The sequence below is a fragment of the Deltaproteobacteria bacterium genome (assembly GCA_016709225.1).
Lineage (GTDB): Bacteria > Myxococcota_A > Polyangia > Nannocystales > Nannocystaceae > Xiheibacterium > Xiheibacterium phototrophicum.
Genome location: JADJEE010000012.1, coordinates 2,811,124 through 2,868,794 on the forward strand (window position 1 = coordinate 2,811,124; position 57,671 = coordinate 2,868,794).

The window sequence follows — 57,671 nt, forward strand, 5'->3', positions numbered from 1 at the left end:
GCCAGTGCCCAGGAGACCGAGGGTGTGGTGCAGCCGCGCGCAGCGAGCCCGCGGGTGCAGCCGCGGCCGACCCCCGAGCCGCAGCACGAGGCCGAGGCGGAGCCGGAGTCGATGGTCGAGCCCGAGCCCGCCGCAGCGACCCCGAGCCCGCCGCGGGCGAGCTTCGATGCCGCCGGGCTCGACGCGCAGGCACGCGCGGCATGGCGCGACGGCGATCTCGGCCTCGCGCAGCGACGTCTCGAGCAGCTCGTGCGTCGCGGCGGGCGCTCGACCCTGGTCGACCTCGCGTATGGCGATCTCTTCGCGCTCGCGCGGCAGCGCGACCAACCCAGCAAGCTGCGTTCGTACTGGCGGGCGTATGTCGAGCGGTTCCCGAAGGGGCGCTTCATCGACGACGCGCGGGCGGGTCTGTGCCGCAGCCTCGGCGGCGACGCACAGGTGCGCTGCTGGGCATCGTACCTGCGCGATCGTCCCGACGGCACCTATCGCGCCCATGCCGAATCCATCGTCCGCGCGGGTAAGCTGCCCGGGCAATGATCGCGGCAACGATCGCGACGATGATCGCGGCCACGTCGCCGGCGTCTCCGGCCCCGCCATCGTCCACGCGCCCGCCCGCCGAGCTCGGTGCGGTGCACTTCGAGGCCATCATCCTCGATGGCGCCACCGACGGCGTTGCAGGCCTGTTCGACGAGCTCGAGCTGCGCCTCGGCACCGGCGTGGTCGTGCACGCCACTGCCGTCTCGGAGCCGATGCCGAGCAGCTTCGCCTGGGTGACGATCGCAACCTCGACGTCGTCGGTGCAGGTCGCGATCGTCACCCACGATGGCCGCGAGTTCACGCGCGAGGTCGCCTCCAGCGCGGGCCAGCACGCGCGGGTCGGCGCTGGCGTGGTTGCGAACATGATCGATGCGATCGAGAGCAACCGACTCGCGCCGGTGCGCATCGACGTGCCGGTGCCGCGGCCACCCATCGCCGCGACGCCGCAGCCACCCACGACGCCGCCGGCCGCCGAGCCGCCCGCGCCCGCGATCGACCCGCCCACCGCGCCCGCGCCCGCGCCCGCGCCCGCGCCGCGTGCGTGGCTGTCGATCGCGGGGTTCGGCGGCAGTGCGCTCGGCCTGGGCCCACCGAACGACGTGGGCGTGCACGCGGGATCGGGCGGCGGCGCGACGCTGCACTTCGTCGGCCGTCGCGGTGCTGTGTTCGGCGCAGCGCTGCGCGGCCTCCGACAAACGCGCTCGGGCTTTGCGCTCGCACGCGTGCGCATCACCGCCGACGCAGGCGTGAGCGCGACCTGGGGTCGCGTCGCGCTCACCGCCGTGGCCGGCCCCGTGATCGAGCCGCTGTGGCTCGTGGGCGCGGCCGGTGATCGCGTCGATGTGCAGGCGCCGTTGGTTGGAGGCCATCTCGCCGTCACGCCGGCGGTGGTGCTGTGGCGATCGACACGTTCGCACTCGCTGCGCCTCGGGCTCGACCTCGACGCCGCCGGTACCGTGCAGGCGCGTCGCGCCGCTGGGGCGCTGCGGGTGCTGCATCGCACCGCGCGTGGTGACGACGGCGTGCTGCGAGCGGGCGGCTTCGAGCTTTCGCTGGCGTTGGAACTGGAGCTACGGATCGCTCGCGTCCGCAAGCGCACGTCGAAACGGTAGGTCACACGACACGCGCGAGAGCGTGCTTGCGCTTCGACCCTCGGCTCGTGCAGGCTCCGCCGCCATGACGATCACCCGCGCACTCCTGAGCATGTTCTTGCTGACCTCGATCGCTTGCGGCGGCGACGACAGCGACGACAGCGACAGCGGCAACAGCACCGCCAACAACACCACCGACACCAACAACACCACCGACAACAGCGGCGGTCAGACCACCGCGAACAACACCACCACGACCGGCTCGGAGCAGACCTGCAACAGCTCGCACGATTGCGTCAACGGCTCGTGCGTGTGCACCACGCCCGGGCTCGAGAACATGCCGTGCACCGACGACATGGCGTGCGAAGACGAGTGCGAGATCTGCTCGTAGTCGCCGCTGTGCGCGGCCCCGCGGGCGGCGGTTGCCGCGGCCGCCCGCGTACGCGCGCGAGCACGGCGCGAGGCCGGGGGTAGCTGCCCGCGCCGCATCGCATGGCTTGGTCGGAGGCACGAGAAGCCCCTCGACGGGGCGCACGCGCTTGGTGGACGATGCGGCCCCCCGCATGAGCGCGCATCCCGTCACCCGCCGCATCTTCGCCGAGGAGCTCGTGCGGCTGCGACGGGCCGACGAGCAGCAGCGTTGGGTCGCGTCGCAGCGCGCCGGTCGCATCGATCCGAACCCGCACCAGATCGACGCGGTGATCTTCGCGCTGCAGCGGCTGCCGCAGGGCGGCTGCATCCTGGCCGACGAGGTCGGCCTCGGCAAGACCATCGAGGCCGGGCTGGTGATCGCCCAGCGCCGCGCCGAGGGCAGCGGGCGCATCCTGCTCATCACGCCCAAGCCGCTGGTGGGCCAGTGGCGCCACGAGCTGTACACCCTGTTCGGCATCGAGGCGCGCGAGGTCACCGGCAGCGACGAGCGCTTCGATGATGCCGTGGTCTATCTCGTCGGTCGCGAGTGGGCCGGCAGCGAGCGCGGCTCGGAGCTGTTGCGGGCGGCGGCGCGCTTCGACCTGGTGGTGATCGACGAGGCCCACGAGATCTTCGCGGGCATCTACAAGCGCTTCGATCGCCACGGCCACATGAAGGACGGCGCGAATCAGGCCACGCTCGCGCACCGCGTGCGACGGGCGATCGCGGGCTCGCCGGTGTTGTTGCTGACGGCGACGCCGATCCAGAACTCGCTCACCGAGCTGTGGGGCCTGGCACAGTACGTCGAGCCCACCGGCGCGCTATTCGGCGACCTCGGCACCTTCCGCGCGATCTTCTGCGCGGGTGACGACCGCACCCTGCGCGAGGGCCAGGACGACGAGCTGCGCCGGCGCATCGGCGAGGTGTGCCAACGAACCCTGCGGCGTCAGGCGCAGGAGTTCATGAAGCAGCCGTTCATGCAGCGGCGCGCCAAGCTGTTCGGCTACACCATGACGGCGGCCGAGCGCTCACTGTACGACGACGTCACGGCGTATCTGCTCGATCCCAAGACCTGTGCGTTCCGGGGCGGGCACCGACGGCTGCTCATCATCGGCTTCCACCGCCGCATGGCATCGTCGCAACGGGCACTGGCGGCCAGCCTCGGCAACGTCGCGTTGCGGCTCGAGGGCCAGCTGCGCGGGGTCTTCGGCGACGGCGACACCGTCGACATGTTCGCCGGTGATCTCGAGCAGAGCGACGTCGACGACACCGACAGCGACGAAGGCCCCCCGCCCGAGGCCGCGCGCATCGCCGCCGAGCTGGCGCGCGTGCGCGACTTCATTGCGCGCGCCGATGCCATCGGCATCGACAGCAAGGCGCGTCAGCTGGTCCACGCGGTGCGGCTGGTGCAGCAGCGCTTCGCCGAGGGCTCGGGCACCGGCAAGCTGGTCATCTTCACCGAGTCGCTCGCGACGCAGGCGTACCTGCGGGAGGTCCTGATCGCGCAGGGGGTCGCGGCCGACGACGACATCACGCTCTTCGCCGGCACCAACGAGGGGCCGCGCGCCCGTGCGGCGCTCGAGCGCTGGCAACGAGAGGTCGGCGAGGCCATGCCGGCCTACGGTCGCCCGAGCGCGACGGTCGCGACGCGGCTGGCGTTGGTGCACGAGTTCCAGACCCGCTCGAGCGTCTTCATCTCGACCGAAGCCGGTGCCAAGGGGCTCAACCTGCAGTTCTGCGACACGGTGGTGAACTACGATCTGCCGTGGAATCCCCAGCGCATCGAGCAGCGCATCGGTCGCTGCCATCGCTACGGCCAGCGGCACGACGTCACGGTGGTCAACCTCCTGGCCACCGACAACGAGGCCGAGCGGCTGGTGTTCGACATCCTGTCGCGCAAGCTCGACCTGTTCGGCACCGTGCTCGACGCCTCCGACGTGATCCTCCACGAGCCCGGCGCGCGCGCCCCCGAGACCCTCGCGAGCGTGGTCGGTGCCGAGCTCGAGATGCACCTGCGTCGCATCTACGAGCGTGCGCGCACCCTCGACGAGCTGACCGCCGAGGTCGAGGCCCTGCGCGAGCGCATGGGTGACGCACGACAGGCCTTCGAGGCCACCTACCGCCGCACCGCGGGCCTCATCGAGTCGCGCTTCGACGAGAGCGTGCGACATGCCTTCCGCACCATCGAGCGCGACCTCGCCGGCGGACTGGCCAGCTTCGACCGCGCACTCGCGGGCGTCATCGAGCGCTACCTCGTCGCGATCGAGGCTGGCTTCGCGCGCACCGAGGTGGAGGGGCGCAGCGTGTTCGAGATCGACGCGTGCTCGCGTCTGCCGGCGGTGCTGCAGGGCGGCGCACGGGTGATCGTCGGCGAGCCGATCGTGCCCGGCGACGACGCGCTGCACCTGGGCCATCCGCTGGTGCACGCCGCGGTCGCCGAGGCCCGCAGCGCCACGCGCGAGCCGCAGCAGTGGGTGCGACTGGCCACGCGCCCGCCCGAGTTCGACGCGCCCACGCGCGGCCGTCTGGTGGTGCTGCGACTGCATCAGCAAGGCTTCGAGCCGGTGGTCGAGATCCTCGCGGTCGCGGTCCTCGAGCCCGAGGGCACGCCGCTGTCGGCGGCGCAGCTGCGCGCGCTGCTCGGCGCCGAGCTGCTCGACGACCCCGAGCGCCGAAACGGTGAGCTCGACCCCCGCGATCTCGACGACGCCATCGATACCGCGCTGTTCTTGACCGTCGCGGGCATCGAGCAGCACGAACGCAAGCACTTCGACGACGTCGTCACTCGCATCGATCGCTGCATCGACGATCGCATCGTCGTGCAGCAGCGGCGCGCCGACGAGCTCGAGCAGCAGCTGGAGGCCGCCCGCCGCCGCCGCGACGGCGCGGCCGGTGCCGACGCGCGCGCCCGGGCCGAGCGCGCGGTCGTCGACGCCGAGCACGAGCTCGAGCGCGTCGAGACAGCCATCGCGCGGCTCGCAGCGCGCGATGACGACGACTGGCGCGCGTGGATGCACCAGGCCCACGAGCGTCGCTACACTCCCGCCAAGACCGAGCGCATCCTCGAGGTGGAGTTCCGCATCCCATGAGCGACGACGAGCCGGTCCCCGCGGCGTCGCTCGCCGCCGATCCATCGATGGCCACGAAGATCCTCCATACCGCCGACTGGCACCTGGGCATGCGCTTCCTCGGCTTCGGCGAGGCCGCGCGCACCGAGCTCACGCGGCAACGGCTCGCGACCGTGCGCCGCATCCTCGGTGTCGCGGAGCGCTACGGCGTCCACGCGGTGGTGGTCGCGGGCGACGTGTTCGATGGCCCCGAGCCGGGCGAGACCTGGTGGCGACCGCTCGCCGATCTGCTGCAGGAGCAGCGCTGGAGCGCGCGGCCGTTGGTGTTCTTGCCGGGCAACCACGACCCGCTCACGGCGACCTCGGTGTGGCGCAACCGCGCCTTCCTCGAGGCGCTGCCGTCGTGGGTGCACGTGGTCGATCGCGACGACTGGTCGCTGTCGCTGGGCGACGACGCGGTGATCCACGCCTCGCCTTGTCGCCGCGCCGCTGGCCAGCTCGATCTCACCGGCAAGCTGCCCGCGCGTGAGCCCGGCGACGAGCGCGTGCGCATCGCGATGCTGCATGGCCAGACCACCGGCTTCGCCGGCAACGCGCCGCACTTCCACATCGCGGCCGACACCGCGACGCGACTGGGCTTCGACTACGTCGCGCTCGGTGATACCCACGCCCTGCGTCGGCACCCACCCGAGCACGCGCCGATGATCTACCCCGGTGCGCCCGAGCCGTGTCGCTTCGGCGAGACCGAGGCCGGCAACGTCGCGGTGGTGCTGCTGCCACGGCGTCGCACCACGCCGATCGTGCAGATCGAGCCGGTCGGGCACTTCCGCTGGGAGCAGCGCGAGGTCACCACGCTGGAGGCGCTACAGGCCCTGCACAGCGAAGATCACCGCAACACGGTGATGCGGCTGGTCGTACGGATGCGCGTGGCCGCGGCCCAACACGCGATCGTCGAGGGCCTGCTGCGCGAGCTGGAGAGCAGCGATGCCCGCGGCGGGCGGGTCGGCATCCTCACGGTCGATCGCAGCGAGCTGATGCTCGACACCCGCAACCTCATGCTCGAGCTCGAAGATCTGCCCGAGCAGGTGCGGGAGACCGCGCGTCGCCTGCAGGCGATCATCGACGGCGGTGGTGATCGCGAGCGCGCCGAGCTGGCCGAGCGCGCGCTCGTGCACCTGTACGGGCTGGCCCGCGAGCAGGTCGCGACCCGCAGCCCGAGTGCGGAGCCGAGCCCGTGAAGCTGGCGCGACTCGAGGTCCACGCCTTCAAGTGCGTTGCCTCGGCGCGGCTCGAGCTGGGGCCGGGGCTGAACGTGTTGTATGGGCCCAACGACCTCGGCAAGACCTCGCTGGCCGATGCCGTGCGCGCGGTGTTGTTGCTGCCGTCGAGCTCGGCGCAGCGCAGCGACTTCGAATCGTGGCAGCTGGTTGCCTCGCCCCACGTGCGGCTGTGGTTCGAGCACCGCGAACGCCACTGGCGCGTCGACAAGACCTGGGGCGAGGGCAGCCGTGCCGCTGCGCTGCTCGAGGTCTCGAACGACGGCGCGGTGTGGTCGAAGAGCGAGGCCGGTCGCGCCGTGGATGCCGAGCTGCGCAAGATGTTGAGCTGGGGCGTGCGCGAGCCCGGCGGCAAGGGGGCCCCGAAGGGCCTGCCGAGCTCGTTCATCACCACCGCGCTGCTCGGCGCCAGCTCGCGCGCCGAGGAGCTGTTCGCGGCCGACCTCGGCAAGGACACCGACACCGCCGGACGCGAGCGACTGACCGAGGCGCTGCAATCGTTCGCCGAGGATCCCGTGTTCAAGCACATGCTCACCACCGCGCAGGGCAAGGTCGAGCAGGTCAAGGATGCCCGCGGCAACTGGCGTCGCGGCCGGGGATCGCCGCTGGGTCGCATCGGCGACGAGATCCGCGAGCTGCAGCGCGAGCTGGCCGACTCGACCGAGAGTGCCGAGCACGGCGAGGCGGTCGAGCAGGCGGCCGCGCGTCACCGCGAGCGTCGCACCGAGCTGTTGCAGCAGCTCGAGCGCGACCGAGCAGCGCTCGACCAGCTGCAGCGTGCGTGGCAGGCGGCCGCCCACGCGCGCGAGGTGGTCGCGGCCCACGACCGTGCACATGCGGCGTGGCGGGTTGCCCACGACGAGCGCGAACGCGTCGATGCGCTCGCCGGCGAGCTGACGCAGCTCCGCACGCAGGTGCAGGCGGCGAACGAGGCCGCCGATGCCGCGGTGGTTGCGACCTCCGAGGCACGCGCGCGGCTGCAGGCTGCGCTCGCGGCCAGGCAGGCCGCGCAGGGTGAGGGCGAAGCCGGCGCGCGTGAACGCCACGCCGCGCTCGAGCACCGCATCGCGACGATGGCCTCGGCGCACGAACGGCTCGAGACCCGCCAGGATCGCCTTCGCGAGGTGCGGGCACAGCAGGACGCCGCCGCCGCGCAGGCGCAACAGGCGAGCGCCGCGATTGCCACGGCGGGGGCCCGACAGCGGGCCTCGCAGGCCGCAGCGGCTGCGCTGGCGCCGATGGAGCAGATGCTGGCGCGGCACGATCGTGCGCTCGCGGTCGCGCGGTGGCGCGAGGCGCAGGCCGAGGTCGCGCAGCAGCAGCAGCGCGCCGCCGAGGAGGCGCAGCTGCGCGCGCGTGCGCAGACCCAGCGCCAGCAGGTGGCCGATGCGCTCGCGCAGCTCGATCGTCGGGGCTTGCCCGACGCGGCCACGCTCGAGCAACTCCGCACGCTCGAGGCGGGGCTGCAGCGCGCCCGTGATCGTGCGGCGGTCGGCTTCGCCGTCGCGTTCGCGCTGCCCCGCGACGCGGCGGTCACGATCGACGACGCCGCGACCCGCTCGCTTCGCGAGGGTGACGTCGCGGCCACGCGGACGATGACGATCGCGCTGGCCGAAGGCGGCACCCTCACGATCGCGGCCGGCTCGAGCGCGCTGCGAGACGAAGTGGTCGCCGCCGAGCAGGCCTGGCAGCGTGACGGCGCACCGGTGTTGGCGCAGCTGGCGATGCCCGACACCGCCGCGCTGCAGCAGGCGCTCGAGCACGATCGCAGCGAGCGTGCGCGCCTGCAGCTGTCGTTGGCCGAGGCCAGCGCGCTCGAGCGCGAGGCCGAGCACCTCGTCGTCGACGCGCAGCGCCAGGCGCAGAGCCAGGCGCGACGGGATGCACTCGCCGCCGTGCTCGCGGGTCGTGGCGGCCCTGCGCGCGACGACGAGTTCGCGAGCTCGGTGGCCGAGCTGCTCGAGCAACAGGCGCAGCAGCTCGCCGAGGTCGAGCGCCAGCGCGAGGCCGTGCGCGAGGCCGAGGCCGCGCGGGCGCTGGCGGTGGAGCGGGCCGAGGTCGCGCGACGCGACGCCGAGCTCGCGCAGGCGCGCGTCCTCGACCTGCTCGCACAGCTGGGGCTGTCGGCCGGCACCGACCTCGGTGCGACGCTCGCGGAACTCGATGACGAGCTCTCGGGCCTGCGCCACGAGCTGGCCGCGCTCGAGCGTGAGCGCGATGCGGCGCGTGCCTCCGACGACGCTCGCCACGCGGCGCTCGCGGAGCAGTTGCAGCAAGCCGAGCACGCGCAGCAAGGCGCGCTCGCCCGCGAGCAGGCCGCGCTCGCCCACGCCAGCGAGCTGCGCGAGCGGGCCGCTGCGCTCGGGGCTCGGCTCGAGGATGCGCGGCAACGTACCGCTGCGGTCGATCTCGAGGGCCTGCAGCGCGCCGCCGCCGATGCGATCGTGGCACGCGACGCGCTGCCGCCGATCGAGCCCGTGACCGAGTCGCTGCTCGAGCACGCACGCGCGCGTCTCGAGGCCACCGCGCAGGCCCTGACCGAGGTGACCGCGGAGCTGCAGAAGGCCGAGGGCAGCCTCGAGCAGCTCGGTGGTGCGGGCCTTCGCGAGCGAGCCGAAGAGGCCCAGCAAGCGCTCGTCCGCGCGACCCAGAGCGAGCGCGAGCTGCAGCGGGACTACGACGCGTGGCAGCTGCTGCGCGACACCCTGCGCACGGTCGAGGCCGAGCAGGGGCAGCACCTCGGCAACGCGCTCGCCGGGGCGGTCGAGCAGCGGCTGCGACGGCTGACCGAGGGCCGCTACGCCCGCCTCGAGCTCGATCGCGATCTGCGGGCCGAGGGCCTGCGCGTCGCCGGCAGTGCGCGCGCCTTCGAGGTGCTGTCGGCGGGCCTGCGCGAGCAGCTCGCGACCCTGGTTCGCGTGGCGATCGCGGAGCACCTGCGGCAGGTCGTCGTGCTCGACGACCACCTCGCGCAGACCGATCCGCAGCGCGTCGACTTCTTCCGGGATCTGTTGCGCGAGGTCGCGCAGCGGGTGCAGATCCTCGTGCTGACCTGCCGGCCGCTCGATTACCTCGACGCGCGCGAGCTGCCCGAGGCCGGCACCGCGATCCGCGACAGCGAGGACGGGCGCGTACGAGCGATCGACCTGTCGCGGGTCATCGCCCGCGTGGCCGCCGATTGATCGCCGACCGCGGGCGGGACCGCACCGCCGTCAACGCAGCGGCCGCCGCACGAGTAGGTAGGCGAGCGGCGCGATCGAGCCCAGCGCGACCGTGCCGAGCACGAACGGCCAAGGATTCATGCCGCGTCGCCGCGCGTCGGGCACCAGCTGCGTGGTCACCAGGCCGAGTGCGATGATGAGGTCGAGGAACATCTGCATGCCCCACGGCTCGCGCCATGCCAGCGTCAGGAAGCCGAAGTAGCCCTGCGCAGCGATGACCCACGTCGAGTAGGCGAAGAAGGCGACCAACAACAGGGTGAGCGGCAGCTTGTTGCGCATGGGGTTCGGGCTCCGTCCGAGGCGCAGCATGGAGCGGTGACGAGCCCGCGGCCATGACGTCGGAGGTCATGTCGAGCGACATCGAGTCGGAGTACCTTCGACCTCGATGCAGGGCGATCGCGACGGTGTCGGTGGGCTGGTCCGGCAGTGGCGACAGCTGCGGGGGCTGTCGCAGCTGGCGCTGGCCGATCGCGCGGAGGTCTCGACCCGTCACCTCAGCTTCGTCGAGACCGGCAAGTCGTCACCCAGCCGCGAGATGGTGCTGGTGCTGGCCTCGGCGCTCGAGGTGCCCCTGCGTGAGCGCAACCGATGGCTGCTGGCGGCCGGCTTCGCGCCGGTCTATCGCGAGCGCGATTTCGCGGCGCCGGAGATGGGCGAGCTACGCCGCGTGCTCGAGCTGGTGCTCGCACAGCACGAGCCGTTCCCGGCGTTGGTGGTCGATCGTCGGTGGCAGGTGCTCATGGCCAATCGCGGTGCGATGCGAGTGCTGCTCACCTTCGCGGGCGATGCCGACGTGCTGGCCAAGAGTCACGGCAACGGCATGCACGCCATCTTCCGCCCCGATGGGCTGCGGCACGCGATCGTGAATTGGCAGGAGGTCGCGTCGACGGTGCTGCATCGGTTGCGGCGCGAGGCCTTCGACGACCCCTCGCCCGACGGCGTCGCTGCGCTGCTGGCCGAGCTCGAGCGGTATGGCCCGTGGCCCGGCCCCCGCGACGACGACCCCGACGAGCCACGCCTGCTCATCCCCGTGCACCTGCGCAGGGGTTCACTCGAGCTGCGGTTCGTCACCACCATCGCGTCGATGGGCACCCCGGTGGATCTCACGGCCCACGAGCTACGCATCGAGACGTACTACCCGCTCGACGAGCAGACGCGGGCGTGGGCCCACGCTGCGACTTCGCTCGCGTCGCCCAGCTGACGTGGGGTTTGGCGCGCGTCCCTGACATGCGTGTCATATCGCCGGCTGCGCCGCGATCGGAGCAATCACCCTCGCGGGGTCTGTGCCCACGGGTCCACCCGGCGGCGGCCGAGTGCTCCGACACACCGCGAAATGCTGGTCGCAGCCGCTACCAAGTCGTGCCCGCGCGGATCGTTGCGCACGCGCAACTCGAGCGCTGCGAGTCCACGCGCCGTGGCAGATGTTGCAATCGTGCGACCGCGCACGCACACTCCCCAGCGTTCTTCGCCTGCGATGGCGAGGCCCACGATTCAAGGACCAACCATGCGTATCCATACACTGACTCTGATCGCTTCGATGACTGTGATGTTCGGCTGCCCGAGCGACGACACCGGTGACGACGGTGCCTCGACGGGCGACACCGTCAGCACCACGGCCACGACCACGGCGTCGACCACCGACAGCACCACGGCGTCGACCACGGCCACGACCACGGCGTCGACCACCGACAGCACCACGGCCACGACGACCGACACCGACCCGACCACCACGACCGACCCGACGACCACCACGGATCCGACCGTGGCCGACTCGTCGAGCGGCGGCAGCGGCAGCGACACCGGCGCGTCGGCGGACTGCATGCAGTACTGCACCGACTTCTTCGCCACCTGCAACGACGGCACTGGCGGCGCGGATCCCTACGCCGACGAGGCCGCGTGCCTCGACGCCTGCGGCGGCTTCACCGTCGACGATGGCACCCCGATGGGCGGCGATGACCTCGAGTGCCGCCTCTACCACCTGAGCGTCGCGATGATGAAGGGCCAGGCCGAGACGCACTGCCCGCACGCCGACGTCGACGGCTCGGGCGTCTGCAGCTGAGCAGACCCTGGTCGCGGTGACGTGACGATGGGGCGGCCCCGAGCTGGGGGCCGCCCTTTTTTCATGCGCGCGTGGCTGGCCCGGCGACGCGAAGGCGCCACGACGCGCGGACGCCCACGGCCGCGTCCGCGACCGTCGAAGGCCCTGCGACGCTCGGGCCGCGTCGGCGACCGGCGTCACGTGGTGGGGCCGGCGGTGCACTACCATCGCAGCCGATGGACGTCGCGTTGCCAGCAGGACCTCGCAATCGCCTGCTCAGCACCTTCAAGGTGCTGCGCTCGCCCTTCGTCGACCTGCCGCGCTGGGCCCGACGCTACGGCGATCCGTTCACGCTGCCGACCGTCAACGGCACGGTCGTCATGACCGGCGACCCCGCGCTGGTGAAGACCATCTTCGCCGCCAATCCCGAGATCTACGCGCCGTGGGCGGTGCAGGCGATCGCGCCGATCCTCGGGCCCGGCTCGGTACTCATCCTCGAGGGTCAGCCGCACACGCGCGAGCGCAAGCTGCTGATGCCGCCGCTGCATGGCGATCGCATGCGGGCGTACGCCGACACCATGGCGCAGGTCGCCACGCGTCGCCTCGCGCAGGCCGAAGACGCATCGCGCGTGATCGGCATCGATCTGATGCAGTCGATCTCGCTCGACGTGATCACGCGAGCGGTCTTCGGCGCCGAGGACGACGCCGGTGCGCAGGCGCTGGAGCACGCCGTGCTCGACATGATCGCGAGCGCCTCGCCGTTGCTGTTCTTCATGCCGTTCGTGCAGCGCGACTTCGGTGGCTTCGGACCATGGGCTCGCTTCAAGCGCGCGCACCGGCGGCTCGACGATCTCCTGCAGCAGCAGGTGGTCCGTGCGCGTCGCCAGCCACGCGAGGATCTATGCAGCCTGCTGGTGCACGCCCGCTACGAGGATGGCGAGCCGATGTCCGACGCCCACATCCGCGATGAGTTGCGCACGATGCTATTCGCAGGACACGAGACCACCGCCATCACGCTGGCGTGGGTCCTCGACCTGCTCCACCGCCACCCCGCGTGGCTCGAGCGCGTGCGAGCCGAGGTCGACGCGCTGGGGCCCGATCCCGCACCCGAGGCGTACACCAAGCTGGCCGCGCTCGATGCGGTGTGCAAGGAGGCGATGCGGCTGTACCCCATCGTCACCGAGGTGCTGCGGGTGCTGCGGGCGCCGCTGCGCCTGGGCGATCGCGAGATCCCGAGCGGTACCGGAGTCTCGGCGTGCATCCTGCTGGTGCATCGCCGCGAGGAGCTCTACCCCGAGCCCGAGGCATTCCGGCCCGAGCGCTTCCTCGAGCGCAGGTTCTCGCCGTTCGAGTACCTCCCGTTCGGCGGTGGTGATCGGCGCTGCCTCGGTGCCGCATTCGCGAGCTTCGAGATGCGCATCGTGCTCGGTTGCGCACTGTCGCGCTACGACGTCGTGCTGCTCGACGAGCACACGCCGCAGCCGGTGCGGCGCAACGTCACCCTTGCCCCGAGCGGGGGCGTGCCGCTGCGTTTGCGAGCGCGCAGGCGTCGGGCTGCGCTATCGTAGGGTTCGTGATGCGACGCCTCGTGTGGTGCTTGCCGTGGGTGCTGTTCGGCTGCTTCGACAACGCGCCCGAGGTCGACTCGGTCACCGCCGACGGCAGCGGCACGGGCAGCGCGAGCACCGGCGAGCCGGGTACCAGCGGCGAGGTCAGCGGCTCGTCGAGCGCAGACGAGAGCGGCGGCACTCCGACCTCGATCGGTAGCGTCGTGCTGCGCAGCGCTCGGGTGCCCGCCGACAGCGTCGCGAGTCTCAGCGCGAGCTTCGGCGGCGACGTCGACGACTGCGGGCGCGGCGGGGCGGGCGTCGGCCCCTGCACGGTCGCGATGTGTGGCGCCGACATGCTCCAGCGACCCGATGCCGGCGTGATCAGCTTCGATCGCAATCAGATGCCACAGGCTCCGCAGCTCGAGCCGGGCATGCTCGGCCACTACGTGCCGCTGCAGCTGACCGCGCCGCCGTTCGCCCCCGGCGACGAGATCGCGATCCATGCCGCCGGTGGTGAGGTGCCGGCGTTCGACGTGCTCGTCTCTGCGCCGCCCGGCGTCAAGTTCGATCAGAGCGCAGCCGACGTCGTTTTGAACGCCGCGGCGCCGCTCACTCTCACGTGGATGCCACCGCCCGCCGACGGCTCGGGTGACAGCAGCGTGGTCGTGCGCATGCGGGCACCGACCCAGGTCGCGGTGTGTCTCGTGAATGCGGTCGCGGGTGAGATCGAGATCCCGGCCGAGGTGCTCCAGGCGCTCGGCCCAGGGGCCTCGGTGCAGTTCGAGGCGAGCACGCAACGCGATGCGCCGGTCACCGTGGCGCCGTGGGAGGTCGCGGTCGTGCTCGCGTACCAGGTCGAAGACACCAACGGCGCGGCCGTGTTCTTCCCTCGCATGGTGGAGTGACCCACGCCGGTGGTGTCACGCCACGAGGCCGTGCTCGTGTCGTTCGTTCTCACCGCGGGCGACCACGAGATAGACCGCCCACGCGCACAGGGCACAGCTGGCCGCCATCGGCAGCGGTAGCCCCAGCGGGTCGATCCACGGCGACAGGAAGCTCTCCCAGCCGAGCGCGAAGTGGAGCGCCCACAGCACCGTGCCCGCGATCATCGACGCCAAGGCTGCCCGCTCGGCTCCGACCATGGTGCGGATGCCCATCAGCAACGGCACCAGCAGTGACACCAGCCCGAGCTCGTACGCGCTCTCGAGCAGCGAGTAGGCGCTCTCGCCGAGGTAGGCGGTGGCGATCGAGACCAGCGTCACTGCGATCACCGACCAGCGGTTGAGTCGGAGCAGGTCGGCGCTCGGCCACCGCGGCGCGAGCAGGTTCTGCGCCAACACACTCGCCGGCGAGAGGATCGCGCTGTCGATCGTCGACAACACCGCCGACATCACCGCCAGCACGAACAGCACCGCCAACGGCGGTGAGAGGAACAGGCTCGCGAGCATGGCGACGGTCGACTTGCTCGCCAGGCCGGGCGCGACGAGATCGGCCGAGAGGCCGAGCACCAGCGTGAACGCGCCGAGGCCGAAGTAGACCACGCCGGCGATGTGGCACGCCCACACCGCGGTGCGACCCGAGCGGGCCGAGAAGATGCGCTGCGTGAGATCCTGGCCCGGCAGGTTGCCGAGCGCGCCGACGCTCACGACCCCCAACCAGGTGACGATCGCGGGCAGCTCGTCGGGCACGATCGACAGCCGTGGCGCCGGCGTGCGCGCGGCGAGGATCTCGAGGCCGCTCAGGCTCGAGCCGCCGCCGAGCTCGGCGAGCACGGTCAGCGTCAGCACCACGAGACCCAGCGCGACCACGGCGATCTGCGCCGCGTCGGTGAGTGTCACCGACCACATGCCGCCCAGCAGCGTGTAGATCATCCCGACGATCGCGACCAGCGGGATGCCGAACACGACGTCGAGGCCGAAGAGGATCTCGATCAGGTGGGCGAGCGCGACGAACTGCGCCGCGATCCAGCCGAAGTAGGTCGGGATCATCAGCACCGCCGACAACCGCTCGGTGCGGACGCCGAAGCGGCGGCCGTAGAAGTCGGGCAGCGTCAGCAGCTTCATCTCCCACAGCGGCCGCGCGATCAGCCAGCCGGCCAGGAACAGGCACAGGCCCGCCCCGATCGGGTCGAGCGCCGCGCCGATCAACCCCTGCGCACGCACGGTATCGGTCGCCGTCAGCATCGCGCCGGCACCGAACCATGTCGCGACGATCGTCGCCCATGCGAGGTGGAGCGGGAGTCGCCGGCCGGCGACCATGAAGTCCTCGTGATCGTGGACGCGGCTGCGGGTCCACCAGCCGATCGCGAACATCACCAGCACGTAGCCGATGACCGTGGCACCGAGCACCCGCACGAGGCCAGGGTCCGCCAGCGTCGTCACCGCCCCGCATGGTACCCGGGCGGGGCCGTCCCCGCGGGTCGGGCGGGATCGATGCACGAAATTCCGCGCCGCTCCGCTATCGTGCACCCGACTTGGTGGCCCACCGCGCACGCGTCTCGACGTGGATCGCCGTCGCACTCCTGGTGGTGGGCGCAGTGTTGGTGGCGACGCGGTGGCGCGTGACCACGGCGCTCACCGAGTTCGCGGTCGATCCCGCCGATCGCGAGGCAGGTCGCTGGGTCGAGCAGCTGGGCGCCGGCGAGCCCGCGCGCACGATGGTGTTCACGGTCGCGGGCGCCGACCCCGAGCACGCGCGTGCGGCCGCCGACGCATTGGCGGTCGTACTCGCGCGGCAGGCCGAGTTCGCGTGGGTCAGGACGGGGCCCGACCCGGAGCTCGGTGAGCGCTTGTTCGCCGCGTTCGAGCCGCGTCGGTTCCGCTTCTTCGATCGCGAGCCCGAGCGGGAGCTACCGGCCGCGCTCGGCGACGAGGGCCTGGCCGCCGCCGCGCGACACCTGCGAGCGCAGCTGCAGCGACCCGACGGTGCGGCAACGAAGCGGCTGGCGGTCGAGGACCCGTGGTTGCTGTTCGCGGCGCGCATGCACGAGCTCGCGCGGATGCGCGAAGGTGGTCTCGCGCTCGCCCACGGCCACTTCATGACGCCCGAGGGCAGCGCGGTGGTGCTCGCCGCGACCGTGCACGGACCCTTCGATGCGATTCACCAGGCGCCGCTCGACGACGCCATCATCGCTGCGATCGCCAACGTGCGAGCGGATCACGACGCGGTCATCGAGCGCAGCGCGGTGCACCGCTTCGCAGTGGTCGCGGAGCGCTCGATCAAGCGCGAGCTACAGTGGCTGTCGGTGGGCTCGAGCGTCGGCGTGCTGCTGTGCCTGTGGCTGGGCCTGGGCCGCACGTGGCGGCTCGCGCTCGCGCTGCTGCCGATCGGTGCCGGCGTGGTGGTCGCGATGGCGTCGACCCTGCTGCTGTACGGGCGGCTGCACGCGCTCACGCTGGCGTTCGGCACGACCCTGGTCGGCGTGTGCGTCGACTACCCGGTGCACTGGCTGGTGCATCGCGGGCACGGTGCGCGGGGCTCGGTGTGGCCGGGTCTGCTGCTGGGCGCCGGCACCACGGTGATCGGCTTCGTCGCGCTCGCGGCCGCGGGCCTGCCGGGCCTGCGCGAGATCGGCATCTTCGCGGCCGCGGGGGTTTGTGGTGCGTTGCTGGTGACGCACGGCGTGGTCGCGCCGCTGGCGTCGCGCGCGGCGGCCACCCCATTCGGCGTGCGCGCGCGACTGCCGGTGCTGGTGCGACGTCGCGCGGCGGTGCACGTCGTGGTGCTGCTGCTCGCAGGGCTCGCGGCGGTGGGATTGCTGCGCGCGCGGTGGGTCGACGATGCGCGCGCGCTGGCGCCGGCGCCCAGCGAGATCGCCGACGAAGACGCACGGGTGCGTGCGCGGGTCGATCGCACCGACGTCTCGCGCATGCTGGTGGCGCAGGGCGCCGACTTCGAGGCCGCCGCGCAGGTGCAGGACCAGCTGTGGCTCGCGCTGCGCGATCGCGATCTGCTCGATGCACCGCGGTGGTGCGCGCCGCTGGTGTGGTCGACGCGGCTGCAGGAGCGCAACCTCGCGACCGTGCGCGCGGCGGTCGATCTCCCGGCACGCATGGGCGCGGCGCTGGCCGCCGCGGGTTTCCGACCCGAGGCGTTCGCGGCGTGGTCGCAGGCGTTGGCCGACGATCCCGGCCCGCTCGACGAAGCGGTCCTGCGCGACGCCGGGCTCGCGTCGCTGCTCGATCCGTTCGTCGTGCGCGGCCAGGGCTCGGTCGGGCTGGTCGCCTTCATGCCGGCGGCGATCGATGACGCGACCCTCGATGAAGTGGCGGCCGCGGTGCCCGGGGTCGTCGTGTTCGATCAGGCCCGCTTCGTGGCCTCGCTCTACCGTCGCCACCGCGAGGGCACGCTGCTGGCGTTCGCGTTCGGCATGGCCGGCATCGTGCTGCTGTTGGGGTTCCGTCACCGCCGCGCGCAGCTGGTCATCCGCGCGCTCGCGCCGGCATGCGTCGGTGCCGTCGCGGCACTCGGGGCGGCCGCGTGGAGCGGCGCGCCGCTGCAGCTCATGCACCTGGTAGGATGCCTGCTGGTCGTGAGCATGGGTGTGGACTACGGGGTCTTCGTCGTCGAGGGCGCCCACGACGACACCGACCTGACGGCGGCACGCAGCAGCATCGCCATCGCGGCGATCACGACGGTGCTCTCGTTCGCGTTGCTGGGATTGTCGTCGGCGCCCGCGCTGGCGGCCCTGGGCCGCACGGTCGCGCTCGGGGTCTCGATCGCCGCGTTGCTCGCGCTCACGCTCGCGACGGCGGCACCGACCCGAGGACGGGCGCCGCGATGAGGCCGCGAGGGCGTGCGTTTGGGCTCGTGATCGTGGCCCTGCTGGTGGGCGCCGGTTGTCGCCCGCGCCCCGACATGCCCGCCCTGCCGCCCGCCGTGCACGCCGGCATGGGCCCCGCCTTCGTCGCGCGTCAGGTGGTCGTGGCCGCGCACGCCGGTCGTCGCGACAGCCTCCACGCGGTGCTGCAGTACGATGGGCAGGCCTTGGTGCTCGTGGGTCTCACACCCATGCAGACCAAGGCGTTCTCGTTCGCCCAGCGAGGTCGCGAGATCGAGGTCGCAGGGGCCATGGCGATCCCGGTGCCGCCTGCTGCGGTGTTGCTCGACATCCACCGCGCGTACTTCGAGCGGCCCACCTGCCCGCGGGCCGACGGGTGGACGCGACGACGAACCCCGAGCGGTCGAATCGACGAGCTATGGGGCGCTGGGATGCTGTTGGAGCGGGTCTGGGGATCGCATCGCGCGCTCCGACGACGGCGTCCGGATCGCGTGCGCTGGCGCGGTGGCCTGCGGGCCGAGCCGGTCACCGCCGATGGGACGCCGCGCGTCCCCGATGTCGTGATCGAACATCCCATGCTCGATCTGCGGCTCGAGATCCACACCGTCGACGTGGTCCCGCTGCCCGCGAAGGTGCCGTGACCGTTTACGCCGACGCGGCGCGCGTAGTAAACCCTGCCTGCCCGCCCGAAAGGATCCGACCCACGATGCAAGGCGCATTTGTCCACCTCGAGCTCCACACCGACGACACCGCCGCCGCCAAGGCGTTCTACGCCGAGCTGTTCGGTTGGAACTACACCGATGTGCCGATGGGCGACTCGACGTACACGATGATCGCGACGTCGAAGGAGCCCGGCGGTGGCATGCAGTACAAGGGCATGCCCGACGCGCCCACGATGTGGCTGCCGTACATCACGGTCGAGGACGTGCACGAGACCGTCGCCAAGGCCCGCAGTGCCGGCGCCGAGGTGATCGTCGAGTACATGGAGGCGCCCGGTTTCGGTGCCGGTGCGATCATGCGAGATCCGACCGGCGCGACCTTCGGAGTCTGGCGCGCGTTCCAGATGGCCGCCGAGCCCCCCGCGCCGGTGAAGGCGGAGAAGCCCGCGAAGCCCGCGAAGCCCGCGAAGGTGGAGAAGCCCGCGAAGCCCGCGAAGGTGGAGAAGCCCGCGAAGCCCGCGAAGGCGGAGAAGCCCGCGAAGGTCGAGGCGCCCGCGAAGGCGGAGAAGCCGGCCGCGAAGACCAGCGCGAAGAAGGTCGCCGCGAAGGCGGAGAAGCCGGCCGCGAAGACCAGCGCGAAGAAGGTCGCCGCGAAGGCGGAGAAGCCGGCCGCGAAGACCAGCGCGAAGAAGGTCGCCGCGAAGGCGGAGAAGCCGGCCGCGAAGCCGGAGAAGGCGCCCGCGAAGACGCCGGCGAAGCCGGAGAAGGCGCCCGCGAAGACGCCGGCGAAGCCGGAGAAGGCGCCCGCGAAGACGCCGGCGAAGCCGGAGAAGGCGCCCGCGAAGACGCCGGCGAAGCCGGAGAAGGCGCCCGCGAAGACGCCGGCGAAGCCGGAGAAGGCGCCCGCGAAGCCGGTGGCGAAGAAGGCCGCGGCGAAGCCGGTGGCGAAGAAGAAGGGCAAGCGCTAGCGGCGACCGAGCGAGGGCGTCAGCGCATGGGCAGCTATCCCATCACCGCGTGCTCGCTCGCCAACGCCCTCGGCGACGACGCGCGCGCGGTGATGGCCGCGCTCACGCGTGGTGATGGCGGGCTCGCCGATGACGTGCCCGGCTTCGCGCCGCGCTGGGTCGGCGCGTGCGGGTCGCTCGAGGCGCTGCCGCCGTCGTGGTCGGCGTACGACAACCGACAGGCGCGTGTCACCGCGCTCGCGTTGTCGCCGATGACGTCGGCGGTTGCCCGCGCATGCACGCGATGGGGCGCTTCGCGGGTCGCAGTGGTGGTCGGTACCAGCACCGGCGGCATCGCGGCCACCGAGGCGCGCTGGCCCGCGCTCGTGGCCGGGGGCGGTGAGGCCTACGACCTGCAGAAGCAGCACGCGCTGCAGGCGACGATCGATCTCATCCGCGGCCTCACGGGGCTGCGCGGTCCGGGCTACGCGATCTCGACCGCGTGCTCGTCGAGCGCGAAGGCGTTCGGCTCGGCGCAGCGCATGCTCGACGCCGATCTCGCCGACGCGGTGCTGGTCGGCGGCGTCGACAGCCTCTGCGAGCTGACGCTGCGGGGCTTCGCAGCGCTCGAGCTGGTGTCGAGCACACCGTGCCGCCCGTTCGCGGCCGCGCGCGACGGCATCAGCCTCGGCGAAGGCGGCGCGTTCGCGTTGCTCGAACGCCGCGGCGATGCCCCGGTGAAGCTGTGCGGTGTCGGTGAGTCGTGCGACGCGTATCACATGAGCTCGCCGCAGCCCGACGGCATCGGTGCGATCGCAGCGATGCGAGCGGCGTTGCAGGCGGCGGCCCTCGAGCCGGGACAGATCGGTTTCGTCAACGCGCACGCGACCGGTACCACCGTCGGCGACGCGGCCGAGGCCGCCGCGATCGCGGCGGTGTTCGGTCGCGCCACGCCGGTGGTCGCGACCAAGGGCCTCACCGGCCACTTGCTCGGAGCCGCGGGTGCCACCGAGGTCGTGCTCTCGGCGCTGGCGCTCGAGCACGGGCAGCTGCCGGGCAGCCGCGGCGCGGCCCCGATCGACCCGACCCTCGCGATCGAGATCGTCGAGCACGCCCGCGGCATCGAGTGCGACTGGGCGCTGTCGAACTCGTTCGCGTTCGGGGGCAGCAATGCCGCGGTGATCGTGGGGCTGGCGTGAGCGTCGCGTTCGTCCGTGGCTTCGCGCAGTGGACCGCCGAGGACGGCGCGCCGCAGGCGGTGCTGCTGCCCACACAACAGCGGCGCCGCTGCAGCCTGCTCACGCGCATGGTTGCCCACGTCACCGCGGAGCTGATCGACGACGGTCTCGTGCTCGACGACGCCGCGCTGGTGATCGGCACCGGCTTCGGCGAGATCTCGACCACCGTCGAGCTGATGGCAATGATGCACGCCGAGCCCGGCGAGCTCTCGCCGATCCGTTTCGCCGGCAGCGTGCACAATGCCGCGGCCGGGCAGCTCGCGATCGCCGTCGGTCATCGCGGCCGCCAGACCACCATCAGCGCCGGCACCCGCACGCTGGCGGCGGCGTGGCTCGAGGCGCTCGGCCTGCTCGGTGCCGGCGTCGGGCAGGTGTTGGTGGTGCTGGCCGACGAGCCGCTGCCGGCACCGCTGCATCCCCGCCACGATGCCCTGGCGGTCGCGTTGTGGCTGAGCGCATCGCCCGAGCGGGCCCGCGCGCGCGTGCAGTGGCTCGGCGATCGTCGCGATCCGCCGCCGTGGCCGCGCACGCCGGCGATGTTGCAGCACAACCCGGTGGTGCCGGCTTGGTGCCTGGGCGTCGCGATCGCCGACGCTCACGCGAGCACCGTGCGACTCGAGCCCGACGACGTGCGCGGCCACGCGGCCTGCGTGCGGGTGGAACCGCTGCCGTGAGCGCCGAGCCGGTGCCCGCGCTCGCGCGGCTGGTGCCGCACCGCGGGGCGATGCTCTTGCTCGACGAGGTCGTGTCGGGCGATGCGCAGAGCATCGTCTGTCGCGTCACCCCCCGCGCCGACTCGTTGTTCGCGCGGGATGGGCACGTCGCCGCCGTGGTCGCGGTCGAGTACATGGCGCAGGCCTGCGCGGCGTGGCTGGGCTGGCAGGCGCTGCGGCGGGGCGAGCCACCGTCGGGCGGCTGGCTGGTGGGCCTGCGCGAGGTCGAGTTGTCGTGCGACGCCTTCGAGCTCGGGACCGCACTCGACGTGCACGCGCGCCACGGCTTCGGCGAGCTACGTCTCGCGAGCTTCGAGACCCGCGTGCTCGCGGGCTCGCAGGTGCTCGCGGTGGCGACGCTCAACGTGCTGCGACACGGCAGCTGAGGCGGCTAAGTGACGCCCTGCAGCGGGCCCGAGGCGGCCTCGCCGAAGCCGTCGCTCTCGATGCCCATGGCGTTGCAGATCGAGGTCAGCACGTCGCAGTGCGAGACGCCGCCCTGACCGCGGTAGTCCATGTAGCGACCGCCGGCGAAGTGACCACCACCGTCGCCGATGATGACCATCGGGATGTTCTCGCTCGAGTGGCTCTCGCCCGCGCCCATCTCGCTCATCCAGAACACCACGGTGTTGTCGAGCAGGCCGTTCATCTCGAGGTCGCCCAGCAGCCATGCGAGCTGCTTGGCGTGCCACTCGTAGATGCGGGTGAGCGCATCGCTACGGAAGGGATCGGAGTAACCGAACTCGTAGTGCGAGAGCCCGTGGTGCTCCGCGTCGGCGTCGGCCCAGCGGTGGTACATCTCGCTGTTCGAGTTGCTGAACTGCAGCACCGCGACCCGCGAGAGATCGCAGGCGAACGCCGCCGAGATCAGCTCGAGCTGCATCTGCGTCATGGTCGGGTAGTTGTCGTGGGCGGTGGGGTCGAGGCCTTGCGTCCACGCATCGAGCCGCTCGAGCGTGCACGCGGCGGTCACATCGCCGGGCCCCGGTGCGTTGCGCAGGGTCTCGATCGCAGCCGCATGGGCCTCGAGATCCGCACGATCGAGCGCGCGCGCCTCGGGCAGCAGCCGCGCCATGCGGGCGCTGGTGTAGTCCAGCGCCGAGCGCCGCATGGTCTCGGCGCGCAGCTGCTCGGCGGTCGGACCGGTGTCCGTGGGCACGAAGTCGCCGAACAGATCCTGCTTGGCCGCGTAGGGGTTGCTGTTGATGCCGAGCGGGTTGCCACCCTCGCCGAAGGTCATGCGGGTCCAGTTCGACGCGTACTCGGGGCTGCGCACGCCCAGGCGCAGCGCGGGCCGCCCCTCGCCGATCGAGAGGTTCACGAACTCGTCGATCGACGGTCCGGTCGAGTAGGTCTGACCCGAGAGGTTGCCGCGGCCGGTCAGCATCTGCGTCATGCCCTGCTCGTGGCCGTCGCCCGCGCCCTGCGTGAGCCGGTTGACGCCGTCGAGCACCAGCATGCGGCTCTTGAAGGCCTCGAGCGGCGAGAGGATCTGTCCGAACGTGAAGTCCGTCATCGACCCCTGCGGACGCCAGGTGTCGTGGATGGTGCCGTCGGGGGTGAACACGACCAGCAGGCGCTTGGGCTCGGTGGCCGCGCGAGCGGGGCGCTCGGCCCACGGCAGCATCGAGGCTCCGAGCCCGGCTCCGGCCCCGCGCAAGAGTCCACGACGGGTGATGGAGGGCAGTGCGATCCTGTTCATGGGTCTCCTAGACGGGGCCGACGCGGCGGTAGCGAAGCGCATCGCTGGTCGCGATCGCGATCAGCAGCTCCTGGATGTTCATGTCCGACTCGACGAAGCGCTGCGCAATCGTGTCGGTGGTGCAGCCGTCGGCGGCGCCCTCGCGCCGCCCCAGCGAGTAGCGGAACCACTGCGTGGCGACGCACTCGGCGACGTGCTCGCTGCCACCCATGCGGGCCAGCAGCTCGGTCGCGCCGTCGAAGGTGCCGTCGAGGTCGCCCGCTGCGATGACCTCACCGCTGGCGTCGACGTCGTTGCCGTTCTCGTCGATCTCGCGATAGCGACCGACGGCGTCGTAGTGCTCGAAGCCGAAGCCGATCGGGTCGAGCAGTGTGTGACAGCCCGAGCAGGATGGGCTGGCGGTGTGCTCGAAGAAGCGCTCGCGGTTGGTCACACCGGGCTCCGGCGCGGGCACGTCGAAGTCGATCGGGTCGCCGTTCTCATCGGTCGCGGGCGGTGGCGGCAGATCGGCGCACAACAGCTGCTCGCGCACGAACAACCCGCGCGCGATCGGGTCGGCGCGCGTGGCCTTGGCCGCGAGCGCGAGCACGGCCGGGTGCGTGAGCAGCCCGGGGCGCTGGTCCGCGTCGACCTCGACCTCGACGAACGCGTCGCCGCTGACGCCGTCGATGCCGTAGGCCTGTGCGATCGCCTCGTTCACGAACATCGTCGACGGCGCGAGGAAGGCTGCCAGGGTCGGCTCGGGACCGCGCAGCGTGGACTCGAGCGTGGTCAGCAGCGAGGTCCGCAGGTCGTCGGCGAGCTCGGGTGTGAACCAGCCGTATTGCGTCGGGTCCTTCGCGGCGTGGGCGAGTCCGTCGACGAAGGTCCACTCGACCAAGAAGCGTCGGATCGCGCGATCGGCCCGTGGGTCGGCGAGCATGCGCCGGGCCTGGGCTTCCACCGCGGCGGCGTCGTCGAGATCACCGGCCTCGGCGGCGGCGAGTAGCTCCTCGTCGGGCATCGAGTCCCACAGGAAGTACGACAGTCGCGACGCCAGCTCGGGGCCGGCGACTGCGACCACGTCGCCGACCTCGGCGTCGTCGGGGTCGTGCTCGAGCAGGTACAAGAAGTCGGGCGCGGTGAGGATTGCGATGAGCAGCGTCTGCACGCTGCCGGCGAAATCGACCGTGGCGCGGGCGCTGGTGTAGACCGCGAGCAGCTCGTCGCGCTCCTGTGCGGTGAGCGTGCGTCGATAGGCACGCCGACCGAACTCGGCGATGAAGTCACCCACACAGCTGGTCTCGTCGGCCGCGGTGGTCGGTGTGCAGCCCAGCAGCGCGCTGGGGTCGACCACCGCGTGCTCGGCCACGGTGGTCGCGGTCTGCAGCAGGTCGCGTGCGAGCGACTCGTCGACCGCGCCACCGATGAGGAAGCCGCGCATCTTGCCGGCGATGATGACGTCGCCGGTCAAGGAGTCGACCACCGCCTCGTCGGCGCCGAGCAGGCCGAGGTCGCGCAGCGTGTTCTCGTACTCCAGGCGACTGAGCCGACGGATGCGCGTGTCTTCGACCGACATCGTGCCGCCGCACGCGTCGACCGGGGGCTGGTCGCCCTGCGAGTCGGCGCCTTCGTCGCTACCGGCGGCCGAGTCACCGCCGCCGTTGCCCTTCGGTGTCGCATCGAGGCCGACGTAGCAGCCGGTACCGAGGAGGCAGCACGCCACGGTGGCGGCCCGGCGCGCCCACGCGGGCAGCGCGGGCGCGGTCGTGACGCGTCGGTACTTGGGGTTGGATCCTCGGCGCATGACGGGCCTTCCGCCCCGAGCTCGGTCGGGGTCCTGTCTAAAGGGAGTCCGGCCAGTGGCGGATTTGTCCCGTCGCCGATCGGTGAGGTGGGCGGTCCTGCATCACCGCGCGCGGTCGAATTCGGGCTCCCAGACGCCGCTACGGGGCCGCGCAGGGCTGTGCTAAGACACCCGCGATGACCGACGACACTGGCCTGCGCCGCGCGCTCGTGACCGGCGCGAGCCGGGGGATCGGTGCAGCGATCGCCCACGAGCTCGGCGTGCGCGGCTTCGACGTCGTGGTCAACTACCGCAGCGACGACAGTAGCGCAGCCAACGTGGTCGATCGCATCATCGCGGCCGGCGGTCGCGCCCGCGCCAGCCGCTTCGACGTCGCGGACGCGCAGGCCTGCGCCACCGCGCTCGCGCAGCTGGTCGGCGTCGGTGGCCACTTCGACGTCGTGGTCAACAACGCCGGCGTCACCCGTGACGCGCCGTTCCCCGCGCTCGAGCGCGAGGGCTGGGACGTGGTGCTGCGCACCACCCTCGACGGCTTCTACAACGTCACGCGCCCGCTGGTGATGCCGATGGTCCGGCGTCGCTGGGGTCGCATCGTCAACATCTCCTCGGTGTCGGCGCTGCACGGCAACCGCGGCCAGACCAACTACGCGGCGGCCAAGGCCGGGCTGATCGGCGCCACCAAGAGCCTCGCGTGCGAGCTCGGCAAGCGCGGCATCACCGTCAACGCGGTCGCCCCCGGTCTCATCGACACCGAGATGATCGCGGGTCTGCCGCTCGACACCATCGTGCCGACGATCCCCGCGCGACGCCTGGGTCGTCCCGACGAGGTCGCGAAGCTGGTCGCTTTCTTGTGTAGCCACGATGCGGCCTACATCACCGGCCAGGTCATCGCGATCGACGGGGGCATGACGTGAGCGCACCGCGACGCGTGGTCGTCACCGGCATGGGTGTGGCCTCGCCGATCGGCCACGATCGAGCGACGGTGGTCGCGGCGCTGCGCGAGGCCCGGGGCGGCATCGTCAGCAAGCCCGAGTGGGGCGCGTACAAGGGCCTGTGGACGCGGCTCGCCGGCGAGGTCGTGGGGCTGTCGTTCGACTATCCCCGCAAGGCCACGCGCACCATGGGGCGGGTCGCGTTGCTCGCGGTGTGGGCCACCGAGCAGGCGCTGGCCGACGCGGGCCTCGAGCCGGAGTCGCTCGCCGGCATGCGCGTGGGGATCTCCCACGGCTCGACCCATGGCTCGTCGTCGTCGATGAAGGGCCCGCTCGAGCGCGTGTTCACGCAGCAGACCTTCGAGGGCATGCCGTCGTCGGCGTACTTCCGCTTCATGAGCCACACCACGGCGGCGAACCTCGCGATCCACTTCGGCGTGCGCGGCCGCGTGATCACGACCTGCTCGGCGTGCACGAGCGGATCGCAGGGCATCGGCTACGGCTACGAAGCCATCAAGTACGGCCATGAAGATCTCATGCTGTGCGGCGGCGCCGAGGAGCTGCACGAGCTGCACGCGGCGGTCTTCGACGTCATGTACGCGACCTCGACCAAGTACAACGATCGTCCCGAGCTGAGCCCGCGGCCCTACGACGCCGCGCGCGACGGCATGGTCATCGGCGAGGGCGCGGGCACGCTGGTGCTCGAGGAGTACGAGCACGCCGTGCGACGCGGCGCTCGCATCCACGCCGAGCTCGTCGGCTGGGGCACCAACTGCGACGGCATGCACGCGACCTCGCCCTCGGTCGATGGCATGGCCGGCGCGATCCAGCGGGCGCTGCAGGACGCCGGGCTGTCGCCCGACGCGATCGACTACGTCAACGGCCACGGCACCGCCACCGAGCTCGGCGACATCGCCGAGACCCACGCGACCGCCCAGGTGCTGGGCACCGCGATGCCGATCTCGTCGACCAAGAGCTACACCGGTCACACCCTCGGCGCCTGCGGAGCGATCGAGGCCTACGTCAGCATCGTGGCGATGCAGGACGGCTTCATGCCGCCGACCCGCAATCTCGACGAGGTCGATCCGCGTTGCGCCGTGCTCGACTACGTCCGCACCACCCGCGAGGCCCAGCTCGAGCGCGTGATGAGCAACAACTTCGCGTTCGGTGGCATCAACACCTCGCTCGTCTTCGCAAGGCCCCGATGAGCGCCGAGCACGACCTCGACGTGGTGGTGGTGGGCGCCGGGCCGGCGGGGGCCTGCGCGGCGACGCTGCTGGCCCAGGCGGGCCTTCGGGTTGGCGTGTTCGAGCGCGAGCGCTTCCCGCGGTTCCACATCGGCGAGTCGCTGCTGCCCTCGTGCGTGCCGGTGCTCGCGGCGATGGGCATCGACCTCGACGCCGGTGGCTACCTGCGCAAGCAGGGCGCCGAGTTCTACGACGAGCGCACCGGCGAGTACGCCTACTTCGCGTTCGCCGACGCGTTGCCGGGGCTGCCGCACCACGCGTATCAGGTCGATCGCGCGTCGTTCGACGATGCGCTCGCGGCCGCGGCGCTCGAGGCCGGGGCGTCCGTCGAGTTCGGCGTCACCGTACTCGCGCACGCGATCGACGATCGCGGCGTGGAGCTGCAGCTGGTGCCGACGCCCGAGGGGCTCGGCCCCGACGAGGGCCACGTACGCGGCGGTCGCTCGCGCGGCGTGCCCTCGCGCGCGGCGGCTCGCACCGTGCGCGCGCGCTATCTCGTGGACGCCAGTGGTCGTCGTGGGCTGACCTCACGGGGCGGGCGTGAGCATGATCGTGTGCCCGGGCTCGGCAAGGCCGCCAGCTTCCTGCACTTCGAGGGGCTCGGCGACGCCGCATGGGCCGAGCTCGCGCCGCGCGGCGACGTCAAGGTGCTGCGCATGCCCGACGGGTGGATCTGGGCCATCCCGCTGGCGGATCGTCGGCTCTCGGTCGGCTTGGTCTCGCGCGCAGGCGCACCCGACGACGCCGATGTCGCGCGCGAGCTCGCGGGCTCGCCGATGCTCACGCGCTTGACCGCGGGCGCTCGACGCTCGTCGCTGCGCGCAATCGCCGACTACAGCTACGTCAATCGCAGCCCCCACGGCGCGCGCTTCGTGGCGATCGGTGACGCCGCCGGCTTCCTCGATCCGGTGTTCTCCTCGGGCGTCGCGATCGCGTTGTCATCGGCGCAGCGCATGGCCGCGCACGTCGTGGCCGCGTTCGTCGACGACGCCATGCTGGCGTCGCCGACACTGATGGAGCCCCACCGTGCCGCCCTGGCAGTGGCGTACCGCACCTTCCACTGCTTCGCGCATCGTTTCTACAACGGGCGGCTCATCGACAACCTGTTGCTCGGGGAGGCCCCCGACGCCAACATGCGCGCCGGCCTCATCTCGATCCTCGCAGGCGACATCTGGCGCGACGACAACCGCTTCCAGCGCGCGGTGCTGAGCGCGACGCGGCACGAGCTGCCGGTGATGCCCTGGGCCGACGCACGTTGATCGCCGCGGTGCTACCGTGGGCGCCGCCGATGACCTCGATCCTCGAGCCGATGATCCTTCGCACGGGCCTGCGCGCGAGCAATCGCGTGGTGCTGGCGCCGATGACCAACAAGCAGAGCCACGACGACGGCACGCTGTCCGACGACGAACTCGCGTGGTTGTGCAGTCGCGCCGAGGGTGGCTTCGGCACCGTGATGACGTGTGCCGCCCACGTCGCGAAGGACGGGCAGGGCTGGCAGGGTGAGCTCGGCATCTTCGAGGACGCACAGCTGCCGGGCCTACGGCGACTGGCCAACGCGCTGCGCGAACGTGGTGCGGCCTCGGTGGTGCAGATCTTCCACGGCGGCGTGCGGGCCGATCCCGAGTTCAGCGGCGTGCAGCCGTGGAGCGCGAGCGAAGGCGAAGGCGCGCGGGCGGCCACGCCCGAGGACCTGGCGCGGGTCGTGGAGCAGTTCGCCGACGCAGCCGCGCGGGCACAGATGGCCGGCTTCGACGGCGTCGAGCTGCACGGCGCGCACGGCTATCTCTTCACGCAGTTCCTGAGTGCGACCGGCAACCGCCGCGCCGACGCTTGGGGCGGCCCGCTCGAGCACCGCGCACGTCTGCTGCGCGACGCCACGCGGGCCGTGCGGGCCCGTGTGCGTCGCGACTTCACCGTCGGCGTGCGTCTGTCGCCGGAGGACTTCGGCAACGCCAAGGGCATCGATGTCGACGAGACGGTCCAGGTCGCGCGCTGGCTCGCCGAGGACGGCGTCGACTTCGTGCACCTTTCGCTGTGGCGCTCGCAGCTCAACACCCGCAAGCACCCCGACGTGCATGCGCTCGAGCTGTTTCGCCCGGCGCTGCCGCCCGATGTCGCGGTGTTCGTCGCCGGCGGCGTCTGGACCCGCGACGAGGCCCAGGCGCTCATCGATCGCGGCGCCGACGCGGTCGCCTTGGGGCGCTCCGCGATCGTCAACCGCGACTGGGCCCACGCGATCGTCGACCCCGCGTGGGCACCGACGCGCCCACCGGTCACCATCGTGCAGCTGCGCGAGGCCGGTCTCAGTCCTCGCTTCGCCGAGTACATGCGCATCTGGAAGGACTTCGTGCGCGACGCATGATGGCGCGCACGGCCTCGGCTCACGGCGAGCCGTTCGTCGAGGTATGGCGGTGTCGAGCGCCGGTGCGGTGCGCTCAGCCGATCGACACGTACTTCACGTCGACGTACTCCTCGACGCCCCACTTGCCGCCCTCGCGGCCCCAGCCCGAGGCCTTGGCGCCACCGAAGGGCGCCTGCGCGTTCGAGACCGCCGCGTCGTTGAGACCGACGATGCCGCACTCGAGGCCCTCGGCGACCCGCAGCGCCCGTGCGAGGTCGCGGGTGTAGGCATAGGCCGCGAGGCCATACGGTGTGTCGTTGGCGAGCGCGAGCGCCTCGGCCTCGTCATCGAACGCCTGCACCGCGACCACCGGTCCGAAGGTCTCTTCGCGGGCGATTGCCATCGCGGGCGTGAGCCCGGTGATGAGCGTGGGCTCGCAGAAGCGCCGCACGAGCTGGGCGCGCGGCTGCACGATGTGGCCGCCGGTGACGAGCGCCCCGCCGTGATCCCGGGCGTCGGTGACGTGGGTCTCGACCTTGTGGACCGCGTCGTCGTCGATGAGCGGGCCGATGTGCACGCCTTCGTCGAGGCCATGGCCCATGCGCAGGCTCGCCATCGCGGCCCGCAGCTTCGCGACGTAGGCGTCGTGCACGGCGGCGTGTACGTAGATGCGGTTGGGGCAGATGCAGGTCTGACCGGCATTGCGGAACTTCGCGACGATGGTGCCACGCACGGCCGCGTCGAGATCCGCGTCGTCGAACACCAACAGCGGCGCGAGTCCACCCAGCTCGAGCGAAAGCCGCGTCAGGTGCGTGGCCGCGCGGGCCACCAGCAGGCGGCCGACCTCGGTCGATCCGGTGAAGCTCAGCCGGCGCACGCGGGCATCGTCGAGCCACGCTCGACCGATCGCGTCGGCGTCGCCCGTGACGACGTTGATGACGCCGGGCGGGATGCCGACCGCCAGTGCGAGCTCGGCCAGCGCGAGTGCCGTCAGCGGCGCCTGCTCGGCCGGCTTCACCACCGCGGTGCAGCCCACCGCCAGCGCCGGCCCGAGCTTGCGCGTGATCATGGCAGCCGGGAAGTTCCACGGCGTGATCGCTGCGACGACCCCGAGCGCCTGTCGCATCACGATCATGCGCTTGTCGTTGCCCGCCTGCGGTTGGTACTCGCCCGTGAGTCGTCGGCCCTCCTCGGCGGACCAGTCGATGAACGACGCCGCGTAGGCGATCTCGCCCATGGCTTCGGCCAGCGGCTTGCCCTGCTCGCGCGTGAGCTCGACGGCGAGCTGGCGCTGCTGCTGCAGCATCGCCGCTGCGAAGCGACGCAGCAGATCGGCGCGCTCACCCGGCGGACGCGCACGCCAGCCGGGCAGTGCGGCGGCGGCGGCATCCACCGCTTCGCGGGCCTCGGCGGCGCCGTGGTAGGGCACCCACGCAACGGTCTCGTCGGTCGCGGGGTCGTCGACACGCAGGCTGGCCTCGCCCTCGGCGACGTGCTCGACGCCGATTCGGTTCGGCACCACCTTCGCGCCGGCGGGGGCGCGCTCTGGCTGCGCGCTCACGGCGAGGCCTCGGCCCGCAGATCGCGTTCGAACATGTACGCGCCCAGCGGCCACGGCTCGACCTTGCGACCGGGCTCGATCAGCGCGAGCACCTCGGCGCGGGTGCGGTTGGAGATCGCCGACACCAGCCGGAGCATGGGCTTGCGCGCGCGCGCGGTGCCGACCTCGGGGATGAAGTCGAGGATGCGCAGCGGCTGGTGGTAGTGATCGAGGTTGTCGCGGAAGTAGTCGCCGCGCTCCTGCAGTACCGCCGCGGCCTCACGGAACAGCCGCGCGAAGCTGTGCAGCTGCGCGAGGATGGGCCCGCGCAGACTCAGCTGTTCGCGCAGCCACCCGCGATCGAGGTGCTGGTCCCTCGCGTACGCGTGGAACCACAGGTTGTAGTAGTTGTGGATGTCGAACTCCCACTTCAGCGAGAACAGCCGTCGGCTGCCGAAGCAGGGGTAGAGGTCCCGGTACAGCGCCAGCGCGGCGTCGAAGCGGAACTGCACGAACGCGTCGAACAGCGCCACGTCGGCGGCCAGCTCGCCCTCGCTGGCGCCGGCGAGCTCACGCGCGATGAGCTCGCACGTGAGGTCGTTCTCGATGGCGATGAAGTCCGACCCGGGGCTGTAGAGCGGATCGCTGAAGGCATTGGCCTCGCCGACCCGAGACCATCGATCGGCGCCGAAGAACGACCCGCCGGTGTAGGGCACCTTCGCGAAACCCATCGCGTCGAGGCAGGTTGCTGGCGCCAGCAGCTCGCCTGCGGCGCGGTGCTCCTGCACGAACGCCCGCAGGCCCTCGGGGGTGCGCCACGCGTCGCGGAAGCGATCGGCCTCGCAGACCACGCCGACGCTGGTGACCCCGCGCGCGATCGGGATGAACCAGATCCAGTAGCCGGCGTACATGAAGTGCACCGTCGAGATCGTGCGACTGGTGTGGCGCACGCGCGCGCGCCAGGCTGGGGTCCCCGCGTCGTCGAGATCGGCGACGCCGGTGAAGCGTCCCCATGCGGCCGCGAGCCGGTGGCCGGTGTCACCGCGGTGCTCGCCGAGCGCCCGCGCGTGCAGACGCGCGCGCCCGCTGGCGTCGACGAGCCAGCGCGCCTTGACGGTGCGCTCGCGATCGCCGTCGCGCACGGTGAAGCCATGCCGCGCGCCGTCGCGGCCGGGCTGCAGGCCGCTCACCGTGACGCCGACCTGCACGTCGACGCCGTCCTCGCGGTTCATGCGTCGCAGGTCGGCGTCGAGTCGCTGACGATCGAGCTGGAAGCCGGGATGGTAGGGCAGCGCGTCGGTGCCGATCTCGCCCAGGCGCACCAGCTCGGCGTTGCGGTCGGCGTCGTCGAAGAAGAACCGCACGCCGTTCTTCGGCAGGTGGTTCTGGTAAAGGTAGTTGGTGAGCCCGAGTCGACGCGTGAGGTAGTTCGCGGCGATCTCGACGGTCGACTCGCCGACCTTGAAGCCGCCGTCGTCGTCGCGCTCGAACAGGCCGACCGAAAGCTGTGGCAGCGTGCGTCGCAGCTGCCGCGCGAGTGTGGCGCCTGCGAGTCCGCCACCGACGATTGCGACGTCGAGCTCCATGCCGAACCCTCGCAGTCTACTCCACCGCTGCACCCGCAGCCGCGGCGAAGATCACCGTGCCGCTGGCGCACGCCTCGTCGCCGCACGACACACGGAAGTCCACCTGCGCGCCGCGGCGCCGCAGCTCGACCTCGACGGCGTCGCCGGGTCGGATGGTGCGGGTGAACTTGACCCGCCGCGCTCGCCGCATGCCGCCCAGGCCCGGCCACGTGCGCGCCACCGTGCGGGCGACCAATTGCTCGAGCACGACCACCCCGGGTAGCACGGGGTCGCCCGGGAAGTGGCCGTCGAAGTAGGGCAGGGCGCCGTCGATCTCGAAGCGCACGCGCGTGTGCTGCTCGTCGCGTGACACCACCAGTGGCTCGAGCACGGCGGTGACGCCGAGCGCTGCGAGGGCGACGTTGCGCTCGAGCTTGCCACGGTCGTTGCGAGGCAGCGCCTCGGTACACACCACGCGCCGCGGCAGCGCGACCGCGTCGAAGCGCTCGGCCAGCGCCGCACGGACGGACGCGGGGTCCAGCGTCGTGGTCGCGACCAGCAGCCCGATCGCGTCGCCGCGGCCGTCGTGGGCGGGGAGCCGCAGCGCGTGGGCGTCGGTCACACCCGACAGCGCGAGCGCATGGGCGGTGACCTCGGTGAGTGCGACGCGGATGCCGGCGATCTTCAGGACGTCATCGACGCGGCCGAGGTGCACGAAGCCGTGCTCCGACATCGCGATGCGATCGGCGGTCGCGATCGGCAGCCCGTGGCCGCACCACGGCGACTGCACGTGCATGCGGCCGTCATCGTCGGCGCGGACGTGCACGCCCGGGAGCGGCACCCAGGGCGGATCATCGCGGTCGTGGACGCGACTGGCGATGCCGCCGGTCTCGCTCGACCCGAGCACCTCGGTGACCGCGATGCCGAGGTGCTCGCGCACCATCGTCGCGCATGCGGTGCCGAGCGGAGCGCCCGAGCTGACCACGCGGGCGAGGCCCGCGAAGGCGCCGCGCGCGAGCACGCTGCAGGCCCGCAGCTGCGCCGGCGTGGTCACCAGCACATCGCTGCCGTGGCGGGCGAGCGTCGCGACGATGGCCTCGGGCTGCAGCGGCATGGCCTCGGCCACGCTCGCCCCTGCGAGCGCCGGCGCGATCACGCCGAACAACAACCCGTAGATGTGATGCGGCGGCGGTGTGCACGTGATGCGGGAGGCCGGCCCGAGCCCCAGCTGCAGGGTGAGTGCGTGGGCCTCGGCGAGCAGCTCGTCGCCGGTCTTCGGCACTGCGAGCGGTGCGGTGGTGCTGCCCGAGGTGTAGAGCTCGACCGCGGGCGTGGCGATGCGTGCGAGCTGGGCGAGGTGTCCGTCGTCCGAGGCGAGCGCGGCGTCGTCGCGCACCGGTGCGAGTGCGGCGTCGTCGAGCACGACCGCGTGCGGGCCTGCGAGTGCGGCGATCGTCGCGGGCCGCAGGTTCGCGGGCAACCGCAGCCGCAGCTGGCGCGACCACGCCAGCGCCGCGCCGATCACGAAGGCGCGGCGCGAGGCGCAGGCCAGCACCACGGTATCGATCGCCGGCGACACCGTGAGAGCGTCGGCATCGCGCAGCAGTTGCGACCATCGCGAGTCCCCGTCGAGGCCGGCAACCCGCGCGTCGGGGTGCACCCAGCTCATGGGCCCACCGTCGCGGCGCCGAGCCGCAGTCGTCGGAGGATCCACTCGCCGGCCATCAATGCGCCGACCAAGGCATACGCGATGCCACCGCAGTAGGTCGCCCACCACTCGAACGGGGCCGCGATGGCGAGTGCGGCCGAGACCGCCGCGTTGGCGGCGAAGAAGCCGACCCACACCTTGGTCACGCCGCGGCACCACGCGACCCCGCGCGGTGGCAGGTCGGAGTGCTGCAGCCGTGCGAAGCGCTCGATCATCGGCATGGCACCACCGCGCAGCGTGCTGCCGAAGCTGACCAGCAGGCCGAGGTTGACGAACACGGGTACCCACAGCAGCAGGCCCGCGCGACCGCTGGCGGCGCTCGCGGCCGCGGCCACCAGCGTCGGGGCGAGCGGCGTGAAGGCTTCGCGCAGACCCGCCGCGCTGAGGTTGCGCGCGCGCAGCAGCGCCAGCGTGATCGACAGGCCCAGCAACGCCAGCGCCGTGGTGCGGATCGTCGTGCGGGTCATGCCAACGTACACGACCACCGGGTAGGCGATCATCACGATCACGGTGGCGACGCGTGCGATGCGGGCGAACACGGGGGGTGGGGCCGGCGATCTATACCAGGACCACGACCGCCCACGCGCGCTCGTGGTCGCGGGCCCACGCAGCCATCGAGACCCGCGCGCCCTGCCGCGCCGCGGCCCCGCCGGCGGTGTGGATCGTCGCGTGGTGGCGATCCAGCACGACGTCGAGCTCTTCGAGCGCGATGCCGTCGAGCACGCCGACACCCAGGGCCTTGAGCCAGGCCTCCTTCACCGCGAAGGTGGTCGCGAACGCGTCGCTGGGCCGCGCGGCCGCCCGGCAGCGATGGCGTTCCTGCGGTGTGAAGTAGCGCTCGGCGAACGCGGGGCTGCGCGCGAGCAGCCGCTCGAAGCGCGACAGGCCCACGACGTCGAGTCCGAGCCCGCCCACGCCCGCGAGGCTCACGCAGTGGCCCCCGGGTAGAGCGGCAGCAGCTCGTGACCCGGACGCAGCGCGCCGGTGTCGTCGTAGCGGCGATCGAGCTCGAGCCGGAGGTAGGTCTTGGCGTGGTCGTGCAGCCCGAACGACGTCGACAGGCACAGCTGACGGGCATCGACGCACTCGTAGCCCTCGCGCACGATGTCGTGGCCGTAGGTCACGAAGCCGCGCGGCTCGCCGTGCGCGACCGCCAGCAGCGACTCGGCGTGGGCGGTGGTGGCGGCACGCGCCCAGAGCAGCGCACCGAGCGTGCCGACGTCGATCATCTGCCACGGCTGCACGTCCTGGTAGCCGTCGTAGGTCAGCGCGTCGAAGGCGTGCAGCGAGCGCTCGGTCGCCCGCGGCGCGCCGTGGCAACAGACCACGCCGCACGGCGCGATCGCGAGCAGCGGCAGGCCGGCGAGGAACTCCACCGCGCGCGCGCGATCGGGCCCCAGCGAGTTCTCGAGCACCGCCGCTTCGTCGTCGTGGAACTTGCTGACCACCGGCCCGCCGACATGGGCGTGCTCATGGTTGCCGAGCAGGTAGATGACGTCGTGATCGCGCGCGTACTCCATCGCCTCGAGCAGCAGCATCGCGGACTCGTCGGGATAGAAACTGCCGAGGTGGTCGGGCCAGCGCTCGCGCGTGAGCTCGGGCGGTGGTCCGTGCACGAGGTCACCGCACAGCACCAGCCAGGCGCGGCGACCCGCGTCGAGCTCGCGGCGATGCAGCTGCAGCAGCGCGCGGAAGTCCGCGAGGTTGCCCTGCAGGTCGGTCGCAACCAACGCCACGCCCTCGGCGGGCAACGCTGCGACCTTGCGTCCCCACCACCCAGGCCCAGCTTCGGCCGCCGCGTTCACCAGCTCGGCTGCGCCTCCACGTCCTCGTCGGGCTCGTGGGACGCACCGCGCTCGCGGCGGAGCCTCTGCATCGCGTTGGCGACGTCCTTCTGCGCCTGCGCCATGCGGGGAGCCAGCTGGAGGTTGGTTTGGTTGAGCTTCTGGATGAACGGCGCGGTGATGGCCTGACGCTCGTCGACGACCGCGTACAGCTCGTCGAACACCGTCGCGAACTCGGGCTCGATGGCGCTCGACTCCGGCTGCTTCTGGGTGCGGTTGCCGGGCTTCACCGCCTTGGCTGCAGCCTCCGCATCGCCACGGCCCAGCCACTTGATGGTCTCCGCGATGACCTTCTCGGGGTCGCGTAGGAGCCCGTCGTAGGACTGCACGTGCACGCGATGGCGCCGTGTCACGATGTCGCGCACCAGCGAGAAGTTCTCGTGCCACCACTCGAGCACCGAGGGAATCCGCGGCGGCGGGGGCTGGCCGGTCTGCTCGAGCCGCTTGGCGTCTTCCATGTCGTAGAGGCGAGCGAGCGAGGCCTCGTACTCGCGCCACGGTCGCATGGTCGCGACCACGTGACCGATGAAGGCCCGATCGGTGCGTACCAGCCCGGGGATGAACACCTTGACGATGTGGTTCTCGACCTGCTCGGGGAAGAAGTAGTCGCCCGTGCGGGGGTGGGGATTGGTGGCCCAGTAGATGCCGCGCCGCAGGATCGACTCGTAGAAGCCGTCGGGGTTGGCGTCCTTGATCGTGTTCTCCCACACCCGTGGGAACGCCTCGCCGAACGGCTCGAAGCCCGCGCCGATGAGGATCTGCATCCACATCGAGGTCCCCGAACGCTTGGTGCCTGTCACGATGATCATGCGTCGCGGAGCCTCTCAGAAGGGGCAATCGATCGGGATGAAGGGATTCATCGAAGGGAACGCGCCGGGCTGGTACGTGTAGTACTGATTCGACAGCAGCACCCAGTGCTCGGCGATCGCATCGAGCTGTTCGCCGTCGAGATCGGTGATGCCCTGGCCGTTGTTGGAGTAGTGCAGGAAGATCGCGGCGACGTCGGCCCCGCTCTCGATGCGCTTGATGAGCTGCGCGCACACGTTGCTGGTGACCGGCTCGCTCAGCGTCAGCAGCACGCGATCGGTGTACGCACTGTTGGCGACCCCGACGACCTCGACGTTGGGGCCGGGCGGCGTGTAACACCACGTGTAGCAGCTGTCGCCGTAGCAGTACTCTTGGCAGACTTCCTTGCCGTTCCAGCGGCCGAGATCGGAGTACCAGGTGCCGTAGGCGTAGTAGGCGTTGTCGAACGCGGCCGACAATCGGAACTTGCCGGCATCGATCGCGCCCAGGGTCGCGATCGGCTCGCTGAAGAAGAGCTCGACGGTCTGCGCGTCGAGCATGCGCGCGTCGATCAGCTGGGGCGGCCCCGGCTGCGGCGTGGTGCCCGTGGGGTCGCCGGTGGGGTCGGTGGGGTTGGTCGACGCCGTGGTGCTGGGGTCCGTGGGGCTGCTCGACGGATCGGTGGGCGCGCTGGGGTCGCCGGTAGGGTCGGTTTCGCCCGAGGCGCTCTCGCCGTCGGTGTCGGACTCACCGAGCAGCGAGCGACCGCAGGCGCTCAGCGTCAACGAAGTCGTCGCGAGCAACAGCGGTACGTGGCGATGCAGACTCAACCTAACCATCGGATTTGTAGCGTTTCAGAACGGTTGGAGCGGGTCAAGTCCGCTGCCGGTCGGTGACCCCGCTCGCATCGCGCTTGCGCCTGCGCCGGTCGCCAAGAACGCACCGCAACTGCGTTGCCACCGGTGGCCGCAGGCCGCGCCATGCGCTGCATCGTCCCCGGCTGTCCGTGCTTTCGTGACCGCGGTGTTATGTGCAAGTCTCCGTGCTGGGGCAGCGGAGATCGAACATGAAGCGAACCATCTCGAACCACCGGCTCGGCGTCACGGCGACGGCCTTGCTCTCGGCCCTCACCCTCGGCTGCAACGACGGCACGCCTGCTGGCAACGGCGGCAGCAGCGATGGCAGCGCGTCGAACACGATGGGCATGACCTCCGACGCCACCACCGGCTCGACCGGTGCGGATCCGGGCGGCTCGACATCGGGCTCGAGCAACGCCACCACGGCCTCCACCACCGGCGTCGCGGACTCCGGTGAGAGCACCATGGGCGGGCCCAAGTTCGACCTCGGCGGAGCCGAGGGCGGCGAGGACTTCGACGCTTCGTTGCACGGCTTCGTCTACGGCCCCGACGGCGAGATGCCGGTGTCGGGCGCGCTCGTCTACGTCACGAACACGGAGCCGGCGGGCATCCCTCAGGGCGTCTACTGTGCGGAGTGCGAGGCGCTCGCCGACGACGACGACTGGACCATCAGCAACGCCGACGGCAGCTTCGATCTGCCGGCGCACTCGGGCCCGGGCAAGTTCCTGGTGGTGCAGAAGGGCCAGTTCATGCGGATCACGCCGATCATCGTCGGCCCGCAGTCGGTCGACCTGCAGCCGATCCTCACCACGCTGCCCGATCACAACGATCCCGACAGCGGCCTCTACATCCCGCTCATCGCGGTTGCCGATGCCTCGTACGATCGCCTCGAGGACGCGCTCGGCAAGTTCGGTCTCGGCGAGACCATGATCACCGGCTTCGACGAGAAGCTCGTGCCCGACACCGAACAGTTCGCGCTCTACGACAACGGCCGTCCGCCGTCCACCGACGGGTTCGTCTCGCAGGGCACGCTCGCGGAGCTCGTGCTCGATCCCGTGCAGCTGGCGCAGTACCACATCATCTTCGTGCCCTGCAGCAGCGGCACCTACGTCAGCACGCTCAACGACCCGACTGCGGTGCAGAACATCCGCGACTGGGTCGCCGCGGGTGGCCGGTGGTACGTCGCCGACTGGTCGAACGAGTGGCTGCAGATGGTGTTCCCCGAGTACCAGAACCTCAATGGCTGGGACGGCTCGAGCGGCAGCGCCGACAACGGCTCCTACGACTCGCTCGCGACCGTGCTCGACGACGATCTGCTCGAGTGGCTGGGCGCGCTGCCCGACGCGTACAAGGACATCAACCCCTTCAACGACGACACGCATCCCGCGGTCGACTCGCTGCCGACGCTGATGACGCTCGACAACTGGTCGGGCATCGACGCGACGCTGCCGGTGCTGGTCGACGATGGCCTCGGTGGGCAGGTCGACGTCGGCCACAAGGTCTGGCTCGAGGGTCCCGGCGGGTTGCCGGCGGCCGTGCATCCGCTGACGGTCACCGGTCAGTTCGGCTGCGGCAAGATCCAGTTCACCAGCTACCACGCCGCCGAGTTCACCAACACGTACGTCGGCCTCTCGCCGCAGGAGCTGGTGCTCATCTACACCATCCTCGAGATCGGTGGTTGCCAGCAGGCACTGCCACCGCCGGGATGATCGTGCGCCGCGTGGCGGCGTCGATGTTCGCGCTGGCGCTGGGTTGCCCGGCGTCAGGCACCCGCGACGAGCTGCCGCCCGCGGCAGTGTTCACCACCGACGGTGGCGCGTTCGACCCGCTGACGGCGAGTGTGCCGATCGTCGTGCTGGCGTTCGTCACGCCCGATTGCCCCATCTCCAACCGCTACGCGCCCGAGCTACGGCGCATCGCCTCGACGCTGCCGCCCGATCGCGTGGGCGCGTGGTTGGTCTATCCCGACCCCGACGTCGCCGCGGACGCGATCGAGCGCCATCGCAGCGAGTACGCGTTGCCGTGGCCGGCACTCCGCGATCCCGAGCACCGGCTGGTCAGCGCCGCGCAGGCCCGCGTGACGCCGGAGGTCGCGGTGTTCGTGCGCGCCGACGATGGCACGCCCGTGTTGGCCTATCACGGACGCATCGATGATCGCGTGCCCGAGTTCGGCCGCATTCGAGCGCAGGCCAGCGAGCACGACCTCGAAGACGCGCTCGCGGCAATCCTGGGCGGCGAGGCGCCGCCGCGTGCGAGCGCCGTCGCGGTCGGGTGTCCGATCGACGATCTGCGCTAGCGCCCACGGGTCGGGCCGTCACGGCGGCTTGATCTCGCGCGTCGGTCGTCGACCCGCAGGATCCGTCAGCCACGCCATCGCGTCGTCCTCGGTGAGGAAGGCCCGGATCGGGACGCGCTTCGACAACGCCGTCATGTTCATCCGGACGCGCGAGAGCTCGCCATCGACGAGCAGGGCGAGCGCCTGGAGGCCGCATACCGCGGCCCACTCCCACATCGCGCTGCGCACCGACTCGTCGTGGCCGACCACGCCGCGGTAGTCGAACATCACCGCCGTGAGTCCGGCGGTGCGTGTCGCCCGCTCGATGTCGGATTGCAGGCGATCGGCCTCTTCGATGTCGGCGATCCGCCGCAGCATCTTCACGCGGACGAACGCGGCGGCGATCTCGATGTTCGCGACGTCCTGCGCGGGCATACCATCTTGCAGTGTAGCGCTCGGACGCGCCTGCGCCGCGATCCCCACCCCTTGGCCCGCATCGCACGTCGAGCGCCCGGAAAACGCAACGGCGGCGCGGACGCGCCGCGACCGCGAAGCCCCCGGTGCGTGCAGGTGCCGACTCCTGCGACGCTGCCGTGGCCTGGGTCCGATTGCGGACCGGGTCGACGGGGCAAGGCACATGCGGGGACGAATCGGCGGCGTGAACGTGGTTCTGGGGTTCTTGATCGGGCTCACCGGCTCGGTCGCGATGGCCTCCTGTGTGGTGGAGGAGTCGCGATCGATCTGCGTGAAGACGCAGCGGTCCTGCGATCTCCACGGCGACGACATGTGCGAAACGGCCGACGAGTGCGTACCGGCCGAGGCATTCGATGTCGACGCCGTCACCGACTGCGAGGACGGGCAGTGCGTTTGGGACTGCACCGATGGCGGCAGCTGCCCCTCGGGTTGGAGCTGCATGCCGGTGCGCAAGGGCGTCGAAGAGCTGCTCGGCGTCGGCTGCTGATCGCAGCGGCTCAAGTCCGGCCGCGGCGCGCCGATGGTGTCCACATGCACGCGTGCCCACGTTGCGGTCGTCACCTGCTCGCGCTCGCCCGCAAGGGCGCCGGCAAGAGCTACGACGCGGCTCAGTTCTCGCCGTGGGTGGCGATCCACATGGGCGACGATCGCAACGGGTCAGGCTGTCGCCTGCGGCATGACGAGGCGCTGCAGCTGGGCACCGCCCCGGCTCCGGCGCCAGCGCAGGCGCCGGCGCGCGCCGCCTGAGCGCAGCGCGTCAGGCCGGCGACGGCGAGCCCTGCTCGCGCAGGAATCGATCGAAGCGATGTTCGAGCGTGCCGAGCACGTCGAGGATCTCGTTGCTGCTCGGCCCGGCGGTGAATCGCTCGGCGACCCACGCCGCGGCGGGTCGACGCGCCTCGAAGATCTTGAGCGGTGCCGGCTGCCGGGCCATCAGCGCGATGGTCGTCATCACGCTGCGCTTCGCCGCCGCGGCGAAGCCATCGCCGAGGATCGCCGAGGCCACGCCGCGCAGGCCTCCGCGATGATCCTTGAACATGCCCGCCAATCGCTCGCGCACCTCGGGCTTGGGCACCAGCGCGACGCCGGGGCGTGACACCCCGAGGATCACGACACCGTCGGGGAACTCGCTCAGCATCTCGTGGAACGTGCGAGCGATGCCGTCGGCGGCGACGGCAGTGCAGTCGCCGTCCCATACGTTGAAGAACACGCCGCGCCAGCTCGCCGTGCAGTGCTCGCGGTCCATCGCTCGAATCGCGGGTTCATAGCTGCCGGTCGCCACCATCGCCCTCCTCACCACGCCGATCCGCGGCGCTACCATCATAGCCGCAGACCGCGAGCTGCCGCCCCAGCTCGGATGATCGTTGGTTCGCCCCCACGGCGTTCGTGTGCGCTCGGCCGCCGATGTGGGATGATGGGCGGAGCTGCCGGAGCCCCGGCAGGGCGACGCGAGCAAACGTGGATCGAGGGCATCCCAGCGGTTCTGCACGACCGGGCGCGCCCGGCGTCGACGCCACGTGTGGCCGATCGGCCAAGGGCTCCGATCCCCGGGTTCGCAAGCAGATGCCCGCCGACAGCATCGTCGGCGCCCGCTATCGCCTGCTCGAGAGCCTTGGGCGTGGCGGCATGGGCGAGGTGTTCCGCGCCATCGACGAGACCTGCGATCGCGAGATCGCACTCAAGCGCTTCCGCCTCGAGCTCGATCAGAGCGAGGACCTGCTGCGATTCCGTCGCGAGTTCCACACGCTCGCACGGCTTCGTCACCCGCGGATCGTCGAGGCCTACGACTTCGGCTTCGATGGCGGTCGGCCCTACTACACGATGGAGCTGCTCGACGGCGAGGACTTCGGCGACCTCGCGCCGCTCGAGTGGTCGCGTGCCTGCGGACTGCTGCGCGACATCGCGTCGGCGCTGGCGTTCCTGCACGCGCGCTCGCTGCTGCACCGCGACATCGCGCCCCGTAACGCGCGCTGCACCACCGACGGCCGCGCGAAGCTGCTCGACTTCGGCATGCTCGCGACCGCGGGCACGACGTCGGAGATCGTCGGCACCGTGCACTCGATCGCACCCGAGATGATGCTCGGCTTCCCAATGGATGGGCGGGCCGATCTGTTCGGACTCGGTGCGCTCGCGTTCTGGTTGTTGACGGGTCGACACCCACGGCGAGCACGCAGCCTCAACGATCTGATCCGCGAGGGTCGCACGCGTGCGCCGGCACCCTCGAGCATCGTCGCCGACATCCCGCGCGAGCTCGATGACCTGGTGCTGTCGCTGCTCAGCCACGAGCCGCTCGGTCGCCCCGCCACCGCGGCCCACGTGATCGACCGTCTGACCGCGATCGGTGGGCTCGCGCCCAGTGAGGGGGCCGAGGTCGCCCGTGGCTACATCCGCAGCGCGGATCTGGTGGGGCGTCGACACGAGCTCGAGGTGGTGCGCAAGCGGCTGCTGCGGGCAATCGCGGGCAGCGGTGGCACCGTCGTCGTCGAGGGCCGCTCGGGTATGGGCAAGACGCGCCTGCTCCACGAGATCGAGCTCGAGGCCAAGCTCGCGGGCGCCCGCGTGCTGCGGGCGCAGGCCCGCGGCGGTGGGCCGTATGCGCTGCTGCGGGCACTCGGGCTCGATGGTCGCGGCGTTGGGTCGGGCGCGGGACCGCTGCCGGAGCACTCCGTGATCGGCCGGCTGCTGGGCGACGCGCCGGTGGCCGACACCACTGCGACGTTCGTGGGCACGGTGAGCAAGGGCGGTGGCGAAGGGGCGGGCGATCTCCGCGAAGAACGTCTCGCACTGCAGTCGGCGCTGGCCGAGCGTGTCGAACGGCTGGCCGAGCATGCGCCGCTGGTGGTCGTGATCGACGACCTGCAGCGTGCCGACGAGGGCTCGGCGTCCGCGCTGGCGTCGCTGGCGTTCGGTGCCCACGACCAGCGGGTGCTGATGGTCTGCGCGTTGCGGACCGACGAGGGCATCCACGCGCGACGCGCGGTGCAGAAGATCCGCGAGCACGCGATCGTGCTGCATCCCGGCGGTCTCGGCTCGGCCGACATCGAGCAGATGCTGCGCACGATGTTCGGCGAGGTCGCCAACATCGGCCGTCTCGCGCGGTGGCTGCGACGCCAGGCCGGTGGCAGTCCGCTGCACTGCCACGAGATCGTGCGGCATCTGGTCGAGCGCGAGGTCGTCACCAACCACGACGGCGCGTGGGTCATCCCCGAGGGCTTCGCGGACGAGGGGCTGCCGCGGGGGCTCGCCGAGTCGATGGATGTCCGCGTGCGCACGCGCAGCGCCGACGCGCGCTCGCTCGGTCGCACGATCGCCGTGCACGGCGGACGCGTGTCGCTGCGGGTCGCGGTCGCGCTCGCCGAAGGCCTCGACGAGGATCGAGTGTTCGCGGCGCTGGCCGAGCTCGAGCGCGAGGACATCCTGGTCGGCGCCGGCGAGCGCTGGGCAATGCGCCACGAGGGCGTGCGCGAGGCGTTCCTGCGGGACATCGATCCGATCGAGCGCGCCCGGCTGGAGCTGCACGTCGGACGCACGCGGCTGGCCGAGGGCCCGGTGTCGGCGGAGCGCGAGGCCGCGATCGGCTGGCACCTGCTGCGCGGCGGCGAGCGGCGACTGGGGGCCCGACTGCTGGCCCGGGCGGGTCGCCGACTCTACGAGGCCACCTCGTACGCCGATGCGATCGCACCGCTGACCGCTGCGCTCGAGGTCTACCTCGAGTCGGGCGCGAGCGCGGGCACGCGCGTCCGGTTGCTCGACATGCTGCACACCGCCGGCTTCTACAGCGACCGCGACACCGCGGTGAAGCATGGCGATCGCACCATCGCACTGCTCGAGCGCTATGCCGGCCTGCCGATCGCGCGGCGCCTCGGCTTCCTCGGGTTGCGCGTCGCGCTCGCCATCGGCGTGGGCACGGCGTGGCTGATGCGTGGGTTCCTGCCGCCGGGGCGCCGCGGCCCGGCGCCGGTGGCCGCAATGCGCATGTGGCTGCGCGCGGTGGTCTACGCCGCCGGCGTGGCGGGCTTCAGCTTCGACACCGAGCAGCTGCGTCGTTGCCATCGCATGTTGGCGCCGGTCTCGCGCATGCGTCGGCCCGACATCTCGAACGCGGTGCGCTTCGTCGAGAACCTGCTGGCGTTCAACCTGGGTCGCTTGCAGACGGTGCGCTCGATCGGCGTCGGCGAGATGGCGGCGTTCCTGCACGACCCGGGCGAGTACTCCTTGGCCGAGAAGCGGCTGGTGCTGGGCGGTGCGACCTTCCAGCGCGGGCTCGCGGCGGTGCGCACCGGTGGGCCCGAGGCGTTGACGGAGATCGCCGCGCTCGAGCGCCTCGAGACCCGCATCTGGCACATCGGTGCGCTGCAGCTGCGCGCCCATCATCACCTGTGGCGCGGCGAAGAGGAGGAGGCCCGGCGGGTGTGGTCCGAGGCCGAGCTCGAGTTCGTGCGCCTCGGTTCGCTGTGGCAGCTCGAGGCCGTGCACCATGCGTCGGCCTGCGTGACGGCGGCGTTCTGCGGCGACGCGCTGGGCCTCAAGCGGCACATCGAGGTGCTCGCGCGACAGGTCGCGGCCGGCCTCGACTACCGCGCCCACCTCGACGTCGCGCGGGGCGAGCACGCACGCCTGCGTGGCGACCTCGACGGTGCGCTGCGTGCGATCGAGGCCGGGCTCGCCGGCTTGCCGGCTGGGGAGGGCCTCATCCGTCCGTGGGCCGAGACCGCGCGGATCGAGGTGTTGCTCGCCCGCGGCGACATCGAGCAGGCCCGCGCGGCGGCGCGGGCGTGCATCGAGGACGTCGACGACGATCACCAGCAGATCAGCTTCCGCGTGCGCGCGATTCGATCGCTGGCGCTGGCCGAGTGCGCCGCAGGTGAGCCCGATATCGCCGCGGCGCGGCTCGATCGCGCGATCGAGGACGTCGAAGCCTCGGCCAACCCGCTGCTGCTCGGTGCGCTGTGGGAGGCGCGGGCTCAGGTCGCGCTGGCGGTCGGCAACGCGTCCCAGGCCGCGCACGCCGCGGGTCAGGCGGAGTTCTGGTATCGACCGACGCGCAACCCCGTGCTCATCGCGCGCTGGGAGCGGCTCGAACGCACGCTGCACCCGCCGCCGGATCCACGGCTGGAGGTCAGTGCGAACGACATCGTCACGGAGATGCTCGGAGCCGAGACCGCACGGCACGACACGCTCTCGGAGGTGCAGTCGATCCTCAGCGACTGCCGCACCGCCAACGCGCGGGCCGAGCGAGCGCTGGAGATGGTGGTCGAGGCCTCGGGCGCGCGCACAGGTCTGCTGTACCTCGCGCGGCACGGGCACCCCTCGCTCGCTGCGCCCGGACACGGCGGTGAGCCAGCCGGCGAGCTGTCGCGCGCCGCGGTCGCGAGGCTGTCGCGCGCGAGGCAGTCGCCCGACACCGCCGCACTGGGGCTCGAGCGCCTCGACGCGACGTCGTCGAGCTGGTCGAGCTTCCTGCTCGCTTGCACCGGCGACGGGCGCACGCGGCTGGTCGGCGTGGTGCTGCTGCAGGGCGGTGAGCGCGACCTCGAGCCGCCGCCCGAGTCGTTGTGCGAGGCGATCGCACAGCGACTGCTCGCGGATCTCGAGGGCGAAGCCAGCGGCGTGAGCCTGTAGTCGCGCGTGAACCCCCGCGGGCTTGGGTTATCCTCGCGGTCGTGCTCGGCCCCTTCGAGAAGGCTCTGCTCGCGTCGTTGCTGCTGCTGCTGATGGCCGGCATGGGTGCCGGCCTCACGCTCGAGAGCTTCCGCGCCGTCGCACGCCGACCACTCGCACCGCTGGTGGGGCTCGCCTCGCAGTTCGGCTGGATGCCGCTGTTGGCATGGGCGCTCGGACGCGCGCTCGCGCTGCCGCCGGAGCACGCGTTGTCGCTGCTGGTGGTCGGCTGCGTGCCTGGTGGCACCACCTCGAACCTCTACACGCTCTACGCCCGTGCCGACGTCGCGCTGTCGGTGTCGATGACGGCGATCTCGACGGTCGCCGCCGTGGTGCTCATGCCCGCGGTGCTGGGGCTGTGGGGGCGATCGGTGAGCTCGACGAGCTTCGCGATCCCCTACGGCGGGATCATCAGCACGCTCGCGCTGATGCTGGTGCCGCTGGCACTCGGTATGTGGCTGCGCGCCCGCGCACCGCGGCGTGCCGCGGTGCTCGAGCGGCTCGGAAGCTGGGCCGGCATCGGCGTGCTCGCGGTGCTGGTCGTCACCGGCGTCACGAGCAACCTCGACACACTCGGGCAGACCCAGGGCGTGATGTTCGTCGCCGCCGGCGGTCTCGGACTCGCGGGCTTCGGGCTGGGCTACCTGAGCGCCGCGGCGTGCGGCTTCGGCGTGCCGCAGCGTCGCGCGATCGCATTCGAGACCGGCATCCAGAACAGCCCGCTGGCGATCGGCATCATCGTCGCCACGTTTCCGGCCGATGCGCAGTCGCAGATGCTGTGGCTGCCGCTGCTGTATGCGCTGTTGGTGTTGCTATCGGCGGGCGTGTTGACCGTGCTGTGGCGCCGCGTTGGCGCACCCGCGTCACACGGGTGATTCCCCGCGCGCCGGGCGGAGCGCAGCGGTCGAGAAAGAATCGCCGATGGCTTCGATCCGCCGGTCGGCGGCGCGCGTACACGGCGACACACCCATTGAGCGCGTCCGTGGACCGTCGTGTCCGCCGCGGACGGGCGCACCTGCGAGAAAGGAACTCGACATGAACGCTTCGATCCTCAAGACCGGCTTCTTCGCGCTGTTGATCGCGCTCCCTGCCTGCGGCGGCGACGACGGTGAGACCGACGGCAACGCCGACGGTTCGACCGGCGACGCCAGCGCGAGCACGACCGCGAGCACGACCGCGAGCACGACTGCGAGCACGACTGCGAGCACCACCGCGAGCACCACCGCGAGCACCACCGATGACTCGACCACGGACGATCCCTCGAGCAGCGGTGGCGCCGACAGCAGCACCGGCGAGCCCGCGTGCATGACCGACGTGTGCATGACCTACGGCGCGGCGGTGCCGACCGTCGCCGGCCTCATCGTCGACCAGGCCGCCGCCGACCCCGAGTTCGCCGACTTCTTCGCCCCACTCGTGGGCGAGGGCACCGAGGCGGTCGATGCGTTCAAGGCCAGCCTCGCGAACTTCATCTCCGATGCGTACGGCTGCACGACGGGTGCGTACACCGGGCCGAGCATGGAGGCCGCGCATGCCGGCATGGGCATCACGCAGCAGCAGTATGACGACTTCATCGCCCTCATCGTGGGCGTGTTGATGGACGCGGGCGTCCCTGACGACGACATCAACTACTGCTTTGCGCCGCCGCTGGTCGACCCGGCCTTCGAAGCCACGATCATCGGCCAGTAGTCCGCATCGACCACAGGAGCATCGTCATGCAGTCGAAGATCCGTCGTCGTGTCGTTCGTGGGTGCGTTGCCGTGACCGGCCTTGGTGTCGCCTTCGTGGCGCTGGTGGGCTTTGCCCACTCCGAGGCCGGTCGGCCGCTGCTGCGTTACCTGCCCGGCATGGGCGGATCCTGCCCGCACGCCGAGCTCGCGCAGATGACCGCGGCGGATCGCGATCGCGCACGGGCTCGGACATTGGCGCCCTTCGCAGGGGTGGACGCGACCGAATCGCGCGACGCGCTGGGCTTCGTGCTCGGCACCAGCGATCGCGCGACGGTCGTGGCCTGGGCCCGCGACCACGGCGTCGCGTGCGTGGCTTCGGGGAGCACGCTACGCTGCGACGGCGTGCCCGCAGTCGCGTTGGACACCCGCGGGGGCGAGAGCGCGGTCGCCTTCGGCTTCGACGCCGCCGATCGCCTCGTCGCGGTCGATCGCTCGGGGCGATTGCCCGACGCCGCCGCGGCCTCGCGCTGGGTCGCAGACCGCACCGCACAGCTGTCGTCGCGGCTCGGCGCGCCGTCGTCGACGCGGGGCTCCGCCGACCCGAGCCACATCGGGCGCGCACCCCTCTCACAGGTCTCGGCCGAGTTCCGCCGCGTCGAGCTGCGCGCGCAGGTGTCGGTCACGAACCTCGGGCGCGGTCGCTTCGCAGCACGCGAGAGCTACCAGGCGCTCGGCTCCTAGTACCTCGACACAGGGATAGTGATCGATTGAGGCGCGGTTAACGCAGCTCTGGGAGCTGCGCAGGCGGCACGAGGATCTCGATGGTTCGAGCGCGGCCGGGTTCACGTCGAATCAGGCCGCGCTTCTCGAGGGTGACGACCATCGAGTGCACGACCGGGGGCGTGACCTCGAAGTACTCCTGCATGTCGGCCTCTGCGGGGGGCCGGCGATGGAGCTTGGTGTAGAGGTAGATGAAGGCGAGGTACTGGCCTTGCTTGTCGGTGAATGCGGCGTCGGCGGGGATCGACATGGGATCTCGGATGTGATCTGAGACGTGTGGCTCCGCGGAGCCGGAGGTCCGATGAACGTCCGCTACATCGTAGAGCTGACCGAAGACGAGCGCGAAGGTCTTCGAGAACGGCTCGGTCGAGGCACTGAGCGAGCGCGCAAGCACGCGTGCGCAGATCCTGCTCGCGTGTGATCGAGGTCTCTCGGATGAGGAGACCGCGCAAGTGCTCGGCTGCGGCACGGCGACGATCTACCGAGTGAAGAAGCGGTTCGTCGAGGAAGGACTCGATGCAGCGCTCAGCGATCGTGCTCGGCCCAGGCCGGAGCGGAAACTCTCAGGACGCGAGGAAGCCGTCCTCATCGCGCTGGCATGCTCGAAGCCGCCAACCGGTCGCAAGTGCTGGACCCTCGAGCTTCTCGCGGGCGAGGTCGTGCAACTCGTCGACCACGACAGCATCTCTCGCGAAACTGTCCGGCGGAGGCTCTCCGAGAACGATCTCAAGCCCTGGCAGAAGAAGATGTGGTGCATCCCGTGTGTCGATGCCGAGTTCGTCGAGCGTATGGAGGACGTGCTCGACCTCTACGCTGAGACGCCCGATCCGAAGCGGCCGGTCGTCTCCTTCGACGAGAAGCCGTACCAGTTGATTGGCGAGACACGTGCGTCCGTCCGAGCGAAGCCGGGCCAACCCGCGCGCATCGACTACGAGTACACGCAACGGAACCGTCAACATCTTCGTCATGGTCGACGCGCATCGGCCATGGCGACACGCCAAGGTTACCGACCAGCGCACGAGCATCGACTTCGCCGAGTGCATGCGCGACCTCGTTGACGTTCACTACCCGAACGCCGACGTCATCCGCGTCGTACTCGACAATCTGAGCACGCACCGCGCGAAGAACCTGTACGACGCCTTCCCCGCCCCGGAAGCCCGCCGCATCCTTCGACGGCTCGAGTTCCATCACACACCCAAGCATGCGAGCTGGCTCAACATGGTCGAGATCGAGATCGGCGTGCTCAGCGGGCAGTGCCTCGACCGGCGCATTCCCGACCGCGCGATGCTCGAAGTCCACGTCGACGCGTGGTCCGCCGCACGCAACCGCGACGGCCATCGCATCAACTGGATGTTCCGAGTCGACGACGCACGGCGGAAGCTTGGCCACGCCTACCCGAAGCCGCTCTTCGACACGCCGTTGCCGGCCGCCGCGTGAACCCATCACTATCGCTGTGTCGAGGTACTAGGCTGTGTCCGGTTTCCCCGAAACCGTCAAATTCTTGGGCGGATCGGGGATCCGTGATCCAGGGGGCATGACCACGACGGGCATGCCTCGCCACCGCCTTACCGACGCGCAGTGGGAGCTGATCGGGGACCTGTTCCCGACGAACAACTTCAAGACCGGTCGGCGGCCGCGGGATCGTCGTCTCATGCTCGACGCGATCTTCTGGGTGTTGCGAACTGGGGCTCCGTGGCGAGACCTACCGGAGTGCTTCGGCCCATGGTCGACCGCCTGGGACTTCTTCGACAAGTGGACGAAGGACGAGACGTTCGACCGCGTACTTCGGCGATTGCGGAGCATCGCCGTCCCGCACGACGCGGACCCCTCCGAGTTGTGGTGCATCGACGGGACATCGATTCGAGCTGCGCGCTGCAGCAGCGGCGGGGGGAAAAAGATCCGATCCGCAGGAGCCAGCGGATCACGCTCTGGGGCGCTCCCGCGGGGGCTGGGGCACGAAGATCCACATCCTGTGTGACGTTGAGGGCCACCCACTCCACTTCGAGCTCAGCGCCGGACAAGCCCACGACGGACCGATGCTCGCGCCGGTCCTTCAAGGTGCTGACGAAGCACTGCATGATGATCGAGGTGTCGTCATGGAGTGGCCGTTGGCACTCGCAGGCGACAAGGGCTACCGCGCGGAGTGGATCGATAGGTATCTCCTCGCCCTGGGGATCACACCGGTGATCCCCACGAAGCACAACGAGACTCGAGCGCTGCGCCCGGTCGCCTTCAACAAGCGCCTCTACAGGCGCCGCAGCATCGTCGAGTGCCTCATCGGCTGGCTCAAGGAGTCGCGACGCGTGGTGACCCGCTTCGAGAAGACCGCCATCAACTTCGGCGGGATGGTCCGGCTTGCCTTCATCCACCGCTATCTACGCATCTTCGGGGCTTGATGGGAAACCGGACACAGCCTAGTACCTCGACACAGGGACTGTGACGGGCCATGACACCGTCCTGACCGGCGTCGCTGCGTTGCCGCGGTCACGCGTCGACGCAGAACGAGAACACGATCGCGTCCTCGTCGACCTCGTCGCGCACCGTCAGGGTGACCTGCCACAGGCCTGGCATGAACAGGTTCACCGGCTCGAGGCGGTAGCGACCCGGGGTGCCTTCGGGGGTGACCTCGCAGCGGATCGCGGTGCCGTGGGCGTGATCGGGCATGTACGGATCGACGAGGATCTCGAGGTCGTCGAGCGGCATGCCGGCGTCGTCGTGGATGTCGACGACCCACACGTTGTCGCCCCTGCGGGGCGGGGCCGGCATCGCATCGACGAAGCGCACGCGCGCCCACGCACCATCGCCCTCGAGGCCGAGCTCGTACTGCTGTGCCCGGGTCTCGGCTGCACAGCCGCCGGTGGGCAGCGGGGGTTCGTTCGCGTCTTCGTGGGGCGGCTGGCAGCTGCCCCGCGCGGCATGACGATCGCACAAGAGGCCGTCGTCGCAGTCGCTGCCGAGCTCGCACGGGGCGCCGAGCTCGCCCGAGGCCCCGCAAGCCGCGGCGTCAAGGACCAACAAGAACGCCGCGGCCGTGCGGGCTCGTGCGGTGCGGAGCACGGAACCCTGATAGCGCAGCGCAGGGGATTCGACAGTGCGGCGGATTCTCGCACCCCTCGTGCGAGGCGGCCGGCCGCAGCGTCAGACCTCGCAATTCCCCGCGCACGGGCGTCACCACGGTCCAGACCGCGGCATACTGCCCTCGAGATGACGCGCCGCACTCGTTGGATCCCCTTGGTCGCCCTGCTTGCCTCGAGCGCGCTCGCGAGCGCGTGTGACGATCACGATGACGAGGGTGCCGAGGAGCACGGCGCCGGCCACGACCACGACCACGACACCGGCGAGGGCGAGTTCGGGCCGCCCACCGAGTCGGTGTGTCCGGAGGGCTCCACGCTCACGTGGGAGAACTTCGGCAACACCTTCATGCAGACCTACTGCACGCGTTGCCACGCATCGACCCTCACCGGTGCCGATCGGCAGGGCGCGCCGCTGTACCACGACTTCGACTCGCTGCAGGGCGTGCTCGCGGTCGCCGACCACGTCGACCAGAAGGCCGCTGCGGGCCCAGCCGCGACCAACGAGCTGATGCCGATCTCGGCGCCCACGCCCACGCTCGAAGAGCGGCAGAAGCTCGGCGAGTGGCTGGCCTGCGAGCTCGCGAAGATGTGATCGCTGTGCGGGTGCGACGTCGACGACCCGCGGCGTGATCGTCACCGGCGGCGTGGTCGGGTCCGTCGTCGCAGCCACAGCATCCACAGCGCCGGCGCAGCACCGCACGTGTGGCCGCCCGCCGCATCGCAGGCACAGCCGCCGCCATCGCCGGCGGCCGCGGGTCCACCGTCGCTCGAGCCGGCTGCCGAGGTGTCGAGCTCGCCACCCGTCGCGTCGTCGCTGGTGGCGGCGCTGCTGCTGCCGTGGCCACCGCCGCTGTCGTCGGAGCCGGTGGTGCCGGGCGCCGCGCAGTCGGGGTCGTCGGCGTCGGCGAGACCATCGCAGTCACCGTCGCGAGCATCGCCACAGGCCTCGATCGCGCCGGGATGCACGGCCGGGTCGTCGTCATCGCAGTCGCCGGCGCAAGCCCGCACGCCGTCGCCGTCGACATCGTCTTCTTCGGCGGGCACCGTGCCATCGCAGTCGTTGTCGCGACCATCGCACTGCTCAGGCGCGCCGGGCTGTGTGGTGTCGTCGAGGTCGTCGCAGTCGTCGCCACCGCACCCGAGGTCCCATGCGCCGTCGTCGTCGACGTCGTGGCAGGTGCAGTACAGCCCAGCGGCCGCAGGTCCCTGCACGATGCCCCAGCCGTAGTCGTTGTCGGGCATCGCGGCTCGACTCGCAGTGTCGCGCAGCAGGTCGACCATCTCCTGCGGGCCGAGTTCGGGATACGCCTGCAGCAACAGCGCGCCGACACCGGCGACCAATGGGGCCGCGAGGCTGGTGCCCGAGGCTTGACCATACTGATCGGGGGTCGCGAGATCGACGACCCACGCCGGATGGCCCGGTCCGCACACGTCGGGTTTGATGCGGCCGTCGCTCGTGGGTCCGCGCGACGAGAAGTCGGCGAGCACGCCATCGGGCTGCACCGCACCGACGGCGACGAGCCGATCGGCATCGGACGGTGCGCCGAGGGAGGTCGGCGCGGGGCCGGCGTTACCCATGGACTCGAACATGATGAGGCCGTTGTCGAGCGCGATCACGGCCGCCTGCGTCGTCACGGCGGTGTGGCCGTCGAGCTGCTCGGGGCCATACCAGGCGAAGTAGCCCAGCGACGCGGTCGACATGTCCGCGCCCATCGACTCGATCCACTCGAGGCCCGCGACGTAGTAGTCCTCTTCGATCGGCTGCTCTTGGCTGATGTCCTCGGTCTTCGCGAGCAGCACCGAGATGCCCGGCGCCGCGCCGCTGTAGAGCCCGTCGACATGGCCCGTGAGCAGCGACAGCACCCAGGTGCCGTGGTTGTGCTGTCCGGGCACGTCGTCGAGCTCGTCGGCGACGATGTCGTCGTCGTGGATGAAGTCGTGGGCGGCGATCACGTCGAGCCCGGCGAACGCGGCGTGGTCGAGCACGAAGCCGCTGTCGAGCACGCCCACGACCACGCCGTCGCCGCTCAGCCCGCACGCATGCAGCTCGGGAACACCGATCTGTTGCAGCTGATCGAAGGCCACGCCGTAGGTCGGGTCGACGCCGCCTGCGTCGTGCGGCGTGCCGGTCAGTCTTGGCTCGCCGCGATGCCCCGCGGCGACCGGCGCGAGCTGGCGCACCCACGGCAGCGCGCGCAGCCGTGCGCGGGTGGCCGCGTCGGCCTCGACGCTGACGGCCCCGAGCCAGCGCGAGACCACGCGGATGCGGGCGCCGGTGGCTGCAATCGCGGCAAGGCGTGCGGGCGCGATCGCGAGGTCGCGCGCGTCCACGCCGAGATCACCTCGCGCGCGACGGCGACGCGCGAGCGCCCGCGGCGACAGCTCGTCGGCCCGCTGCGCCAGTGCCTGTGGCGTCGCCTCCACGCCCTTGCTGTCGAGCCACACCCACGTCGCCATCCCCGGCTCCGGCGTGGACGCGGGCGCGGCGACGAACGCACTCGACAGGAGCAGCGACAGTGGCGATGGCATCGCGAGCACGCCATCTTACGCCATCACGGTCGCGTCGCGTGCTCACGATGTGGGGCGCAGGCAAGGGCGGCGTGTGCTGGATTGCCGCCGCATCGCGATCGATCGGGGGCGCGTGACGACACCCGTGGCTGCGCCTGCCCTCGGGTGGCGGTGCCGTCACTGCCGCACGTGCGAGCCTCGCTGCGAAGTCATCGAGGGCGGGCGAGCACCATGTCGATCGAGCGATACGGTCGCGTCACCGTCGACGTCTCGACGAAGCCCATCGCTGCGTAGAACGCCATGCGATCGCGGGTACCCAGGTGCACGCGCTTGGCCCTTCGCACCCGCGGGTGATCGAGCAGCAGGCGCACCACCGCGTGACCGAGTCCGCGACCGCGCTGGTCCTTGCGCACCACCACGTCGTAGATCCACGCGTGCTTGTGGCCGTCGGAGATCGCCCGCGCGCTCGCGACGAGCGCTCCGCCCTGCTTCGCGCCGACCCACGCGGTCGCGCCCTCGTGCGCGCCGACGAGGTCATCGTGATCGAAGATGTCGTTCCAGTAGGCGTCGGCGAGCAGGTCTGCGGCCTGTGCGGCGTCGCCGGGCGCGAGCGCGACGTGCAGCGTGGTGTCGGCCGGCCCGCGCAGGAAGGCCGGACGCTGGGCCGCATCGCCGACCGCGAGGACGCGTTCGATCGCGAGTGCGTCGTCGGGTTCACCGCGTCGCCACAGCGCCGCCACGATCGCGTCCCGCGAGGCGGGGCCCTTGTGCTGCAGCAGCTTGGCCTTGCCGTCGATCTCGTCGAGCCGGACCTCCAGGATGAGGATGCCGCGGACCGCGGGCGTGTAGCGGGGGTCGTCGGCGGTGATCGGTGCGTGACCGCCCTCGGGCTGGAGCTTCGTCATCAGCGCCTGCAACACCGCGGCCTTGCGGGTCGGCTCGGTCACCTGCGTCACGACGCCGTGGGCCTGCGCGCTCTCGTAGAGCGTGGTCGCCGGACAGGCGCGCTCGGGGTCCGTGAAGTAGCTCGGGAGCGCGGCGATCACCTCGTGCACGGCGACCACCGCCTCGCGTCCGACGATCTCGAGCTTCTCGCCGGTGGGCGCGCCGTGGAACGCCAGCGCACCGTCGAGCACCACCCCGTGCAGCGTCCGCAGCACCGGTCGGCCGTCGGGCGTGGTCGAGGCGAGTTCGAAGCTCGGGCTGCGCGCGAACAGCTCGCGCGCGGTCTCGGTCGGGGTGCGGAACACCGGGCGTCGCATGCCCTGCGACCATGTCGCCCGACTGGTCCATCCGGGAGTACCAGTTGGGAGATTTCGCATGGACCAGTGGTGAGGATGCGGTGGTGCCGTCGGCCCGCCAGCGCCGCTACCCTCGTGCCCGCCATGCGAACAAGCCTCTCGCTCGACCTCGGCCGACGCCCCGCCGGCGAGGCGGTGTTCCTCTCGATCGCGCGGGCGCTGGCGGACGACATCCTGCGCGGGCGCCTGCGGCCCGGCGAAGCGCTGCCGGGCTCGCGCACGCTCGCCGCTTCGTTGGGCGTGCATCGCAATACCGTGCTGGCGGCGTACCGCGAGCTCGAGGCGGAGGGCTTCATCACAGCGACGCGCGCGAAGCAGACGCGCGTGTCGATCGAGCTGCCCGAGCGCGCGACCCGACGCGCCGCAGTGCGCACAGGCGCCCCCCGCGATCGCGTGGGTTTCGAGCTGGCGCCGGCGGTGCCGAGCGTCGCGACGCCGCCGGTGCCACGCGGGGTGATCGCGCTGCACGGCGGTCTGCCCGACCTCTCGCTGGTGCCGCTCACACCGCTGGTTCGCGCGTATCGACGGGCGCTGTCGTCGGCCGCGGCGCCGCTTGGCTACGGCGACCCCGCCGGCGAGCCGCGCCTGCGCAGCGCGATCGCAGCGATGGTCTCGCGCGCGCGCGGCCTGGCGGTTTCGGGTGAGGACGTGCTCGTGACCCGCGGCAGTCAGATGGCGCTGTACCTCGCGGCGCGCAACCTCGTGGCGGACGGCGACGTGATCGCGGTGGAGTCGTGGGGCTATCGTCCGGCGTGGGAGGCCCTGCGCGCGGCGGGTGCCGAATTGGTGCCGATACCGGTCGACCGCGAGGGCCTCGACGTGTCGGTGCTGACATCGTTGGTCGAGACGCGACGCGTCCGCGCGGTCTACCTGACGCCCCACCATCAGTATCCGACCACGGTGCTGCTCTCGCAGGCGCGGCGCATGCAGTTGCTCGCGCTCGCCCGGCGCGAGCGCATCGCGATCCTCGAGGACGACTACGATCACGAGTTCCACTACGACAACAAGCCGGTGCTCCCGCTCGCGAGCCAAGACGATGGCGGTGTCGTCGTCTACCTCGGCACGCTGTCGAAGATCCTCGCGCCGGGTCTGCGGTTCGGCTTCGCGATCGCGCCGCGCCCCTTGCTCTCACGCATGACCGCCTACCGCGCGCTGGTCGACCGCCAAGGCGATCGCGCCCTCGAGCTGGCGGTCGCCGAGCTCGCCGAGGATGGCGAGATCGATCGACACGCGCACCGCATGCGCAGGGTCTACGCGGCGCGCCGCGACGTGATGGCCGCCGCGCTCGAGCGCCACCTCGGCCACGCCTTGCGCTTCGCCGTGCCACCGGGCGGCATGGCGATCTGGGCCCATGCGCCGCGCATCGACGTCGACGCGTGGGCCGAGCGGGTCGCACGGGTCGGGGTGTCGCTGCAGACCGCGCAGCGATTTGCCTTCGATGGGCGCAAGCGATCGTTCCTGCGGCTCGGCTTCGCTGGTCACGACGGGGCGCAGCTGCGGAGCGCGATCGAGCGGCTGGCTCGTGTGCTGCGCGTGCGCCGGGGCCCGTGACGGCAACGCGACCGCGGTGAGTGGGGCCCCGCCGTCGCGGCGCGCGGCGGGCTCGCGTCGCTTCCGCCGCGAACGCAGCGTCCGGTCGCATCCCCGACGGTGGCGATCGAAGGACGTCCACGCCGGTCGGCGACCGGGTGCCGATCCAGTCGCCGGTATCACCCTCGGGATGACCTCGGGCAACGCTTCCAACCTCCCCCGGCTCCCGGTGCAACGCTCGCGCGGTGGCTCGGTTGCGCGACGGGCGTGCTGGCGTCGATCGACCGGCTCCGAGGGCGAGAGGCCGGCGGGACGACCGTTCGCAGTCCAATCGACATGCGCCGGTGATCGATCTGTCCCGCCGTGCATCTCCTCCCTGCGGAGGTGCCCATGCGCCATGTGCCATTCTTTGCCCTGCCCGCAGTGCTCGCGCTCGGATCGTGTACGACGGTTCCGGACCGCGACTGCATCAGCGAACGACGACAAACCGCGAATCAGCTCACGGCCAACGTCATCACCTCGAACATCCTGCTGGCCAACGGACTGCTCGGGACGTCACTACC

Annotated in this window: 50 protein-coding genes and 1 pseudogene (2 of these 51 only partly in view); 33 read left to right on the forward strand and 18 right to left on the reverse strand. The window is 71.4% G+C overall.

Annotation, left to right across the window (positions count from 1 at the left end; translation table 11 throughout):
• The 6 genes from IPH07_36655 to IPH07_36680 form a co-directional block, all read left to right on the forward strand.
• Positions 1–537, forward strand: partial view of a hypothetical protein gene (locus IPH07_36655; protein MBK6922977.1) — the 3' portion only. 450 nt of this gene lie to the left of the window's left edge; 537 of the gene's 987 nt are visible here — the last part of the coding sequence; its start codon lies off the left edge, out of view; its stop codon occupies positions 535–537.
• A gap of 20 nt (positions 538–557) precedes the next feature.
• The gene (locus tag IPH07_36660) at positions 558–1,649 is read left to right on the forward strand and encodes a hypothetical protein (GenBank protein ID MBK6922978.1); all 1,092 of its coding nucleotides are present in this window, start codon (positions 558–560) and stop codon (positions 1,647–1,649) included.
• Between the two features lie 64 nt (positions 1,650–1,713).
• On the forward strand, positions 1,714–2,019 hold the full coding sequence (locus IPH07_36665; protein MBK6922979.1) for a hypothetical protein: 306 nt from the start codon (positions 1,714–1,716) through the stop codon (positions 2,017–2,019).
• Positions 2,020–2,191: 172 nt separating this feature from the next.
• Positions 2,192–5,128 (forward strand): DEAD/DEAH box helicase, encoded by a 2,937-nt coding sequence (locus tag IPH07_36670; GenBank protein ID MBK6922980.1) that lies wholly within the window; start codon positions 2,192–2,194, stop codon positions 5,126–5,128.
• Complete coding sequence (locus tag IPH07_36675) at positions 5,125–6,345, forward strand: DNA repair exonuclease (protein MBK6922981.1); 1,221 nt, start codon at positions 5,125–5,127, stop codon at positions 6,343–6,345. Before IPH07_36670 ends, IPH07_36675 begins: the two co-directional genes overlap by 4 nt.
• Positions 6,342–9,566 (forward strand): AAA family ATPase, encoded by a 3,225-nt coding sequence (locus IPH07_36680; GenBank protein ID MBK6922982.1) that lies wholly within the window; start codon positions 6,342–6,344, stop codon positions 9,564–9,566. Before IPH07_36675 ends, IPH07_36680 begins: the two co-directional genes overlap by 4 nt.
• A 30-nt stretch (positions 9,567–9,596) precedes the next feature.
• Here IPH07_36680 and IPH07_36685 read toward each other — a convergent pair whose 3' ends face one another.
• Entirely contained in the window at positions 9,597–9,884 is a 288-nt protein-coding gene (locus tag IPH07_36685) for a hypothetical protein (protein ID MBK6922983.1), read from the reverse strand.
• Positions 9,885–9,990: 106 nt separating this feature from the next.
• Between IPH07_36685 and IPH07_36690 the strand changes: the two genes are divergently transcribed.
• From IPH07_36690 to IPH07_36705, 4 genes are all read left to right on the forward strand, one after another.
• A complete protein-coding gene (locus tag IPH07_36690) occupies positions 9,991–10,806 on the forward strand; it encodes a helix-turn-helix transcriptional regulator (protein MBK6922984.1) in 816 nt (271 codons plus the stop codon).
• Positions 10,807–11,142: 336 nt separating this feature from the next.
• A complete protein-coding gene (locus IPH07_36695) occupies positions 11,143–11,664 on the forward strand; it encodes a hypothetical protein (GenBank protein MBK6922985.1) in 522 nt (173 codons plus the stop codon).
• 215 nt (positions 11,665–11,879) lie between these two features.
• Positions 11,880–13,211, forward strand: coding sequence for a cytochrome P450 (locus IPH07_36700; protein MBK6922986.1), 1,332 nt, complete (start codon positions 11,880–11,882; stop codon positions 13,209–13,211).
• Between the two features lie 8 nt (positions 13,212–13,219).
• Entirely contained in the window at positions 13,220–14,098 is an 879-nt protein-coding gene (locus IPH07_36705; protein MBK6922987.1) for a hypothetical protein, read from the forward strand.
• A gap of 15 nt (positions 14,099–14,113) precedes the next feature.
• Here IPH07_36705 and IPH07_36710 read toward each other — a convergent pair whose 3' ends face one another.
• Positions 14,114–15,574, reverse strand: coding sequence for a sodium:solute symporter family protein (locus tag IPH07_36710; protein MBK6922988.1), 1,461 nt, complete (start codon positions 15,572–15,574; stop codon positions 14,114–14,116).
• 92 nt (positions 15,575–15,666) lie between these two features.
• Between IPH07_36710 and IPH07_36715 the strand changes: the two genes are divergently transcribed.
• From IPH07_36715 to IPH07_36740, 6 genes are read left to right on the forward strand one after another with little or no spacing between them, the layout of a single operon-like run.
• Positions 15,667–17,976, forward strand: a complete 2,310-nt coding sequence (locus IPH07_36715; protein ID MBK6922989.1) for a hypothetical protein — start codon at positions 15,667–15,669, stop codon at positions 17,974–17,976.
• A 32-nt stretch (positions 17,977–18,008) separates the two neighbouring features.
• Complete coding sequence (locus IPH07_36720; protein ID MBK6922990.1) at positions 18,009–18,614, forward strand: DUF3261 domain-containing protein; 606 nt, start codon at positions 18,009–18,011, stop codon at positions 18,612–18,614.
• Positions 18,611–19,600: a VOC family protein gene (locus tag IPH07_36725; protein ID MBK6922991.1), complete on the forward strand. Its 990-nt coding sequence runs from the start codon at positions 18,611–18,613 to the stop codon at positions 19,598–19,600. Before IPH07_36720 ends, IPH07_36725 begins: the two co-directional genes overlap by 4 nt.
• 26 nt (positions 19,601–19,626) lie before the next feature.
• Positions 19,627–20,778, forward strand: coding sequence for a beta-ketoacyl-ACP synthase (locus IPH07_36730; protein MBK6922992.1), 1,152 nt, complete (start codon positions 19,627–19,629; stop codon positions 20,776–20,778).
• Complete coding sequence (locus tag IPH07_36735; GenBank protein ID MBK6922993.1) at positions 20,775–21,491, forward strand: beta-ketoacyl synthase chain length factor; 717 nt, start codon at positions 20,775–20,777, stop codon at positions 21,489–21,491. The genes IPH07_36730 and IPH07_36735 overlap by 4 nt, the downstream gene beginning before the upstream one ends.
• Positions 21,488–21,916 (forward strand): 3-hydroxylacyl-ACP dehydratase, encoded by a 429-nt coding sequence (locus IPH07_36740; protein ID MBK6922994.1) that lies wholly within the window; start codon positions 21,488–21,490, stop codon positions 21,914–21,916. The genes IPH07_36735 and IPH07_36740 overlap by 4 nt, the downstream gene beginning before the upstream one ends.
• Positions 21,917–21,921: 5 nt before the next feature.
• Here IPH07_36740 and IPH07_36745 read toward each other — a convergent pair whose 3' ends face one another.
• Together IPH07_36745 and IPH07_36750 are read right to left on the reverse strand one after the other, a co-directional pair.
• Positions 21,922–23,232, reverse strand: coding sequence for a DUF1552 domain-containing protein (locus IPH07_36745; GenBank protein ID MBK6922995.1), 1,311 nt, complete (start codon positions 23,230–23,232; stop codon positions 21,922–21,924).
• Positions 23,233–23,239: 7 nt separating this feature from the next.
• Positions 23,240–25,018, reverse strand: a complete 1,779-nt coding sequence (locus IPH07_36750) for a DUF1592 domain-containing protein (GenBank protein MBK6922996.1) — start codon at positions 25,016–25,018, stop codon at positions 23,240–23,242.
• Between the two features lie 176 nt (positions 25,019–25,194).
• Here IPH07_36750 and fabG point away from each other — a divergent pair, with 176 nt between their 5' ends.
• From fabG to IPH07_36770, 4 genes are read left to right on the forward strand one after another with little or no spacing between them, the layout of a single operon-like run.
• Positions 25,195–25,932 (forward strand): 3-oxoacyl-ACP reductase FabG, encoded by a 738-nt coding sequence (gene fabG, locus IPH07_36755; protein MBK6922997.1) that lies wholly within the window; start codon positions 25,195–25,197, stop codon positions 25,930–25,932.
• On the forward strand, positions 25,929–27,158 hold the full coding sequence (locus IPH07_36760) for a beta-ketoacyl-ACP synthase (protein ID MBK6922998.1): 1,230 nt from the start codon (positions 25,929–25,931) through the stop codon (positions 27,156–27,158). Before fabG ends, IPH07_36760 begins: the two co-directional genes overlap by 4 nt.
• On the forward strand, positions 27,155–28,456 hold the full coding sequence (locus IPH07_36765; protein MBK6922999.1) for a tryptophan 7-halogenase: 1,302 nt from the start codon (positions 27,155–27,157) through the stop codon (positions 28,454–28,456). The genes IPH07_36760 and IPH07_36765 overlap by 4 nt, the downstream gene beginning before the upstream one ends.
• 29 nt (positions 28,457–28,485) lie before the next feature.
• The gene (locus IPH07_36770) at positions 28,486–29,559 is read left to right on the forward strand and encodes an NADH:flavin oxidoreductase (GenBank protein ID MBK6923000.1); all 1,074 of its coding nucleotides are present in this window, start codon (positions 28,486–28,488) and stop codon (positions 29,557–29,559) included.
• Between the two features lie 73 nt (positions 29,560–29,632).
• Here the strand turns inward: IPH07_36770 and IPH07_36775 are convergent, their stop codons facing one another.
• The 8 genes from IPH07_36775 to IPH07_36810 are packed head-to-tail and all read right to left on the reverse strand — an operon-like array spanning position 29,633 to position 37,820.
• Positions 29,633–31,099 (reverse strand): NAD-dependent succinate-semialdehyde dehydrogenase, encoded by a 1,467-nt coding sequence (locus tag IPH07_36775; protein ID MBK6923001.1) that lies wholly within the window; start codon positions 31,097–31,099, stop codon positions 29,633–29,635.
• The gene (locus IPH07_36780) at positions 31,096–32,664 is read right to left on the reverse strand and encodes an NAD(P)/FAD-dependent oxidoreductase (GenBank protein MBK6923002.1); all 1,569 of its coding nucleotides are present in this window, start codon (positions 32,662–32,664) and stop codon (positions 31,096–31,098) included. Before IPH07_36780 ends, IPH07_36775 begins: the two co-directional genes overlap by 4 nt.
• A gap of 16 nt (positions 32,665–32,680) precedes the next feature.
• Positions 32,681–34,312, reverse strand: coding sequence for an AMP-binding protein (locus IPH07_36785; GenBank protein ID MBK6923003.1), 1,632 nt, complete (start codon positions 34,310–34,312; stop codon positions 32,681–32,683).
• On the reverse strand, positions 34,309–34,890 hold the full coding sequence (locus IPH07_36790) for a hypothetical protein (protein ID MBK6923004.1): 582 nt from the start codon (positions 34,888–34,890) through the stop codon (positions 34,309–34,311). The genes IPH07_36785 and IPH07_36790 overlap by 4 nt, the downstream gene beginning before the upstream one ends.
• 19 nt (positions 34,891–34,909) lie before the next feature.
• A complete protein-coding gene (locus tag IPH07_36795; GenBank protein ID MBK6923005.1) occupies positions 34,910–35,281 on the reverse strand; it encodes a 4'-phosphopantetheinyl transferase superfamily protein in 372 nt (123 codons plus the stop codon).
• Positions 35,278–36,156 (reverse strand): metallophosphoesterase, encoded by an 879-nt coding sequence (locus IPH07_36800; GenBank protein MBK6923006.1) that lies wholly within the window; start codon positions 36,154–36,156, stop codon positions 35,278–35,280. Before IPH07_36800 ends, IPH07_36795 begins: the two co-directional genes overlap by 4 nt.
• Positions 36,153–37,004, reverse strand: coding sequence for a hypothetical protein (locus IPH07_36805; protein MBK6923007.1), 852 nt, complete (start codon positions 37,002–37,004; stop codon positions 36,153–36,155). The genes IPH07_36800 and IPH07_36805 overlap by 4 nt, the downstream gene beginning before the upstream one ends.
• Before the next feature lie 15 nt (positions 37,005–37,019).
• Entirely contained in the window at positions 37,020–37,820 is an 801-nt protein-coding gene (locus tag IPH07_36810) for a hypothetical protein (GenBank protein ID MBK6923008.1), read from the reverse strand.
• A gap of 227 nt (positions 37,821–38,047) precedes the next feature.
• Here IPH07_36810 and IPH07_36815 point away from each other — a divergent pair, with 227 nt between their 5' ends.
• Both IPH07_36815 and IPH07_36820 read left to right on the forward strand, forming a co-directional pair.
• On the forward strand, positions 38,048–39,547 hold the full coding sequence (locus IPH07_36815) for a hypothetical protein (protein MBK6923009.1): 1,500 nt from the start codon (positions 38,048–38,050) through the stop codon (positions 39,545–39,547).
• 11 nt (positions 39,548–39,558) lie between these two features.
• Positions 39,559–40,134 carry a hypothetical protein gene (locus IPH07_36820; protein ID MBK6923010.1) on the forward strand — a complete coding sequence of 192 codons (576 nt, stop codon included), beginning with the start codon at positions 39,559–39,561 and terminating at the stop codon, positions 40,132–40,134.
• Between the two features lie 18 nt (positions 40,135–40,152).
• Here the strand turns inward: IPH07_36820 and IPH07_36825 are convergent, their stop codons facing one another.
• A complete protein-coding gene (locus IPH07_36825; protein ID MBK6923011.1) occupies positions 40,153–40,548 on the reverse strand; it encodes a hypothetical protein in 396 nt (131 codons plus the stop codon).
• A 223-nt stretch (positions 40,549–40,771) separates the two neighbouring features.
• Between IPH07_36825 and IPH07_36830 the strand changes: the two genes are divergently transcribed.
• Positions 40,772–41,074: a hypothetical protein gene (locus tag IPH07_36830; GenBank protein MBK6923012.1), complete on the forward strand. Its 303-nt coding sequence runs from the start codon at positions 40,772–40,774 to the stop codon at positions 41,072–41,074.
• Positions 41,075–41,118: 44 nt separating this feature from the next.
• Entirely contained in the window at positions 41,119–41,334 is a 216-nt protein-coding gene (locus IPH07_36835; protein MBK6923013.1) for a hypothetical protein, read from the forward strand.
• A gap of 10 nt (positions 41,335–41,344) precedes the next feature.
• Here IPH07_36835 and IPH07_36840 read toward each other — a convergent pair whose 3' ends face one another.
• Positions 41,345–41,872 carry a hypothetical protein gene (locus tag IPH07_36840; protein ID MBK6923014.1) on the reverse strand — a complete coding sequence of 176 codons (528 nt, stop codon included), beginning with the start codon at positions 41,870–41,872 and terminating at the stop codon, positions 41,345–41,347.
• Positions 41,873–42,150: 278 nt separating this feature from the next.
• Here IPH07_36840 and IPH07_36845 point away from each other — a divergent pair, with 278 nt between their 5' ends.
• From IPH07_36845 to IPH07_36860, 4 genes are all read left to right on the forward strand, one after another.
• On the forward strand, positions 42,151–46,209 hold the full coding sequence (locus IPH07_36845) for a protein kinase (protein MBK6923015.1): 4,059 nt from the start codon (positions 42,151–42,153) through the stop codon (positions 46,207–46,209).
• 41 nt (positions 46,210–46,250) lie between these two features.
• Positions 46,251–47,123 (forward strand): bile acid:sodium symporter, encoded by an 873-nt coding sequence (locus tag IPH07_36850; protein MBK6923016.1) that lies wholly within the window; start codon positions 46,251–46,253, stop codon positions 47,121–47,123.
• Positions 47,124–47,283: 160 nt separating this feature from the next.
• Positions 47,284–47,934 (forward strand): hypothetical protein, encoded by a 651-nt coding sequence (locus tag IPH07_36855; protein MBK6923017.1) that lies wholly within the window; start codon positions 47,284–47,286, stop codon positions 47,932–47,934.
• Positions 47,935–48,005: 71 nt separating this feature from the next.
• Positions 48,006–48,656: a hypothetical protein gene (locus IPH07_36860; GenBank protein ID MBK6923018.1), complete on the forward strand. Its 651-nt coding sequence runs from the start codon at positions 48,006–48,008 to the stop codon at positions 48,654–48,656.
• 37 nt (positions 48,657–48,693) lie between these two features.
• Here the strand turns inward: IPH07_36860 and IPH07_36865 are convergent, their stop codons facing one another.
• Entirely contained in the window at positions 48,694–48,945 is a 252-nt protein-coding gene (locus IPH07_36865) for a MarR family transcriptional regulator (protein MBK6923019.1), read from the reverse strand.
• A 51-nt stretch (positions 48,946–48,996) separates the two neighbouring features.
• Here IPH07_36865 and IPH07_36870 point away from each other — a divergent pair.
• Positions 48,997–50,132, forward strand: a pseudogene (locus tag IPH07_36870) (IS630 family transposase).
• A gap of 203 nt (positions 50,133–50,335) precedes the next feature.
• A complete protein-coding gene (locus IPH07_36875; GenBank protein ID MBK6923020.1) occupies positions 50,336–51,091 on the forward strand; it encodes an IS5 family transposase in 756 nt (251 codons plus the stop codon).
• A gap of 88 nt (positions 51,092–51,179) precedes the next feature.
• On the opposite strand, the gene IPH07_36880 is transcribed toward IPH07_36875, so the two are convergent.
• Entirely contained in the window at positions 51,180–51,752 is a 573-nt protein-coding gene (locus tag IPH07_36880) for a FixH family protein (protein MBK6923021.1), read from the reverse strand.
• A 147-nt stretch (positions 51,753–51,899) separates the two neighbouring features.
• On the opposite strand from IPH07_36880, the gene IPH07_36885 reads away from it, so the two are divergent.
• On the forward strand, positions 51,900–52,361 hold the full coding sequence (locus IPH07_36885) for a hypothetical protein (protein MBK6923022.1): 462 nt from the start codon (positions 51,900–51,902) through the stop codon (positions 52,359–52,361).
• 41 nt (positions 52,362–52,402) lie between these two features.
• Here IPH07_36885 and IPH07_36890 read toward each other — a convergent pair whose 3' ends face one another.
• Together IPH07_36890 and IPH07_36895 are read right to left on the reverse strand one after the other, a co-directional pair.
• Complete coding sequence (locus tag IPH07_36890) at positions 52,403–54,298, reverse strand: S8 family serine peptidase (protein ID MBK6923023.1); 1,896 nt, start codon at positions 54,296–54,298, stop codon at positions 52,403–52,405.
• Between the two features lie 188 nt (positions 54,299–54,486).
• Positions 54,487–55,539 (reverse strand): GNAT family N-acetyltransferase, encoded by a 1,053-nt coding sequence (locus IPH07_36895; protein ID MBK6923024.1) that lies wholly within the window; start codon positions 55,537–55,539, stop codon positions 54,487–54,489.
• A 123-nt stretch (positions 55,540–55,662) separates the two neighbouring features.
• Between IPH07_36895 and IPH07_36900 the strand changes: the two genes are divergently transcribed.
• On the forward strand, positions 55,663–57,129 hold the full coding sequence (locus tag IPH07_36900; protein MBK6923025.1) for a PLP-dependent aminotransferase family protein: 1,467 nt from the start codon (positions 55,663–55,665) through the stop codon (positions 57,127–57,129).
• Between the two features lie 369 nt (positions 57,130–57,498).
• Positions 57,499–57,671, forward strand: partial view of a hypothetical protein gene (locus tag IPH07_36905; protein ID MBK6923026.1) — the 5' end (the start) only. Its footprint extends 583 nt past the window's final position; only the first 173 of its 756 coding nucleotides appear in the window; its start codon is at positions 57,499–57,501; the stop codon falls past the right edge of the window.

Excerpts from the sequence above, each read along its gene's own strand:
- IPH07_36660 (MBK6922978.1), top strand. The coding sequence starts at position 558 with ATGATCGCGGCCACGTCGCCGGCGTCTCCGGCCCCGCCATCGTCCACG.
- IPH07_36665 (MBK6922979.1), top strand. The coding sequence starts at position 1,714 with ATGACGATCACCCGCGCACTCCTGAGCATGTTCTTGCTGACCTCGATC.
- IPH07_36670 (MBK6922980.1), top strand. The coding sequence starts at position 2,192 with ATGAGCGCGCATCCCGTCACCCGCCGCATCTTCGCCGAGGAGCTCGTG.
- IPH07_36675 (MBK6922981.1), top strand. The coding sequence starts at position 5,125 with ATGAGCGACGACGAGCCGGTCCCCGCGGCGTCGCTCGCCGCCGATCCA.
- IPH07_36685 (MBK6922983.1), bottom strand. The coding sequence starts at position 9,884 with ATGCGCAACAAGCTGCCGCTCACCCTGTTGTTGGTCGCCTTCTTCGCC.
- IPH07_36690 (MBK6922984.1), top strand. The coding sequence starts at position 9,991 with ATGCAGGGCGATCGCGACGGTGTCGGTGGGCTGGTCCGGCAGTGGCGA.
- IPH07_36695 (MBK6922985.1), top strand. The coding sequence starts at position 11,143 with ATGACTGTGATGTTCGGCTGCCCGAGCGACGACACCGGTGACGACGGT.
- IPH07_36700 (MBK6922986.1), top strand. The coding sequence starts at position 11,880 with ATGGACGTCGCGTTGCCAGCAGGACCTCGCAATCGCCTGCTCAGCACC.
- IPH07_36705 (MBK6922987.1), top strand. The coding sequence starts at position 13,220 with ATGCGACGCCTCGTGTGGTGCTTGCCGTGGGTGCTGTTCGGCTGCTTC.
- IPH07_36730 (MBK6922992.1), top strand. The coding sequence starts at position 19,627 with ATGGGCAGCTATCCCATCACCGCGTGCTCGCTCGCCAACGCCCTCGGC.
- IPH07_36745 (MBK6922995.1), bottom strand. The coding sequence starts at position 23,232 with ATGAACAGGATCGCACTGCCCTCCATCACCCGTCGTGGACTCTTGCGC.
- IPH07_36750 (MBK6922996.1), bottom strand. The coding sequence starts at position 25,018 with ATGCGCCGAGGATCCAACCCCAAGTACCGACGCGTCACGACCGCGCCC.
- fabG (MBK6922997.1), top strand. The coding sequence starts at position 25,195 with ATGACCGACGACACTGGCCTGCGCCGCGCGCTCGTGACCGGCGCGAGC.
- IPH07_36765 (MBK6922999.1), top strand. The coding sequence starts at position 27,155 with ATGAGCGCCGAGCACGACCTCGACGTGGTGGTGGTGGGCGCCGGGCCG.
- IPH07_36770 (MBK6923000.1), top strand. The coding sequence starts at position 28,486 with ATGACCTCGATCCTCGAGCCGATGATCCTTCGCACGGGCCTGCGCGCG.
- IPH07_36780 (MBK6923002.1), bottom strand. The coding sequence starts at position 32,664 with ATGGAGCTCGACGTCGCAATCGTCGGTGGCGGACTCGCAGGCGCCACA.
- IPH07_36785 (MBK6923003.1), bottom strand. The coding sequence starts at position 34,312 with ATGAGCTGGGTGCACCCCGACGCGCGGGTTGCCGGCCTCGACGGGGAC.
- IPH07_36805 (MBK6923007.1), bottom strand. The coding sequence starts at position 37,004 with ATGATCATCGTGACAGGCACCAAGCGTTCGGGGACCTCGATGTGGATG.
- IPH07_36810 (MBK6923008.1), bottom strand. The coding sequence starts at position 37,820 with ATGGTTAGGTTGAGTCTGCATCGCCACGTACCGCTGTTGCTCGCGACG.
- IPH07_36815 (MBK6923009.1), top strand. The coding sequence starts at position 38,048 with ATGAAGCGAACCATCTCGAACCACCGGCTCGGCGTCACGGCGACGGCC.
- IPH07_36825 (MBK6923011.1), bottom strand. The coding sequence starts at position 40,548 with ATGCCCGCGCAGGACGTCGCGAACATCGAGATCGCCGCCGCGTTCGTC.
- IPH07_36835 (MBK6923013.1), top strand. The coding sequence starts at position 41,119 with ATGCACGCGTGCCCACGTTGCGGTCGTCACCTGCTCGCGCTCGCCCGC.
- IPH07_36840 (MBK6923014.1), bottom strand. The coding sequence starts at position 41,872 with ATGGTGGCGACCGGCAGCTATGAACCCGCGATTCGAGCGATGGACCGC.
- IPH07_36845 (MBK6923015.1), top strand. The coding sequence starts at position 42,151 with ATGCCCGCCGACAGCATCGTCGGCGCCCGCTATCGCCTGCTCGAGAGC.
- IPH07_36855 (MBK6923017.1), top strand. The coding sequence starts at position 47,284 with ATGAACGCTTCGATCCTCAAGACCGGCTTCTTCGCGCTGTTGATCGCG.
- IPH07_36865 (MBK6923019.1), bottom strand. The coding sequence starts at position 48,945 with ATGTCGATCCCCGCCGACGCCGCATTCACCGACAAGCAAGGCCAGTAC.
- IPH07_36885 (MBK6923022.1), top strand. The coding sequence starts at position 51,900 with ATGACGCGCCGCACTCGTTGGATCCCCTTGGTCGCCCTGCTTGCCTCG.
- IPH07_36890 (MBK6923023.1), bottom strand. The coding sequence starts at position 54,298 with ATGCCATCGCCACTGTCGCTGCTCCTGTCGAGTGCGTTCGTCGCCGCG.
- IPH07_36895 (MBK6923024.1), bottom strand. The coding sequence starts at position 55,539 with ATGCGACGCCCGGTGTTCCGCACCCCGACCGAGACCGCGCGCGAGCTG.
- IPH07_36900 (MBK6923025.1), top strand. The coding sequence starts at position 55,663 with ATGCGAACAAGCCTCTCGCTCGACCTCGGCCGACGCCCCGCCGGCGAG.